Source organism: Paraburkholderia bannensis NBRC 103871 (genome assembly GCF_000685015.1).
Taxonomy (GTDB): Bacteria; Pseudomonadota; Gammaproteobacteria; order Burkholderiales; family Burkholderiaceae; genus Paraburkholderia; species Paraburkholderia bannensis.
Genome location: NZ_BAYA01000033.1, coordinates 1 through 57,671, shown reverse-complemented (window position 1 = coordinate 57,671; position 57,671 = coordinate 1). Strand labels below are relative to the sequence as shown.

Annotated in this window: 47 protein-coding genes (1 of these 47 running past the window's edge); 30 read left to right on the top strand and 17 right to left on the bottom strand. The window is 66.0% G+C overall.

Going from position 1 to position 57,671, the window contains the following annotated elements; translation table 11 throughout:
* Positions 1–843, top strand: partial view of a benzoate 1,2-dioxygenase electron transfer component BenC gene (gene benC, locus BBA01S_RS32910; protein WP_027820150.1) — the 3' portion only. 180 nt of this gene lie to the left of the window's left edge; the window shows 843 of its 1,023 coding nt (coding positions 181–1,023); the start codon falls outside the window, past its left edge; the stop codon is at positions 841–843.
* Positions 840–1,616, top strand: a complete 777-nt coding sequence (gene benD / locus BBA01S_RS32905) for a benzoate diol dehydrogenase BenD (RefSeq protein WP_027820149.1) — start codon at positions 840–842, stop codon at positions 1,614–1,616. Before benC ends, benD begins: the two co-directional genes overlap by 4 nt.
* Before the next feature lie 39 nt (positions 1,617–1,655).
* Here the strand turns inward: benD and BBA01S_RS32900 are convergent, their stop codons facing one another.
* On the bottom strand, positions 1,656–2,594 hold the full coding sequence (locus BBA01S_RS32900; RefSeq protein WP_027820148.1) for a LysR family transcriptional regulator: 939 nt from the start codon (positions 2,592–2,594) through the stop codon (positions 1,656–1,658).
* A 188-nt stretch (positions 2,595–2,782) separates the two neighbouring features.
* Here BBA01S_RS32900 and BBA01S_RS32895 point away from each other — a divergent pair, with 188 nt between their 5' ends.
* From BBA01S_RS32895 to BBA01S_RS43865, 3 genes are all read left to right on the top strand, one after another.
* Positions 2,783–3,226 carry a MarR family winged helix-turn-helix transcriptional regulator gene (locus BBA01S_RS32895; protein WP_245641657.1) on the top strand — a complete coding sequence of 148 codons (444 nt, stop codon included), beginning with the start codon at positions 2,783–2,785 and terminating at the stop codon, positions 3,224–3,226.
* 69 nt (positions 3,227–3,295) lie between these two features.
* Complete coding sequence (locus BBA01S_RS32890; RefSeq protein ID WP_027820146.1) at positions 3,296–4,588, top strand: M20 family metallopeptidase; 1,293 nt, start codon at positions 3,296–3,298, stop codon at positions 4,586–4,588.
* Positions 4,589–4,590: 2 nt separating this feature from the next.
* Positions 4,591–5,310: a trimeric intracellular cation channel family protein gene (locus BBA01S_RS43865; RefSeq protein ID WP_042298309.1), complete on the top strand. Its 720-nt coding sequence runs from the start codon at positions 4,591–4,593 to the stop codon at positions 5,308–5,310.
* Between the two features lie 15 nt (positions 5,311–5,325).
* Here the strand turns inward: BBA01S_RS43865 and BBA01S_RS32880 are convergent, their stop codons facing one another.
* The 5 genes from BBA01S_RS32880 to BBA01S_RS32860 form a co-directional block, all read right to left on the bottom strand.
* Positions 5,326–5,856, bottom strand: coding sequence for a cysteine hydrolase family protein (locus BBA01S_RS32880; RefSeq protein WP_027820145.1), 531 nt, complete (start codon positions 5,854–5,856; stop codon positions 5,326–5,328).
* A gap of 27 nt (positions 5,857–5,883) precedes the next feature.
* On the bottom strand, positions 5,884–7,182 hold the full coding sequence (locus BBA01S_RS32875; protein ID WP_027820144.1) for an MFS transporter: 1,299 nt from the start codon (positions 7,180–7,182) through the stop codon (positions 5,884–5,886).
* 119 nt (positions 7,183–7,301) lie between these two features.
* Positions 7,302–7,709 carry a BON domain-containing protein gene (locus tag BBA01S_RS32870; RefSeq protein ID WP_042298317.1) on the bottom strand — a complete coding sequence of 136 codons (408 nt, stop codon included), beginning with the start codon at positions 7,707–7,709 and terminating at the stop codon, positions 7,302–7,304.
* 43 nt (positions 7,710–7,752) lie between these two features.
* Positions 7,753–8,985, bottom strand: coding sequence for a porin (locus BBA01S_RS32865; protein ID WP_084162696.1), 1,233 nt, complete (start codon positions 8,983–8,985; stop codon positions 7,753–7,755).
* A 134-nt stretch (positions 8,986–9,119) separates the two neighbouring features.
* Positions 9,120–10,325: a M20 aminoacylase family protein gene (locus BBA01S_RS32860; RefSeq protein ID WP_027820141.1), complete on the bottom strand. Its 1,206-nt coding sequence runs from the start codon at positions 10,323–10,325 to the stop codon at positions 9,120–9,122.
* 137 nt (positions 10,326–10,462) lie between these two features.
* Here BBA01S_RS32860 and BBA01S_RS48230 point away from each other — a divergent pair, with 137 nt between their 5' ends.
* From BBA01S_RS48230 to BBA01S_RS32820, 9 genes are all read left to right on the top strand, one after another.
* On the top strand, positions 10,463–10,744 hold the full coding sequence (locus tag BBA01S_RS48230; RefSeq protein WP_245641656.1) for a LysR family transcriptional regulator: 282 nt from the start codon (positions 10,463–10,465) through the stop codon (positions 10,742–10,744).
* Between the two features lie 5 nt (positions 10,745–10,749).
* Positions 10,750–11,394 carry a substrate-binding domain-containing protein gene (locus tag BBA01S_RS43860; protein WP_245641655.1) on the top strand — a complete coding sequence of 215 codons (645 nt, stop codon included), beginning with the start codon at positions 10,750–10,752 and terminating at the stop codon, positions 11,392–11,394.
* An 86-nt stretch (positions 11,395–11,480) separates the two neighbouring features.
* Positions 11,481–12,743, top strand: a complete 1,263-nt coding sequence (locus tag BBA01S_RS43855) for an MFS transporter (protein ID WP_167336068.1) — start codon at positions 11,481–11,483, stop codon at positions 12,741–12,743.
* A gap of 53 nt (positions 12,744–12,796) precedes the next feature.
* Positions 12,797–14,281 carry a M81 family metallopeptidase gene (locus tag BBA01S_RS32845; RefSeq protein ID WP_027820140.1) on the top strand — a complete coding sequence of 495 codons (1,485 nt, stop codon included), beginning with the start codon at positions 12,797–12,799 and terminating at the stop codon, positions 14,279–14,281.
* A gap of 80 nt (positions 14,282–14,361) precedes the next feature.
* Positions 14,362–15,288, top strand: a complete 927-nt coding sequence (locus tag BBA01S_RS43850) for a LysR family transcriptional regulator (RefSeq protein ID WP_052392006.1) — start codon at positions 14,362–14,364, stop codon at positions 15,286–15,288.
* A 446-nt stretch (positions 15,289–15,734) separates the two neighbouring features.
* Positions 15,735–16,838 (top strand): porin, encoded by a 1,104-nt coding sequence (locus BBA01S_RS32835; RefSeq protein ID WP_042298308.1) that lies wholly within the window; start codon positions 15,735–15,737, stop codon positions 16,836–16,838.
* Between the two features lie 160 nt (positions 16,839–16,998).
* Positions 16,999–19,539 (top strand): glucose/quinate/shikimate family membrane-bound PQQ-dependent dehydrogenase, encoded by a 2,541-nt coding sequence (locus BBA01S_RS32830; protein ID WP_027820138.1) that lies wholly within the window; start codon positions 16,999–17,001, stop codon positions 19,537–19,539.
* Positions 19,540–19,688: 149 nt separating this feature from the next.
* Positions 19,689–20,789, top strand: coding sequence for a porin (locus BBA01S_RS32825; RefSeq protein ID WP_084162697.1), 1,101 nt, complete (start codon positions 19,689–19,691; stop codon positions 20,787–20,789).
* Positions 20,790–20,974: 185 nt separating this feature from the next.
* Positions 20,975–22,480 (top strand): MFS transporter, encoded by a 1,506-nt coding sequence (locus BBA01S_RS32820; protein ID WP_042298307.1) that lies wholly within the window; start codon positions 20,975–20,977, stop codon positions 22,478–22,480.
* 24 nt (positions 22,481–22,504) lie between these two features.
* Here the strand turns inward: BBA01S_RS32820 and BBA01S_RS32815 are convergent, their stop codons facing one another.
* Both BBA01S_RS32815 and BBA01S_RS32810 read right to left on the bottom strand, forming a co-directional pair.
* The gene (locus BBA01S_RS32815; protein ID WP_042298306.1) at positions 22,505–23,278 is read right to left on the bottom strand and encodes an alpha/beta fold hydrolase; all 774 of its coding nucleotides are present in this window, start codon (positions 23,276–23,278) and stop codon (positions 22,505–22,507) included.
* 9 nt (positions 23,279–23,287) lie between these two features.
* Positions 23,288–24,310, bottom strand: a complete 1,023-nt coding sequence (locus BBA01S_RS32810) for a LacI family DNA-binding transcriptional regulator (RefSeq protein WP_027820134.1) — start codon at positions 24,308–24,310, stop codon at positions 23,288–23,290.
* A 293-nt stretch (positions 24,311–24,603) separates the two neighbouring features.
* Here BBA01S_RS32810 and BBA01S_RS32805 point away from each other — a divergent pair, with 293 nt between their 5' ends.
* From BBA01S_RS32805 to BBA01S_RS32780, 6 genes are all read left to right on the top strand, one after another.
* Positions 24,604–25,746, top strand: coding sequence for an ABC transporter ATP-binding protein (locus tag BBA01S_RS32805; RefSeq protein WP_027820133.1), 1,143 nt, complete (start codon positions 24,604–24,606; stop codon positions 25,744–25,746).
* Positions 25,747–25,856: 110 nt separating this feature from the next.
* Positions 25,857–27,119, top strand: a complete 1,263-nt coding sequence (locus BBA01S_RS32800) for an ABC transporter substrate-binding protein (RefSeq protein WP_042298305.1) — start codon at positions 25,857–25,859, stop codon at positions 27,117–27,119.
* Positions 27,120–27,236: 117 nt separating this feature from the next.
* Positions 27,237–28,142 (top strand): carbohydrate ABC transporter permease, encoded by a 906-nt coding sequence (locus tag BBA01S_RS32795; protein ID WP_027820131.1) that lies wholly within the window; start codon positions 27,237–27,239, stop codon positions 28,140–28,142.
* A gap of 20 nt (positions 28,143–28,162) precedes the next feature.
* Positions 28,163–29,014: a carbohydrate ABC transporter permease gene (locus tag BBA01S_RS32790; RefSeq protein WP_027820130.1), complete on the top strand. Its 852-nt coding sequence runs from the start codon at positions 28,163–28,165 to the stop codon at positions 29,012–29,014.
* A gap of 73 nt (positions 29,015–29,087) precedes the next feature.
* Positions 29,088–31,055 (top strand): beta-galactosidase, encoded by a 1,968-nt coding sequence (locus BBA01S_RS32785; protein WP_027820129.1) that lies wholly within the window; start codon positions 29,088–29,090, stop codon positions 31,053–31,055.
* A 79-nt stretch (positions 31,056–31,134) separates the two neighbouring features.
* Positions 31,135–32,289 carry a glycoside hydrolase family 53 protein gene (locus tag BBA01S_RS32780; protein ID WP_027820128.1) on the top strand — a complete coding sequence of 385 codons (1,155 nt, stop codon included), beginning with the start codon at positions 31,135–31,137 and terminating at the stop codon, positions 32,287–32,289.
* A 10-nt stretch (positions 32,290–32,299) separates the two neighbouring features.
* Here the strand turns inward: BBA01S_RS32780 and BBA01S_RS32775 are convergent, their stop codons facing one another.
* Positions 32,300–32,962, bottom strand: a complete 663-nt coding sequence (locus BBA01S_RS32775) for a hypothetical protein (protein WP_052392005.1) — start codon at positions 32,960–32,962, stop codon at positions 32,300–32,302.
* A gap of 183 nt (positions 32,963–33,145) precedes the next feature.
* Positions 33,146–33,547, bottom strand: coding sequence for a hypothetical protein (locus BBA01S_RS32770; RefSeq protein ID WP_027820126.1), 402 nt, complete (start codon positions 33,545–33,547; stop codon positions 33,146–33,148).
* 505 nt (positions 33,548–34,052) lie between these two features.
* Between BBA01S_RS32770 and BBA01S_RS32765 the strand changes: the two genes are divergently transcribed.
* From BBA01S_RS32765 to BBA01S_RS32755, 3 genes are all read left to right on the top strand, one after another.
* Complete coding sequence (locus BBA01S_RS32765; protein WP_027820125.1) at positions 34,053–35,192, top strand: porin; 1,140 nt, start codon at positions 34,053–34,055, stop codon at positions 35,190–35,192.
* A gap of 297 nt (positions 35,193–35,489) precedes the next feature.
* On the top strand, positions 35,490–35,720 hold the full coding sequence (locus BBA01S_RS32760; protein ID WP_027820124.1) for a type II toxin-antitoxin system Phd/YefM family antitoxin: 231 nt from the start codon (positions 35,490–35,492) through the stop codon (positions 35,718–35,720).
* Positions 35,721–35,729: 9 nt separating this feature from the next.
* On the top strand, positions 35,730–36,119 hold the full coding sequence (locus tag BBA01S_RS32755) for a type II toxin-antitoxin system VapC family toxin (protein WP_027820123.1): 390 nt from the start codon (positions 35,730–35,732) through the stop codon (positions 36,117–36,119).
* A gap of 32 nt (positions 36,120–36,151) precedes the next feature.
* Here the strand turns inward: BBA01S_RS32755 and BBA01S_RS43845 are convergent, their stop codons facing one another.
* Positions 36,152–37,228, bottom strand: a complete 1,077-nt coding sequence (locus BBA01S_RS43845) for a LacI family DNA-binding transcriptional regulator (protein WP_042298304.1) — start codon at positions 37,226–37,228, stop codon at positions 36,152–36,154.
* A 268-nt stretch (positions 37,229–37,496) separates the two neighbouring features.
* Here BBA01S_RS43845 and BBA01S_RS32745 point away from each other — a divergent pair, with 268 nt between their 5' ends.
* Together BBA01S_RS32745 and BBA01S_RS32740 are read left to right on the top strand one after the other, a co-directional pair.
* A complete protein-coding gene (locus BBA01S_RS32745) occupies positions 37,497–42,356 on the top strand; it encodes an NAD-glutamate dehydrogenase (RefSeq protein ID WP_027820122.1) in 4,860 nt (1,619 codons plus the stop codon).
* Between the two features lie 113 nt (positions 42,357–42,469).
* A complete protein-coding gene (locus BBA01S_RS32740; protein ID WP_027820121.1) occupies positions 42,470–42,781 on the top strand; it encodes a cupin domain-containing protein in 312 nt (103 codons plus the stop codon).
* A gap of 20 nt (positions 42,782–42,801) precedes the next feature.
* Here BBA01S_RS32740 and BBA01S_RS32735 read toward each other — a convergent pair whose 3' ends face one another.
* Entirely contained in the window at positions 42,802–43,674 is an 873-nt protein-coding gene (locus BBA01S_RS32735) for a LysR family transcriptional regulator (protein WP_027820120.1), read from the bottom strand.
* Positions 43,675–43,838: 164 nt separating this feature from the next.
* Here BBA01S_RS32735 and BBA01S_RS32730 point away from each other — a divergent pair, with 164 nt between their 5' ends.
* Positions 43,839–44,879: an NAD(P)H-quinone oxidoreductase gene (locus BBA01S_RS32730; protein WP_245641654.1), complete on the top strand. Its 1,041-nt coding sequence runs from the start codon at positions 43,839–43,841 to the stop codon at positions 44,877–44,879.
* A gap of 78 nt (positions 44,880–44,957) precedes the next feature.
* Here the strand turns inward: BBA01S_RS32730 and hchA are convergent, their stop codons facing one another.
* Both hchA and BBA01S_RS32720 read right to left on the bottom strand, forming a co-directional pair.
* The gene (gene hchA / locus BBA01S_RS32725; protein ID WP_027820118.1) at positions 44,958–45,839 is read right to left on the bottom strand and encodes a glyoxalase III HchA; all 882 of its coding nucleotides are present in this window, start codon (positions 45,837–45,839) and stop codon (positions 44,958–44,960) included.
* 201 nt (positions 45,840–46,040) lie between these two features.
* Positions 46,041–47,072 (bottom strand): NADP-dependent oxidoreductase, encoded by a 1,032-nt coding sequence (locus tag BBA01S_RS32720; RefSeq protein WP_027820117.1) that lies wholly within the window; start codon positions 47,070–47,072, stop codon positions 46,041–46,043.
* 263 nt (positions 47,073–47,335) lie between these two features.
* Between BBA01S_RS32720 and BBA01S_RS43840 the strand changes: the two genes are divergently transcribed.
* The 4 genes from BBA01S_RS43840 to BBA01S_RS32700 all read left to right on the top strand — a co-directional run bounded on the left by BBA01S_RS43840 (position 47,336) and on the right by BBA01S_RS32700 (position 53,941).
* A complete protein-coding gene (locus BBA01S_RS43840; RefSeq protein WP_084162695.1) occupies positions 47,336–49,069 on the top strand; it encodes a fatty acid--CoA ligase in 1,734 nt (577 codons plus the stop codon).
* Between the two features lie 48 nt (positions 49,070–49,117).
* Positions 49,118–50,101 carry a LysR family transcriptional regulator gene (locus BBA01S_RS32710; protein WP_027820116.1) on the top strand — a complete coding sequence of 328 codons (984 nt, stop codon included), beginning with the start codon at positions 49,118–49,120 and terminating at the stop codon, positions 50,099–50,101.
* Entirely contained in the window at positions 50,098–52,908 is a 2,811-nt protein-coding gene (locus BBA01S_RS43835; protein WP_042298303.1) for a LuxR C-terminal-related transcriptional regulator, read from the top strand. The genes BBA01S_RS32710 and BBA01S_RS43835 overlap by 4 nt, the downstream gene beginning before the upstream one ends.
* Positions 52,909–52,969: 61 nt before the next feature.
* A complete protein-coding gene (locus BBA01S_RS32700) occupies positions 52,970–53,941 on the top strand; it encodes a TIGR03571 family LLM class oxidoreductase (RefSeq protein WP_042298302.1) in 972 nt (323 codons plus the stop codon).
* Between the two features lie 15 nt (positions 53,942–53,956).
* Here BBA01S_RS32700 and BBA01S_RS32695 read toward each other — a convergent pair whose 3' ends face one another.
* From BBA01S_RS32695 to BBA01S_RS32685, 3 genes are all read right to left on the bottom strand, one after another.
* On the bottom strand, positions 53,957–55,351 hold the full coding sequence (locus BBA01S_RS32695; protein WP_027820114.1) for an amidase: 1,395 nt from the start codon (positions 55,349–55,351) through the stop codon (positions 53,957–53,959).
* A 31-nt stretch (positions 55,352–55,382) separates the two neighbouring features.
* A complete protein-coding gene (locus tag BBA01S_RS32690; RefSeq protein ID WP_027820113.1) occupies positions 55,383–56,099 on the bottom strand; it encodes a DUF2848 domain-containing protein in 717 nt (238 codons plus the stop codon).
* 101 nt (positions 56,100–56,200) lie between these two features.
* Positions 56,201–57,541: an MFS transporter gene (locus BBA01S_RS32685; protein ID WP_027820112.1), complete on the bottom strand. Its 1,341-nt coding sequence runs from the start codon at positions 57,539–57,541 to the stop codon at positions 56,201–56,203.
* Between the last annotated feature and the right edge of the window lie 130 nt (positions 57,542–57,671).

Below are 57,671 nucleotides of genomic sequence, written 5' to 3'. Positions count from 1 at the left end.
GGCGACGAATATATCGAAGACGCACTGAGCGACGATGAAAAGAGCGGCGGCCTTGTGCTCACCTGCCAGATGGTGCCGCAAAGCGATTGCGTGATCGCGGTGCCGGCTTCGTCGGCGGTGTGCAAGACGGGGCAGAGCCAATGCGCCGCGACGGTCGCGAAGATCGAGTTGCACAACGACGCAGCGGTCGTGCTGGAACTGGACGTCGAAGCGAATGCGCCCGTGTTCCTGCCGGGCCAGTACGTCAATATCAATGTGCCCGGCAGCGGCCAGCATCGCTCGTATTCGTTTTCTTCCGCGCCTGGCGAGTCGAAGCTCAGCTTCCTCATCAAGAAGATCCCGGGCGGCGTGATGAGCTCGTGGCTCGAAGCCGCAAAGACCGGCGACAAGCTCGAACTGGTCGGGCCGCTCGGCAGTTTCTATCTGCGCGACGTGCAGCGCCCGCTGCTGTTTCTCGCGGGCGGCACGGGGCTCGCGCCGTTCCTGTCGATGCTCGAAGTGCTCGCGCGCGCGAACTCGCAGCAGAAGGTGCACCTGATCTACGGCGTCACGCGCGACCTCGACCTCGTGCAGGTCGAGGCGATCGAAGCCTATACGTCGAAGCTCGCCAACTTCAGCTTCAGCACCGTGGTGGCGGACGATGCGTCGAACCATCCCCGCAAGGGCTGGGTCACGCAGCATATTCCCGCCGATGCGCTCAACGATGGCGACGTCGACGTCTACCTGTGCGGGCCGCCGCCGATGGTCGATGCGGTGCGCAAGCACTTCGACGATAACGGCGTGAAGCCCCACAGTTTCCACTACGAGAAGTTCACTCCCAACGTCGTTCTGAAGGCGGCATGAGCATGCAACGATTCTCAGGCAAGGTCGTGGTCGTGACGGGCGCGGCCCAGGGCATCGGGCGCGGCGTGGCGCTGCGCGCGGCAGCGGAGGGCGGCAAGGTGCTGTTCGTCGATCGCGCTGACTTCGTCGCCGAAGTCGCGGCTGAGGCGGGGGGCGACCACACGGCGGGTTTCGTCGCCGACCTGGAAACCTACGAGGGCGCGCGCGCGGCCATGGCCTGCGCGGTGGAAAAGTTCGGCGGCATCGACATCCTGATCAACGGCGTGGGCGGCGCGATCCGTATGCGTCCGTTCGCGGAGTTCGAGCCGGAGCAGATCGACGCGGAAATCCGCCGCTCGCTCATGCCCACGCTCTACACCTGCCACGCGGTGCTGCCGCATCTGCTGGCGCGCGGCGGCGGCACGATCGTCAATATCTCGTCGAATGCCACGCGCGGGATTCGCCGCGTGCCGTATTCGGCGGCAAAGGGCGGCGTGAACGCCATCACGCAGGCGCTGGCGATGGAGTACGCCGAGCACAATATCCGCGTCGTGGCGACGGCGCCGGGTGGCACGACCGCGCCGCCGCGCCGCGTGCCGCGCAATGCGGCAGGCGACAACGAGCAGGAAAAGGCGTGGATGAGCGAAGCCGTTCATCAGGTCACCGAATCGACCTTCTTCAAGCGCTACGGCAGCATCGACGAACAGGTCGCGCCGATCCTGTTCCTCGCCTCGGACGAGGCCAGCTACATCACGGGATCGGTGTTGGCGGTTGCAGGCGGCGACCTGGGCTGAAAGACGCTTTAAACCGGCTCTTTAAAGCAGCGTTTTAAATCAACCCTTTTTGGCATGGGCCTCGCGGTCGGTGGGCGCGAGGTATTCCATGCCTTGCTCGTCGTACAGGTCGTAAATCAGTTGCAGCATGCGCTGAAGGTCTTCGGACTCGTCGAGCATGCGCATGCTCATGATGATCGGCGACACCAGATTGGCGTCGTCCAGGTCTTTATAGAACACGTCGTCGCGCTTGAGCCCATAGACGCTCTTCGGCACGATCGAAATGCCTTCTCCCGCCGCCACCAGTCCCAGCGCCACCTGCAATTCGCGTGTCTCCAGCACGCGGGCCGGCTTGAGCGCGCGGTCGTGAAACGCCGCAAGCACCTGATCCGCGTAACTCGGTCGCGGCGATTTCGGGAAAATGATCAGCGTTTCGTTGAGCAGGTCGTGCAGCGACAACACCGTCTTCGTGTCGCCCAGCGGATGGCCGATGGGCAGCGCCACGATCATGCGTTCCTCGCGCAACACCACGCGGCGGATGCTGGGGTCGTCCAGGCGGATCCGCCCGAAACCCACGTCGATGCGGCCTTCCTTGAGCGCCTTGATCTGATCCATCGTGGACATTTCGTTGAGGCTCAATTCGACTTCCGCATGTTTCTGGCGATAGCGGCGAATGATCTTCGGCAGCATCCCATACAGCGTCGAACCGACGAACCCCACCGACAGGTTGCGTTCGATCTTGCCGACGCGGCGCGTCATCGACTCCAGCTCGGCGGTCTGCGCGAGCAGTTGCGAGGCGTGCTGATAGAAGAAGCGGCCGGTATCGGTCAGCTTGAGCGGGCGCGAATTGCGCTCGAAAAGCTGCACGCCCAGGATCTCCTCCAGTTGCTGGATCTGGCGGCTCAAGGGCGGCTGCGCGATATGCAGCCGTTGCGCCGCGCGCGTGAAGCTGCGTTCTTCGGCGACAGCCACAAAGTAGCGAAGGTGACGCAGCTCCATGTTCCAACCTGTGAGATATCGATTCGTTACGAAATGACGCGAAAGCGCATCTCATTATACCTTTGGCGCATGAAATCTCGCCTTCATCTGCGCCGTCGCTCATCCCAATAATAGTTGAAATTTTCAACTATTTGTCTATACTCCGATGCGTCGCCGTGCCGAACGGCCTACACGATGGGAGCGTGCGCTTGTCTTCCGGTCTGCATCCTGGCTTTCTCACCTTCAGGCTCGATCTCGCGAGCGCGCTGCTCAGCGAGCGCGCCAACGCGATCTATCGCGAGCGCTGGGGCCTCGACGTGCGCGCGTTGCGCGTGCTGCGGCTCGTCTGCGCGCAGGCGGGCATTACGCCCAAGACCGTTTCGCAGCGCGCCCTGATCGAAAAGACGCTGCTGTCGAAAACGCTCGCGGAACTCGAAGCGCGCGGCCTGATCGTGCGCGACACGCACGCGCAAGACCGTCGCAGCGTCGCGCTCAGCGGCACGCCCGAGGGCGTGGACGTGGCGCAGGCGTCGGCGCAAGTCGGCGCGGCGCTGGAAGGCGAACTGGCCGCCGCCTTGACGGCCAGCGAGCGCAAGACGCTCGACCGTCTGCTTGAAAAGCTTTCGGACAGCTTGCTCGACGGCGCTGCGTGACATAAGCACTTCGGTGAGCACTTCGGCGATCGCTTCCGCAAGCTCGCCCCCTATTCCCAGGAGTCATTGATGACGAAACTGATCGATACGCTCGCCCCCTCCATCGGCGCGCTGTTGCCTGAACTGGAAACGATCTACAAGGATCTGCACGAACATCCCGAACTGTCGATGCAGGAGTTCCGCACCGCAAAAATCGTCGCCGATTACGTCGAAAAGCTCGGCTACGAAGTCACGCGCGAAGTGGGCGTGACGGGCGTGGTGGCGATCCTGCGTAACGGCGCGGGCCCGGTCGTGATGCTGCGCGCCGACATGGACGCGCTGCCGATGGCCGAAGCCACCGGCCTGCCGTACGCGAGCAAGGTGGTCGCGAAGGACGAGGACGGTACGCAGGTGAGCGTCGCGCATAGCTGCGGCCACGACATGCACGTGACCTGGCTGCTGGGCGTCGCGCGCCTGATGGCGGAGCATCGCGGCGCATGGCGCGGCACGCTGATGGCCGTGTTCCAGCCCGGCGAGGAAGTGGGGCGCGGCGCGCGCAGCATGGTCGACGACGGCATGATGACGCGCTTCCCGAAACCCGACGTGATTCTCGGCCAGCACGTGATGGTGGGCGCGGCGGGCACGGTGGGCTACCGCAGCGGCACGATCCTGTCGGCGGGCGACAGCCTCAAGGTCAAGCTGTTCGGGCGCGGCTCGCACGGCTCGCAGCCGCAGACCTCGATCGATCCGGTCATCATGGCGGCGTCCACGACACTGCGCCTGCAGACCATCGTGTCGCGTGAAATTTCGCCGCGCGACAGCGCCGTGCTGACCATCGGCAGCCTCCAGGCGGGCACGAAGGAAAACATCATCCCCGACGACGCCACCATCAAGCTCAACATGCGCACCTACGACGAGGACGTGCGCGAGTACATGCTGGGCGCGATCCGCCGCATCTGCTGCGCCGAATGCGCGGCCTCCAACGCGCCGCGCGAGCCGGAGTTCACGACGCTCTCCAGCTACCCGCTGACCGTCAACGACGACGCGACCACGGCGCGCCTGCGCACGGCCTTCGAAGCGCAGTTCGGCGAGCGCGCCTACGAAACCGAACCGGCCGCGGCCAGCGAGGACTTCAGCGTGTTTGGCCGCGAGTGGGGCGTGCCGTACGCGTTCTGGTTCATTGGCGGCACCGACCGCGAGGTGTACGAAAAGGCCCGCGCCGCGAAAAAGATCAACGAAATCCCGAGCAATCACTCGCCGCGTTTCGCGCCCGTCATCGACCCGACGCTGCGCACCGGACTGGAAGCGATGCTCTGCGCGGCAGGCGCGTGGCTGGGCCACGACGCTGCCGCCACGGACGAACCGATGAGCGAGGCGGCGTGAGCATGGCTTTGGGCGCGCACGTGAGTGCGCATGTCAACGCCCACACGGCGTACACGGCGCTCGACCTCATCGGCACGTTTGCCTTTGCGATCTCGGGCGCGGTCGCCGCGCGGCAGCGGCGTCTGGATCTGTTCGGCATTCTCGTCGTCACCTTCATGGTGGCGTGCGGCGGCGGCATCGTGCGCGATGTCTGTATCGGCGCGATTCCCCCGGCGGGACTGTCGAACTGGGCATATATGGCGGTGACGGTGCTGGCCGCGCTGCTCACCATCGTCGCGTATCCGCAGGTGCGGCGGCTGCGCCATCCGGTGCTGTTCTTCGATGCGATCGGGCTGGGCCTGTTCGCGGTGGCGGGCGCACAGAAGACGTGGATCTGGACGGACAGCGCGGAAACCGCCATCGTGCTCGGCATGGTGAGCGCCGTGGGCGGCGGCGTGCTGCGCGACATCCTGCTTTCGCGCGTGCCCGCGATCCTGGAGCGCGAGATCTACGCGTCGGCGGCGCTGCTGGGCGCGGCGTTGCAGGTCGGGCTCACGTATATGGACTGGTCGACGTTCTGGACGCCGTGGGTCGCCACGCTTGGCTGCGTGGCGCTGCGGCTGGCGTCCTTGTATTTCAGCTGGCGCTTGCCGGTGTTCAGTACGCGCGAAATCAGGAAGAAGGCGCGCGCACTGGAAGATGCGGTGGATGCGGGAGACGACGCGCGGCACGGCGGGCGCTAGGCCCGTCAGCGCGTCTTATTGGAAAGCGATATCCGCCGTGAGCACGGCGTGAATGCGCGGGCCGAAGCTGCGCATGCTCGACAGCGTCCGGTTGTGATGCTCGCGGATCGAGGCCGCCGTGGCGTGCGGCTTGTCGTGCGTCGTGTGCGCGTCGGCGGCGAGCGTCACTGTCAAGCCGTTGGCGGCGGCGCGGCGCGTGGTCGTATCGACGCAGAATTCGGTGGCGTAGCCGCAGATCACCACGTGCTGGATCGCGTGTTCGGCCAGGATCGCGCCCAGCGCCGTGTTCAGGAAGGAGTCGGGCGTGCGCTTGCTCACGAAATAGTCGCTGGCCTGCGCATGCGCGGCATCGGCGACTTTCCACGGATTGCTGCCCGGCACGAGTTCTGCGTCCTCATGCTGGACGAATACTACCGGCACCTTTGCGGCACGGGCGCGCTGCGTCAACTGGCTGACGTTGGCGGAGATGGCCGCTGCGTCGCCCGGCAGCGGATCGGTGGCGACAAGCCCTTTCTGGAAATCAATGACGAGTAATGCAGTAGTCATAAAACGAGTCCTCGGGAAAAAGCGATTCTAGCCGCTCGCCTTTTCCTGAAACAGCGCCAATCCCACCAGACTTACGATTGAGCAACCCAGCACATACCAGGCGGGCGCATAGAAGCTGCCGGTCGCGCGCCAGAGCGCACCCACGGCAAGCTGCGCAAAGCCGCCAAACAGCGTCACGCCCACGGCGTAGATAATGCCCAGCGACGTCGCGCGCACTTCGGGACGCAGGGCTTCCAGGATCATCAGGAAGCCAGCCGGGCTCGTAAGCGTCATCAGGCCGATCAGCACGACGGCGACGACCAGCACGGTGCCGACCGTGGGGCGCGCGGCAATCGCCGCGAACGCGGGAAACAGCAGGGCGAGCGACACGACCGACGTGACGGCGAGCAGCGGCTTGCGGCGCGGCAAGCGATCCGCCAGCTTGCCCGCGAGCGGCGAACCGATCAGCAGCACCAGACCTGCCGCGCAGCCGCTTGCCGAGGCGGCGGCGCTCGGCATATGCAGCGTGAGCGCGAGGAACGCAGGCAGGAAGAACACGATGGTGTACATCGTGCCCGTGCCGCCGATCACCAGCATCGTGCCCGCCACGATCACGCGCAGCGGCAGTTTGCGGCGCACGGGCCTGGCCTGGGTTGTGGCATGAGCATGCGCCGCAGCGGGCAAGGTATCGTCCAGGCGCGCGCGCAGGAAAAATCCAAACGGGCCGATCGCCAGGCCGATCAGGAACGGCACACGCCAGCCCCACGAAACCAGTTGCTCATGCGAGAGCGACTTCGACAGCAGCAGCGCGATCAGCGCACCCGCGAGCGCTGCGCCGCCCTGGCTTGCCATCTGCCAGCTGACCAGCACGCCGCGACGGCCCTCGCGGCCCGCTTCCATCAACAGCGTGGTCGCCGCGCCCACTTCGCCGCCCGCCGAAAAACCTTGCAGCAGGCGGCCCAGCACGATCAGCGCGGGCGCGAACAGGCCGATCTGCGCGTAAGTCGGCGCGAGGCCGATGAGCCCGGTGCCCAGCGCCATCAACAGCACCGTGAGGATCAACGCGGGCTTGCGTCCCGCGCGATCGGCATAGGCGCCGATCGTCACGCCGCCGAGCGGGCGCACGACAAAGCCCACGCCGAACGTCGCCAGCGACATCATCAGCGAAGACAGCGCGTCATGTGCCGGAAAAAATAGCTGGCCGATCAGCGCCGAAAAGAAGCTGTAGACGGTGAAGTCGAAAAACTCCAGACCGTTGCCGAGCGCCGCGGCCAGCACCATGGTGCGGCTCGTGCGCGTGGACGTGGCGCTCGGCGATGCTGCTGCGTGTTCGTGTACGACGTTCATACGGGTGCCTCGATTGCTGATGCGGGCTGATGCCTGCTGATGCCTGCCAATGCGTCATTGACGAAGCGGTGCGTCGTGACGCGCCGCTTCGCACGACTGCTCGATGACTGCCTGACGACTTACTGGCTGCCCTTGATGCCTTCGTCGTCGCGGATCACGAGCTTGCTCGCGACTGAACGCACGCCGTTCACGCCTTGCGCCACGGACGTGGCCAGTTCGATCTGGCTTTCGTTGGCGACCACGCCCGACAGCGTGACCGCGCCGTCGCGCGCCCGCACGCGGATAAAGCTCGATTTCAGGCCTTGCTTGCGTGCGGCCTTGAGCGCGTGGCGCACGTTGGCGGCGAGTGCGCGATCCGCGCCCGACGACGCGGCGACGGCGGGCGTCGCGTGCTGCGAAGCCGATGCTGACGCCGTGCCGCTGACTGCGCTGGCCTCGCTGCCGCCCTGAGCGTGAGCGGCGAAACTCGCCGCGAGGCACAGCACGGCGGCGGCCATGCGCACAGACCCGTGCGATTTCGATTTCATGCGAATGCTCATCCCCTGTCTCCTGTGTCGATGCGAACGGTGTTCAGAACTTGTGATACATGCCGACGAGCACGACGTGCGGCGACTGATACATCTCGGTGCCGGTGCTGCCCGTATAGCTGTTGTTGATGTTGTCGACGGTCGGCTGCTGGCTCGGGTAGCGGCCGTAGGTCGGCGTCGTGCCGGTGTTGTGGATCACCGAGCCGCGCACATAGAGGGCGGCGCGTTTCGAGAGGTCGTAGTCGTAGCCAAGCGTCAGGCCATACGAATGGCTGCTTGCGCCCGACACGTTGCGATACGCCAGTTCGACGCGGAAATCGTTGCGCTGCTGGTAGCGATAAAGTCCGCCGAGCGTATAGAGCGACGCCACACGGTCGCCGTCCAGGCGCGGCGCGAGGAAGCTGTAGCCCGCCGAAAGCACGTAATGCCCGGCGTCATAAAGCAGGCCCGCGGCGAAGTTGTCGGTGCGCACGTATTGCGAGGTGGTGAGCGCATTCAGCCCGTAGTTGCCCAGGTAGCTGAGCGTGCCGAACAGATGACCGTCGAAGTAATTCAGCGCGACCGAGCGCGTGACGATGGTCGGCGCGCTGGAGCTGTTGTCGTGCAGCGCGAGCGCGACCTGTGCATTGAGCGGCCCGAACCACGGCGACGAATAGCTGATCGCATTCGACAGACGGCTTGCCTCGAAGCTCGCGCCGGGGCCCAGGTCGTAAGTCCACGCGGTCAGGTAAGCGACGGTGGAGACCGTGCCCACCTGGCCGAACACGTCGATGAAGAGCGGCACGCCCACATCGTCCTGCAAGCCCAATTTCAGTTCGCCGGTCTTTTGCGAACCGATGCTCACCCACGCCTCACGATTAAAGAGCGTATTGGCCGTGCCCAACTGGCCGTTGGCCGCGTTGAAGCCGTTCTCCAGGTCGAAGCGCACGCGATAGCCGCCGCCCAGATCCTCGACGCCATACAGACCGATCTTCGAAGTCCATTGCCCGCCGCTTTGCTGCACGAACGCCGTCTGCGCGCCCTTGGTGAAACCGATCGACTGGTCTACCGCGCCATAGAGGCGCACGCCCGGCGAATACGCGCCGGTGGTGGCATACGGCACGCCCTGAAAGTAGTCTTCGAGAAACAGATTCGAAGTCTGGGCATGGGCGCCGAGCGACGCGCCGCCCATGACGGTTGCGCACGCAACAAGACGTGCGGCGCGCGCGATGCGTGTCTTCCGTGGGGCGTTGGCGCCGTAGCGTGTGATCTGAGGCGTGATGCTGCTTGCTGACATTTATAGACTCTTTAGGTTGGTCAGAAACTGCGGGGAGGCGGCGCGCGCGGGCGAGAAGTGAGTGCGAAGCAGGGAAGAAGCGGGCGCGCCTGGCCTGTATCGGTGCCTGTGCCGGTCTGTTTTTTGGGGGGGCGTCAGCCCTGGCGCAAATAGCGCTCGACGAGCGCGACGAACCACGCCGCGCCATAGGGCAGCGCTTCGTCGTTGAAGTCGTAGCCGGGGTTATGCACCGTGCAGCCGCCGACGCTGCCCACGCCGTTGCCAAGCAGCACATAGCAGCCGGGCAGCTTTTCGGTCATCCACGAAAAGTCCTCGCTGCCCATCACGGCCTCGGGCATCATCGTCAGCCCGGTCTTGCCGACCAGCGACTGCATGACGTCGATGGCGAGATCGGTGGCTTTTTGCTCGTTGACGAGCGGGCGCGAGATCGCCTTGTATTCGACCGAAGCGGTGGCGCCGTACGACTGGGCCTGCAGTTCGGCGATGCTGCGGATGCGCGTCTCCAGCAGGTTGCGCGTCTCGCTGTCGAGCGCGCGCACGGAAAGCTGCAGCGTGGCGCTTTCCGGGATCACGTTGCCAGCCTTGCCCGCGTGGATCGCGCCGACGGTCACCACGGCGGCGCGCGTCGGTTCGACGTTGCGCGCCACGATGCTTTGCAGCGCCATCACGATGCTTGCGGACGCAACGATCGGGTCGCAGCCCAGTTGCGGCATCGCGCCGTGCGCGCCGCGTCCGGTCACGGTGATCGTGACGGTATCGGACGACGCCAGCATGCAGCCGTGGCGCACCGCGAAATGGCCAACCGGCAGGCCCGGCGCGTTGTGCAGCGCGAACACCTGGTCGCACGGAAAGCGCTCGAACAGCCCATCGGCGATCATGCGCGACGCGCCGCCCAGGCCTTCCTCGGCGGGCTGGAAGATCACGTTGAGCGTGCCGTCGAAAGCGGCGTCGGTGGCCAGGTAATGCGCGGCCGCCAGCAGCGTGGCCGTGTGGCCGTCGTGGCCGCAGGCGTGCATGGTCTGCGCGACCGTGCTGGCGTAAGGCAGGCCGGTGTTTTCCTGGATCGGCAGCGCGTCCATGTCGGCGCGCAGGCCGATGGCGCGCTCGCTCGCGCCGCGACGGATGCGGCCAACGACACCGGTGCCGCCGATGCCCGTCGTCACCTCGTAGCCCCATTCGGCGAGCTTTTCGGCGACCAGGGACGAGGTGCGCGTTTCGGCGAAACCCAGTTCGGGATGCGCGTGGATGTCGTGGCGGATCTGCACGAACGGTGCGCGACGTTCGCGCAGGGTTTCTACGAGCGCGGCGCGCTCGGGAGCAGGGGCGTGGGATTGCGTCATGTCTGGGTTCTCTCGACTGGCCGTACCGGCGACGGCTTCTGGAGAAACAGACTAAGGACGATCGGTCAAAATAAAAAAGCAAAAATCCGTATGTCGATAACCGCTGGTAATATCCTCCGCATCATGAAAACCTGCCTATGAAGATCCACCAACTGCGCGCGCTGGTCGAAATCGCCGCGACCGGCAGTATCAATGGGGCGGCGCGGCGTCTGCACGTGACCCAGCCCGCCGTCACCAAGGCCGTGCGCGACCTGGAAGACGAGTGCGGCGTGCGCCTGCTTGAGCGTAATCCCTGGGGTGTGGTGCCCACGGCCGAAGGCGCCGCGCTGCTGCAGCGCGCGCGCACCGTGGTGCGCGAACTGGAGCGCGCCGGGAAGACCTCGCGTACCTCAAGGGCCATCGCACCGGCAAGCTCGTGATCGGCGTGACGCCGATTGCCGGCACCGCCGGGCTGGCCGAGGCCTTCACCGATTTCCGCCGCCACTGGCCGCAGGTGACGGTCGAATTCCGCGAGCTGGGTTTCGCGCAGTTGCGCGAGAACCTGAGCAATCGCACGCTCGACCTCGCATTCGCGGCGTTCCCGACCAGTCCCGGCGACGATGTGGGCACGGTGCGGCCGCTGTTTGCCTTCGACTCGGTGTTCGTGACGCGCGCCAACGGCGCGTTCGCGCAGGCCACCACGCTGGCACAGCTACAGGACGCCGAGTGGATCCACACCGACGTCACCGACGCTTATCCCGCCAATATCCGCGCGATGTTCGAGCGCGCCGGTCTCGCGCCGCCGCAGCGCATCACGCGTTGCACGTCCTATGGCCTGCTGTACGGCCTCGCGCTCAACAACGACGCGGTGTTCGCATGGACGCGCCATACGCTGCAAACGGCGGAGCTGGGCCGCGCATTCGTCGAGCTGGCGCTGCCGGTCAGGCCGCCCGCCTTGCAGCTTTTTCTGTTCGCGCCGCCCGAGGCGCAGATCACCCGGCCCGCCGAATATTTCGTCGATTGCATCCTCGCGGTGGCCGCCGAACGCGCCCGCAACGGACTGGGCGGCACGGTCTTAACCGGCGGTTGATCCCCCACAACTGAAGTCGCTGGTTGCGGGCGTTTCGCACGGCTATCGTTGCTGGCACAACGATCAACGTGCCGAAGGAGACGCCTGTGACGACCGCCGCGACTGCCGCTTCCCAACCGACTCCGCAAGCGGTTTCGCCCGCCACGCCCGTGGCCGCGAGCCGCGTGCGTCAGGCGGTCGTGCTCGCTGCGCTGTTCGCGGCGTGGGCCGTCGCCTACACCGACCGTATCGTGATCGGCACAGCCATCATCCCGATCTCGCGCGAGCTGGCTTTGAGCGACGCCGCGAAGGGCTATGTGCTGGGGGCGTTCTACGTCACCTACGCGCTCATGCAACTGGGCGGCGGCGCGCTGGCCGACCGCTTCGGCGCGCGCCGTGTGCTGGTTGGCTGCCTCGCGCTCTGGTCGCTGTTCACGGCGCTGACGGGCGCGGCCTGGTCGCTCGGCTCGCTGCTGGCGTTTCGCTTGCTGTTTGGCGTGGGCGAGGGCAGTTTCGCGCCCGCCAGCTCGACGGCCATCGTGCAGACCTTTCCGCAGCAGGTGCGCGCGCGTGTGCAGGCGCTCCTGTGCAGCACGGTGTTTCTCGGCGGCGCGGCGGGGGCGGCGACCGTCGGCTGGACGATTGCGCGAATCGGCTGGCGCCAGACGTTTCTGATGCTCGGCGCACTGGGGGCGGTGGTGGCGTTCGCGCTGCTCGTCGTGCCGGGACGCAACCACGCTTCGCAGGCCGCTGAAACCGCTGATGCCGCCGAAGCCGTTAAAGCCCGTCCGCGCTGGCGCGACATCGCCCGCGATCCGCTGGTCTGGCGCGTCGCGCTCACCTGGTTCGGCTGCTGCGTGCTCGCGCTGGGCCTGCAAGCGTGGTTGCCGATCTGGCTCATGCGCACGCGCGGCATCGACCTGCTGCATATCGGTTTTATTTCGGCGATTCCGTTGCTGGCGAGCTTTGTCGGCACCAATCTCGCGGGCTTCGCCATCGACCGTTTGCCTGCCGCGCGCCTCAAGCATCTGCTCGCCGGCGGCGCGCTCGCCAGTGCCGCGTTCGCGGCGGCCATGCCTTTCGCCGGTTCGCTGGCAGCGCTGATCGCCTGCTGGACGCTGTGCATGCTCGCTTTCGACGTCGTCTATGCGGGCGTTTTTGCGATTCCGCTCAAGCATTTTCCGGCCAGCGTGGCCGGGCGCACCACAGGGCTCATCAACTTCGCCGGGCAACTGGCGGGCGCAATCTCGCCGGTCGTGGTGGGCGCGCTGGTTGGCCGCGCGGGCTGGGCGGCGGCCTTCGCGTTCCTCACCTGCGGCGCGCTGGTTGCAAGCGCGGCCGCGCTGGGCTGCCGATTCCAGGCGCGCTGAACCCCTGATTCCATTCGCTATTTTCAGAATATTTTCAGAAACCGAGTCCTGCCATGAAATGCTTCGTTGCCGGTCTGCTCACCGAGACCAATGCCTTCGTCAACCTGCCCACGAGCCTGGAAATGTTCATGCGCGGGCATATTCCGCCGGGCGCCTGTCCGGACGGAGAAACGCCCACCGCAGGCGCGGAACTGCTCTGGGCCGCGAAACGCCGCGCCGCGAAGGGCGAGTTCACGCTGATCGAAGGCAGTTGCTTTCGCGCCACGCCCGCAGGCATCACGAGCCGCGAAGCCTACGAGACGATGCGCGACCGGATCCTCGACGAACTGCGCGCCGCGCTGCCCGTCGATGCGGTGATGCTAGGCCTGCACGGCGGCATGATCGCGCACGGCTACCCCGATCCCGAAGGCGACCTGATCGCCCGCGTGCGTGCGCTGGCGGGCAAGGATTGCGTGATCGGCGTGGAGTTCGACCCGCACTGCATCGTCAACGACACGCGCCTGGACAACAGCGACGTGATCGTGCTCTACAAGGAGTATCCGCACACCGATACGGTCGAGCAGGCCAATCGCGTGATCGACCTCGTCACGGCGATGGTGAACGGCATGCGCCGCCCGCAGGCGTCGCTGTTCGATTGCCGCCAGATCGACTCGTATCCGACCACGGGCGCGGCCATGCGCGCGCTGGTCGACCGTGCGAAAGCCATCGAGGCGGATCCGGCCGCGGGCATCGTGTCCATCTCGATCGTGCACGGCTTCATCTACGGCGATACGGCCGACCTGAGCACGCGCGTGCTGGTCTATGCGCACGATAAAGCGCGTGGCGAGGCCGTGGCGCGCGAACTCGGCGCGGCGCTGGTGGCGTTGCGCGGGCAGACGGCGTCGCCGCTGCTGTCGATCGACGCCGCCATCGACGCGGGTCTTGCGCCACGGGACGCAGCAAAAACCGGCCCGGTCGTGATCGCCGATCCCACCGACAACTCGGGCGGCGGCGCGCCTTCCGATAACACCGGCGTGCTCGCGCGCCTCATCGCGCGGGGCGTGCAGAACGTCGCGACCGGGCCGTTCTGGGATCCGGGCGCGGTGCAGTTGTGCTTCGATGCGGGACTGGGCGCGGTGCTGCCGCTGCGCATCGGCGGCAAGGTCGCGCCGACTTCGGGCCAGCCCGTCGATGGCGTCGCCGAGGTCATCGGCCTGCGGCGCGGCGCGTGGCAGCGTTTCGGCCCGAGCCGCGTGGAATGCGGCGATGCGGCCGCCGTGCGCATCGGCGGCGTGGACATCGTGCTGACGACGCAGCGCGTGCAGGCCTTCAGCCTTGAAGCGTTCGAGCAGGTGGGCATCGACCCGCGCGAACGGCGCATGCTGTTCGTGAAGTCGGTCAACCACTTCCACGCGCACTTCGCGCCAATCGCAAGCCGCGTGCTTTACGTCGATGGCGGCGGCCCGCTGCAACGCGACTACGCGAAAGTGGCGTGGCGCAACGTGCGCCGCCCGCTCTGGCCGCTGGACGCCGATGCTGCGCCCGCGCTGATCCGCTGAACAATCGATGAAGGTCGGCCAGGACGACCGGGCGCGGGCGCGTTAAGATCCGCCGGTTCATCGCTACGCTCATCGCGCCCATGAAGCAGCACCAACTCCACGCGTTCCTCGCGCTCGCCGCGGGCGGCAGCCTCACCCGCGCTGCCGCGAGCCTGAACCGCACCACGGCCGCGATTTCCAAGTCGATCCGCGAACTCGAAGCCGAATTCGAGGTGCAACTGTTCGAGCGCACGCCGCACGGCATGTCGCTTTCTGCAGCGGGGCGCGCATTTCTGCCACGCGCCCAGGCCGTGATCGCGGAGATGACGCGCGCGCACGAGGAGCTGGCCGCGCTGCGCGGCCAGCATGGCGGGCATCTGCGCATCGGCCTGACGCCTGCGGTGTCGGTGCTGATCGCGCCGGATCTGGTCGCGGGCTACATGGCGCGTCATCCCTCGGTGCAGGTCGAGCTTTATGAGTATCAGCGCGAACAGATGCTGCACCGGCTCGACGACGGCACGCTCGACGTCGCGCTGCACGCTGTCCCGTCGTTCTCCGAAACGCTGCCGCAGTCGCCCGACGAGCGGTTGCAGGACAGCCGCTCGCGCCTCGTGTTCGAAACTACTTTCGCGCTTGTCACCGCCCGCAACGGGCGCCACGCGCAGGCCGCCTCGCTCGAAGCACTGCGCGACGCGCGCTGGATCTACACCGACCCAAGCGGCGCGCAGCAGCGCTACGTCGAGCGCGTTTTCGAGCGCGCGGGACTCGTTGCGCCCGCAAGCACGTTGATGTGCGCGGCCTCGGTGCCCGGCGTGGCGCTCGCGTTGAAGATGGATGCGGTGATGCTGGTCGCGCGTCCCATCATCGAAACGCGGCGCGAACTGGTGGAACTGCCGTGCTTTGCCGATCTGCCCGCGCTGCGCGTCTGGTGCACCGTGCGCCACGCGGCGACCATGCCTGCCCAGGTGAGCGCCTTTCTTGACGAGGCGCAGCGCTGGCAACCCGCACAAACTCCCTCGCCGAGTTGAAATTAAAAAGTAAGGTACGGATCAGATTGGGTGAGTAGGGCCGCTAACACGACTAGCGCTCCCAGAAGATATTCGGCATAACCCCGTGCGGGTTTTGCCCGATTGCGTAAAGTTGGATGCAGAATTCGCTCCGGACTGCTATAGTCCGCCCCCGCTGCGACCAGCCAGAAAGCACCATTCCAGATGACGCGCTATATTTTTCAGGCGTCATGTGCTTGCTGCGGTACGCATCAAAAAAGCGTTGCCGCCGGGCATAGCGCGGAGCATCCCCAGCGGAGCGGGTTGAATCGCCCCGTTTCACTGCTTTCGGCACGGCCTGTTTTTGGGACAACCGAACCTGGCTTTCACGGACTGCAAGGCGCTCAGCGCGCGATGAGAACACGCACGTGGACTCAAGCGGCCCGGTCGGCACGGACAACGAAAGAAGAATCCATCTGGGAGCTGACGTGAAATATCAACTGGGCGCTATCGTCCTGCTCGCAGCCAGCACGGCTGCGTCGGCGCAATCGAGCGTGACACTCTACGGCCGCGTCGACGGCGGCATCGAATATCTCAATCACATCGCCAATGGCAGCGGCGGCCAGTCGAGCCGCTGGAGCGCGGAAGGCGGGGACTGGGGCACCAGCATGCTCGGCATGAAGGGCACCGAGGACCTGGGCGGCGGCACCACTGCGCTGTTCGACCTCGAAACCGCGCTGCAGATCATGAACGGCACCTCGGGCGGCGGCAAGCTGTTCTCGCGTCGCGCGTATGTCGGTCTGAAGAATGACACGTGGGGGCAAATTCAGGCCGGCCGCAATCTCTTCATCGACAGCGACGGCGTCTGGGAATTCGACCCGTTCGTGCAGCAGGCCGTGTCGTCGGCGTCGCTCGTGCGCGGTCGCAACTGGCAGCAGACCAGCAATAACGTCGAATATCACAGCCCCGTGTGGCACGGCCTCGACGTGCAAGGCCAGTACGCCTTCGGCAACCAGACGAGCGGTTTCAACAATGGCGCCGACGGCGACTTTGGCCGCTCCGACGGCATCATGCTGACGTACCACTCGCCGCTGTTCGACGTGCGCGGGATCTATGACGAGCTGCGCGATTCGAGCGGCCGTTTCTCCAACATCTTCACGGCGTCGCGCGAATTCTTCGTGGGCGGCAACCTGCGGATGGACAAGTGGAAGATCCAGGCGGCCTACACGCACTACGCGGCGCCGGATTCGCCGGTGGGCGTGGCCGACAGCGCCGATCACTACTGGCTGGGCGCGACCTACCAGGCGACGCCGAAGTGGGCCGTCACGGCAGCGGGCTTCTACATTCACGTGGGCGAGGGCAGCGGCGACGCATCGCACGATCCGGGCAGCCACGCGATGCTCTACGCGCTGGGCACCACCTATAACCTCAGCAAGCGCACCTTCCTGTACGGCACGGTCGCTTATGTGGACAACAGCAAGAACGGCAACTTCTCGGTGTTTGCGACGCCGCGCGACTCCAGCTCGCCGACCAGCCCGAACGTGGGCGAATCGCAGACCGGCGCGTACGTCGGGATGATGCACGTCTTCTAAGGCAATAGATTTTTTCGCGGAGCGTTTTCCGCACAACCGGCCGCTGCGGGCGTAGCGCAGCGGCTGGACGACTCGCCGGCGTTCGCGTCGGCGCGCCTCGCCGCTGGCTTCGAGTGACAGTCGATGCGGGCGGCGTCCTCAAAAGAAGGTTGAGATCATCATGTCCAGATCCAGAGAATCATCATCGCCGGGGTTCATCGGCGTCATCACACTACTATTCATCGCGCTCACATCGCTATTTCTGCTGATAGGCGGCGCGTACCTGCTCGCGCTCGGCGGCTCGGCGTATTACGTCGTGACCGGCGTCGTGCTGCTGGCCGTCACGTGGCTGCTGTATCGCCGCAGTCCCACCGCGCTCGTGCTCTACGCGCTCGTGCTCGTGGGCACCGCCATCTGGTCGCTGTGGGAGTCGGGCCCCGACTTCTGGGCGCTTGCACCGCGTTCGGGCGTGCTCGTCGTGTTCGGCGTGTGGCTGCTGCTGCTCGTGAGCTGGCGTCTCGAAGCGCCGCGCAAGCTCGGCGTTCAGTCGCTGGTCGGCGCGCTCGTGATCTGGGCGGGCGTGCTCGTGTACGCCTGCTTCAACGATCCGCAGACGGTCAACGGCACGATGGCTTCGTCGACGGGTTCGCTCGCCGCGAACGCCAACGGCGTCGACAACTCGGACTGGCCCGCTTACGGCCGCACCCAGGAAGGCACGCGCTACGCGCCGCTGCAGCAGATCACGCCGGATAACGTGAAGAACCTGCAAGTGGCCTGGACGTTCCGCACGGGCGACATGAAAGGCCCGAACGATCCGGTCGAGATCACCAACGAGGTCACGCCGATCAAGATCGGCAACCTGCTGTACCTGTGCTCGCCGCACCAGAAGCTGTTCGCGCTCGACGCGCAAAGCGGCACGCTCAAGTGGACGTTCGATCCGAAGCTCAAGACCGATCCGTCGTTCCAGCACGTGACCTGCCGCGGTGTGTCGTACGTCGACCTGACGGCGAATGCCGCAGCACCGGCTGACGCTGCTGCCGCTGCGGCTAGCGATGCTGCTGCTCCGGCGGCGACGGCTGCCGCTTCGGACGCTGCTGCATCGGCGCCGCAAGCTGCTGCAAGCGACGCCGCTGCTTCGGCTGCCACGGCTGCCGCTCCGGCCAGCGACGCTGCCACCATGGCCGCCGCTCCGGTGACGGGCGCCTGCTCGCGCCGTATCTACCTGCCGGTCAACGACGGTCACCTGTACGCGCTCGACGCGCTGACGGGCGAGCGTTGCGCGGGCTTCGCCAACAACGGCGACCTCGACCTGCAACACGCCATGCCGGTCACGACGCCGGGCATGTACGAGCCGACTTCGCCGCCGATCATCACCAGCAAGGTGATCATCGTCGCGGGCGCGGTGGAAGATAACTTCTCGAACCGCGAACCGTCGGGCGTGATCCGCGGCTTCGACGTGCGTACGGGCGAACTCCTGTGGGCGTTCGATCCGGGTGCGAAGGATCCGAACCACATCCCGGGCCCGGGCGAGCACTACACGTGGAACTCGCCGAACTCGTGGGCGCCTGCCGCCTACGACGCGAAGCTCGACATCGTCTATCTGCCGATGGGCGTGCGCACCCCGGACATCTGGGGCGGCGACCGTACGCCGGAGATGGAGCGTTTCGCAAGCGGCCTGCTCGCGCTGCACGCATCGACGGGCAAGCTGGCCTGGTTCTACCAGACCGCTCACCATGACCTGTGGGACATGGACATGCCGTCGCAGCCGACGCTCGCCGACATCACGACCAAGGACGGCAAGACCGTGCCGGTCGTGTACGGCCCGGCCAAGACCGGCAACCTGTTCGTGCTCGACCGCCGCACCGGCGAAACCGTCGTGCCCGCTCCGGAAATGCCGGTGCCGCAAGGCGCCGCGCCGGGCGACCGCACGTCGCCGACGCAGCCGTTCTCCGAACTCACGTTCCGTCCGAAGAACCTCCTCACGGACAAGGACATGTGGGGCGCGACGATGTACGACCAGCTGGTCTGCCGCGTGATGTTCCACAAGCTGCGTTATGAAGGCACTTTCACGCCGCCGTCGCTGCAAGGCACGCTGGTGTTCCCGGGCAACCTGGGCATGTTCGAGTGGGGCGGCATTGCACTCGACACCGATCGCCAGATCGCCATTGCCAACCCGATCGCGCTGCCGTTCGTCTCGCGCCTGATCCCGCGCGGCCCGGGCAATCCGATGGAACCGCAACCGGGCGCCAAGGGCAGCGGCACGGAATCGGGCATCCAGCCGCAGTACGGCGTGCCGTACGGCGTCACGCTGAACCCGTTCCTCTCGCCGTTCGGCCTGCCGTGCAAGCAGCCGGCATGGGGCTACATCGCGGGTATCGACCTGAAGACCAACGATATCGTCTGGAAGAAGCGTATCGGCACCGTGCGTGACAGCTCGCCGATCCCGCTGCCGTTCAAGATGGGCATGCCGATGCTGGGCGGCCCGATGGTCACGGCTGGCGGTGTGGCGTTCATCGGCGCAACGGCGGACAACTTTATCCGCGCGTTCGACGTGAACAACGGCAAGCAGCTTTGGGAAGCCCGCCTGCCGGCAGGCGGCCAGGCTACGCCGATGAGCTACTCGATCAACGGCAAGCAGTACGTCGTGATCGCAGCAGGCGGCCACGGCTCCTTCGGCACCAAGCTGGGCGATTACGTGATCGCTTACGCGCTGCCGAACTAAAGCACGCCTGACGTGCATGGCGTGCGTCGCGAGGGCGGTTCGAGCCTCGCGGCGCACGTAACGCGCACGCAATAGAACACCGGAAGCGGCATGCCTGGCATGCCGCTTCTTTTTTGTCTGCTTATTTTGTCCGCTATCCTGTTTTCGACATGAGCCAACTCTCCCACGCCCGCCGTGTCTCGCGTCATCTGGGCGCAAGCTGGCGCCAGGCGCGCGACGCTTCGCGCGGCTCCGGCCGCGCCGCCTCGCGCGTGGCGCTGACCGCGCTGGCGGCCCATGCCATCGGCGCCCATGCGCAAAGCTCGGTCACGCTCTACGGCGCGCTCGATACGAGTATCGAAATCACCAACCCCGGCGCGGGCTACGTCGCGCGCATGGACTCGGGCGCGTATCGCGGCTCGCGCATCGGCCTGCGCGGCGCAGAAGATATCGGCAACGGTCTGAAGATCCTGTTCGACCTGGAAAATGGCTTCAGCTCGGGCAACGGCACGCTCGCGGTCAGCAACACGATCTTCAACCGCCAGGCGTGGGTCGGCCTGGGCACGCCTTACGGCACGCTGCGCATGGGCCGCCAGTACTCGCCCATCTACATTCCGTTCAAGGGCGGGCTGGATGCGTTCGGCGCGGGCACCATCGCTTCGGGCCTCGACAATCTGTCGAAAATCACGCCTTACGAGAGCAATGCGATCACCTATCTCTCGCCCGAATTCCACGGTTTTTCGACGACGCTGATGGCCTCGCTGCGCGACGCCACCGATGGCGACGGCAACGGCATCGCCGGCAATATCGAGACCTTCGCGTATCGCAACGGCCCGCTGCGCGTCTCGTACGCGCATCAGCAGACGCACGGCGACGGCGCGCTGCGGGCGAACCTGGGCGGCGTCTCCTACGAATACGGCCCGGTCACGGGCTTTGTGTCGTTTTTCAACGGCGACGGCGGCACGCCGCGCTATCACAACGACGGACTGTCGGTCTCCGCGCGCTATGCCGTCAACGCGCGCTTTCGTGCGTCGCTGGGCTATACGTACCTGCGCGACCGCTCGGGCGGCGACGATAACGCCGACCAATTCAGCGCCGCCTGCGAATACGACCTCAGCAAGCGCGTGCTGCTCTATGCGAGCGCGGGCTGGCTGCGCAATCGCGGGCAGGGCGAATTCACACTCAAGGGCGTGAATGTCACGGGCCTCACGCCGTCGTATCCGGGCGCGTCCGTGCGCGGCGTGCAGTTTGGGATGATCGACCGGTTTTAACGGGCGGTCGTTGCCTTTTCGTCGCGCGAGCCGTGCAGAACTCGGGCAAAGCGTCACACACGCTTTGCTAAACTGATTTGCACGCCGCCATCACGGCGAAGGGGAAAACGTGTGACGCCCAGCAACGCCACCCGACCTGCGCCGCAGCCTGAATCCGCCGGGCCTCGCGCGCGCGGAGCACGCCGATGAGGCTGCGCGCGCTGCCGCATTTCTCGCCGTTGCGCGTGTTCTTCTTCACGATCGCGCTGGGCGGCGCGACGGGCGTGGACTTCGTCGCTTCGTCGATGATGGGCATTGCGGGCACGCATATTCGCGGCGGCGTGCATGCGTCGCCGGAAGACTTTCTCTGGAGCATGACGTCGTACGCCGCCATGGCGACGGTCGCCAATCTCATGCTCGGCCGCGTCGCGCGGCACACCAGCTATCGCTCTTTCACCATCGGCGGGTTGATTGTCGCGGCTATCGGCTCGCTGCTTTGCGCGCTCTGCGATACGCCGCTCGAACTGACGTTCGCGCGCGCGGTGCAGGGCTTCGGCGCGGGTGGCCTCTTTGCCGCCGCGCGCATCCTGATCCAGCTCGTATCGGCGCGCGACGAACGCGCGCCGCTCTTTATCGGCTTCAATATTGGCTCGTTCGGTCTATCGGCCGTGACGCCGTGGCTGGCCGCCGTGCTGGTGGAAAGCGCCGCGTGGCAGATGGTATTCGTGATCCAGGTGGTGCTCACGCTGGGCGTGCTGGTGCTGGTCGTGCTCACGTATCCGAGCCGCGTGACGCCGCCAGGCGACCTCTGGGAAATGGACATCGACCCGATGGACTGGTGGGTCGTGATTCTGTTCGGGCTGGGTGCGATGGTGCTCATGCACGGCCTGGGCGACCTGCGTTTCTACGAACTCGCCAGTTCGCCCTCGGTCGCGCTCACGCCCATCGTGGGCTTCCTGCTGATCGGCGCCGCTTTCGCACGACGCCATAGCGAGCGCAATCTCTGGCTCGATCCGCAGGCGCTGCTCGGGCGCGGCTATCTCGTCGGGCTGCTGTTCTACGCGATCTACTACTTCCTCAATGGCCTGTGGAACTACCTGATTCCCACGCTGCTGCAAAGCGGCTTCGGCTTCGGGTTCCAGGTGACGGGCGAGGTGCTCACGTGGGCCTCCTTGCTGAGCCTGCTGGCGATGATGTGCTTTTCCGTGGTCGCGCCGAAGGTGTTCGGGCGACGCCGTTATATCGCACTGGGCTACGTGATGTTCGCGGCGGCGCTGCTGATGCTGTCATTGCGCACGCTCACGGGCGTGTCGATGGACGTGATCCTGCCTGCGCTGTTCCTGCAGGGGCTGACGGTGCCGTTTGTGATGGCGCAGGTGGCGGGCATGACCTTCGTGGACTTCACGGAAGACGACTTTCAGCATGCCTACGCATTCAAGAACATCGTGCGCCAGATTGCGACCGCCGCGGGCACCGGCGCGGCGAGCCTCTGGCTGCAATATGGCGAAGCGATTGCACGCTCGCGGCTGGTCGATCGCATCACATTATTCGATCTGGGCGGCATGCCGCCGATGCCGGACATGATGCGCATGGCGTCGATGGTGGAAACGCAGGCGACCCTTGTGGCAAGCGCGAACCTGCTGTCATGGCTGGCGATCTTCTGCGCGGTCGTGGCGGTGTTCGCGCTGGTGATACGCTGGCGCGCGACCTGACCTGACGTAACCTTGCCCATGCCATCAATCGAGCAGTGTGCTGATTGCCGCAGCAAGGCCGTCGGGGTTTTCGTAAGCGATCATGTGCTCGGCATTGGCAACCCGTGCGACGGTACAGCCTGCCTGTTCGAATTGAGCAATTCGTTCGCCTGATGCGGTGTCAGACAGAATGACGGCTTTTGGTACTTTCAGCGCGGCCAGGTCATCTAACCAGAGGTGCGCGTTGTCTTCCAGCGCGGATCGCGCCCAGTGATAAATCGCATAAGGCGAGGCGACCGAAAATGGGCCGAGCCACGCTTCATTGCCGCCGCTGGATTTCAGTTGCGCGCGCAACTGTGTGAAGCCATCTTCGACGAACTGTTGTTCGCTCATCGAGGTGATATCCGCAAGCATCGCAACGCCGTAATCCGTCAATCCGGGCTCGCACAGGATGAGCGTGCCGGTTTGATCGGCCAATTGGCGCGCCAATTGAAGGGCGATAAATGCGCCAGCGCTATGGCCGAACAGGTTCACCTTCGTGAACGATTCACCGGACAGCAGCTTCGACAGAGCCGCTGCTTGAGCGGTGGAATCATATGATCCATCGAGCGGCTTGTCGCTGAAGCCCGATCCCATGAGATCGACGAGCAGCGACCGTCGCTTCGTGTACGAAGCGGAATTGACGACCGACGGGTAATCGCTGCTGGAAGCGCATCCCAGCCCGTGAATGAAAACCAGCGGATCGGCGGAATACGACGCGGAAAAAAGCTCAAGATACCGAAGCATGTTTCCACGGTCGTCAATGGCGAATGGACTCATTGCTTTCCTTCAACGACGCGCACGCGTCCTGCACGGCCCGGTGGAGTCGCGCACGACCAGTTCGGGCGGCGGCCCAATCGCCATCGACGGCTCCTGCACCGGTGCGTCGATCAGTTGAATCAGGCTGCTGATCGAGAGTTCGGCAATCGCGGCGGTCTGGATCGCCACGGTAGTGAGGGCGGGGCGCACCTGATGCGCGAGCGCAATATCGGTAATGCCGATCACGGAAACATCGTCGGGCACCGCGCGCCCCATGCCGATCAGCGCCTGGATCGCGCCAATCGCCAGCAGGTCGTTCGACGCGAAAATCGCCGTCAATTGCGGGTGTTGCTGCATGAGCGCGAGACACGCCTCATGACCCGCATCGATGGAATCGCGCACCTGCATTTCCGCCGTGGCGCGCGCCACGCCGCCCGCCGCGAGCGCCGCGCGAAAGCCGTCGGAGCGCGCATCCTGCAAGCCGCCGCAGCCGTCGCCGACCAGCATGCCGATCTTGCGATGCCCCAGTTCGAGCAGATGCTTCGCCGCCAGCGCCCCGGCCGTGGCGAAATCGACGGCCACGCAGGGCAGTGCAGGCGGCTTTTCGGGGTGTTCCCACATCGCCAGCAGGATCGGGCCGTTATGCATCGCGGAGATGCACAGTTCGTTCATGGCGATGTCGGTGTTAATCACCAGCACGCCGTCCGCGAAAGTGCCCGCGATCTGGTTGAGGTAGGCGCGACCAATCTGCGCATCATCGTCGGTGTTGCAGACCATCAGGAAATGGCCCGACTTGCGCGCGGCGCGCTCGGCGGCCAGCACGAACTCGGGATAGAACGGGTTGGCGATGTTCGACAGCATCAGCGCGAGCGTCGACGAGCGGCCCTGCGCCAGCGCCCGCGCATTGAGGTTGGGCCGGTAGCCCAGTTCGGCGATGGCCTTGAGCACGCGCTCCGCCGTCTCCGGGCGGACTTTCTCGCGGTTGCGCAGCACGTTCGAAACGGTGGCGGCGGTGACACGCGCATGCCGCGCGACTTCTGACAAGGTGACCATGTCGTGCCTTTTTTATGGCGTTTACCCGGGGGTTTAGCGGGTTTTTCGTGACGTTTCCCACATTCAGGGAACGCGATTCAAATGTTGCAAAGCGTGGCGAGGATTTGATAATTTTCACCCACACCAAGCCGGGACGCGATTTGCACGCGGTTGTGCCGCCCAGAAATTTAAGCGGTTAAATGACCGTCGCACAAGCCCCCCGGCTAAATTTATCGCGTAGAATTTAAGCGCTTAAATCTGATGATTGAGACACAAGCGCAGTCGAACGCGGCAACAACGGAGGAGACACATCCATGGCGACGATCCAGTTGTCGAACGTCGGGAAGCAATACGGCGACCACCCGCCGGTGATCCGGCGCGTCGATCTCGACATCGGCCATCACGAATTCTGCGTGTTCCTGGGCCCGTCGGGCTGCGGGAAATCCACGCTCCTGCGCATGATCGCGGGTCTTGAAGAACTGAGCGACGGCGAGTTGCGCATCGGCAACCGCGTGGTCAACGACGTGCCCGCCGCCGAGCGCGGCGTGGCGATGGTGTTCCAGAGCTACGCGCTGTTCCCGCACATGACCGTGTTCGAGAACATGGCGTTCGGCCTGAAGATCGCCAAGGTGCCCAAGGCCGAAGTCGAGCGCCGCGTGCGCGATGCGGCGCGCAGCCTGCAACTGGACGCGCTGCTCGACCGTCATCCCAAGGCGCTCTCGGGCGGCCAGCGTCAGCGCGTGGCGATTGGCCGCGCGATCGTGCGCGAGCCCGGCGTGTTCCTGTTCGACGAGCCGCTGTCCAATCTCGATGCCGCGCTGCGCAGCCACACGCGCATTGAGATCGCGCGCCTGCATCAGCGCTTTGAAAATGCCAGCGTCGTCTACGTCACGCACGATCAGGTCGAAGCGATGACGCTCGCCGATCGCATCGTGCTGCTGCACGCAGGCGCCGACATGGAAAAGCACGGCAGCGTGGCGCAGAGCGGCGCGCCGCTGGAGCTTTATCACCATCCGAAGTCGCGGTTTGTGGCGGGATTTATCGGCTCGCCGCGCATGAATTTTATCGACGGCCAGGTGGACGCGGTCGAGGAGGGCGGCGTGCGCGTGGCGCTCTACGGCGGTGAAACGCTGCTCGCGAGCGTCGACGGACGCGGCCTGCAACGCGGCCAGCGCGTGACGCTGGGCGTGCGGCCCGAGCATCTGCGCCTGGAGGGCGACGATCAGTCGATTGGCTGCGCGACCGTGCTTGCGGAACGTCTGGGCGAGCACAGCTACCTGCACGCCGATCATGCGGCGGGCACGCTGGTGGCGAAAGCGCCCGGCGACACGCCCATCGCCGTGGGCGAGCGCCTGCGTGTGCGCGTGCCCGCCGACGCCTGCCATCTGTTCGACGAGGCCGGGGTCGCGCGGCGTCGCCTGAAGTCGCCCGCGCTCGCCGCCGTGGCGCTGGCCTGACCCGCAGGCACGCTCCAGATCCGTCGCTGTGATTGCGTCGATTTGAATCCGCATTACCCCGCCGCAGAGCGGGTCATTCACCAAGGCAAGGCAAACCAAGGAGACACCTGATGTTCGCTTATCGCTTACCCCGTTTCGGAACATTGGCCCGCGCGACGGCTGCCGTCGCGCTTGTCGCGGCCACGCTCGCGAGCGGCGCGGCCGATGCCGGCACGCTCACCGTCAACGTCTCGGCGCGCGGCAACCAGCGCGCGACGTGGCAGGACGCCTTCGACAAGTTCAAGAAGGCTAATCCGGACGTCGATCTTAAGGTTTCCTACGTGACTGAAGAGGCCTACAAGGTGCAGATGAGCGGCTGGCTCGCGACCGATCCGCCCGATGTGGTCTCCTGGCACGACGGCGAGCGCATGGCCTACTATGCGCAGCGCGGCCTGCTGGAAGACCTCTCGCCGGACTGGGCGAAGAACGGCTGGAACGAGCAATATGCCTCGGTGAAAGAAGCCTCCACGTACAAGGGCAAGCAGTACGCCGCGCCGCTGGGCTACGACGCGTACGGCTTTTTCTATCGCAAGGATCTGTTCCAGAAGGCAGGCGTAAAGGCCGAACCGAAGAGCTGGGACGAGTTCCTCGACGCCTGCAAGAAGCTCAAGGCCAGCGGCGTGCAGCCGATTGCCGTGGCGGCGCGCGACAGCTGGACGCTGGCCGCGTGGTTCGACTATCTCGACCTGCGCATCAACGGCAACGCCTTCCACCAGCAGTTGATGGCGGGCGAGATTCCCTATACCGATCCGCGCGTGAAGAAGGTCTTCACGGCCTGGAAGACGCTGATCGACAACCACTACTTCATGGACAACGCACTGTCCTATGACGTCGATTCGATCGCGCCGGTGCTCGTCAACGGCAAGGCCGCGATGATGCTGATGGGCACGTTCTTCTCGGCCAGCTTCCCGGCGAACATGAGGCAGGACGTGGGCTTCTTCCGCTTCCCGGTGATCGACGCGAACGTGCCGACCGCCGAGGACGGCCCCGTCAACGTGCTCCTGATCCCGGCGAAGGCGAAGAACAAGACCGACGCGCGCCGCCTGCTGGCCTTCATGGAAACGCCGCAGATCAACGCCGACCTGGCGCGCGGCTGGGGCCAGTTGCCGTCGAACAACAAGGCCGCTGAACCCGAGGACGCCATCTCGAAGGTGGGCTTCCAGACGCTCGCGAACACGCGTGGCGGCATTGCGCAGTTCTACGACCGCGACATGCAGAAGGAAATGGCCGACGAGGGCATGAAGGCGATGCAGCAGTTCTACAGCGATCCGTCGCAGGTCGACGCGCTGCTCGCGCGCCTCGAAACGACGCGCCAACGTATCTACCACAAGTAAGCCTGCTGGTTTCTGGCGCCGGCGGTGCGTACCGCCGGTGCCCCGAGAAACACTACGCAAGCATTCCATGTATTTCGTAATCCGAACAATCAACGAATGATTCGGCGAGGCCTCATCATGTCCGATACTGTCGCGCGTCCACTCGGCGCGGCGCGCCCGCAGCGCAAATCGACCGTGCGCAGCAAGCAGAACCGCGCCGCGCTCTGGTTCCTGCTGCCTGGCTGCGCACTGTTCACGCTCTGCGTGCTTTACCCCATCGTCAACAGCATCGCGCTGAGCTTCTATAACTGGGACGGCATGACGCCGAAGACCTTCGTCGGTCTCGCGAACTATGTCGAACTGTTCCAGACCGATACCTTCTACACGGCGCTCAAGAACAACCTGCTGTGGCTCGTGCTGTTCCTGCTCGCACCGCCTGTCGGCCTGATGTTCGCGCTCTACCTGAACCAGCGCGTGGGCGGCATCCGTATCGTCAAGTCGCTGTTTTTCGCGCCCTTCGTGCTCTCGGGCGTGGTGGTGGGGCTGGTGTTCTCGTGGTTCTACGACCCCACCTTCGGCCTGCTGCGCCTGATCCTGGGTCATGGCGTGCCGGTGCTGGGCGACCCCAGGCTCGTCACGCTCGGCATCATCTTCGCCGCGCTGTGGCCGCAGACGCCGTTCTGCATGGTGCTCTACCTCACGGGCCTCACATCGATCAATTCGGAAATCGTCGAGGCCGCGCGCATGGAAGGCGCGAAGGGCATCAAGCTCTTCTGGCACGTGATCCTGCCGCAACTGCGTCCCGTCACCTTCATGGCGATCGTGCTGACCGTGATCGGCGCGCTGCGCAGTTTCGACCTGATCGCCGTGATGAGCGGCGGCGGCCCGTTCGATAGCTCGACCGTGCTCGCGTACTACATGTACGACCAGGCGATCAAGTATTACCGCGAAGGCTATTCGGCATCGATTGCCGTGGTGCTGTTCGCCATCATGCTCGTCTATATCGTGTTCCACCTGCGCCGCATGCTGCGCGAAGAACGCTGAAAACAAGGGAGTTTCCGCACATGTATCCGCTTCCCGTCGAACGCTGGAAACCCGCGAATCGCACGCTCTACAAGATCTCGCTGCCGATCGCGCTCATTATCTGGCTGCTGCCGATGCTGGCCGTGCTCATCACCTCGATCCGCTCCACCGAGGAGCTTCAGCAGGGCGATTACTGGGGCTGGCCGAAGCACTTCGCGCTGCTCGACAACTACGGCGCGGCGCTCACGCAGACGCCCATGCTGCATTACTTCGCCAATAGCGTGCTCATTACGGTGCCTTCGGTGATTGGCGCGATTGCGCTGGCGTCGATGGCGGGTTTCGCGCTGTCGACGTATCGCTTTCGCGGCAATACCGCCGTGCTGTTTGCCTTCGTCGCGGGCAACTTCGTGCCGATCCAGATTCTCATGATCCCGGTGCGCGATATGGCGCTGAGCGTGGGGCTCTACAACACGGTCTGGGCGCTCATCATCTTTCACGTGTCGTTTCAGACTGGCTTTTGCACGCTGTTCCTGCGCAACTTCATCAAGCAACTGCCGTTCGAACTGATCGAAGCGGCGCGCGTGGAAGGCGCAAGCGAGTGGACGATCTACTGGCGCATCGTCATGCCGCTCGTGCGGCCCGCGCTCGCGGCGCTCGGCATCCTGGTGTTCACCTTTGTGTGGAACGACTATTTCTGGGCCCTGTGCCTCACGCAGGGCGACGACGCCGCGCCCATCACCGTGGGCGTGGCCGCCCTCAAGGGGCAGTGGACGACGGCATGGAACCTCGTGGCGGCGGGCTCGGTGCTCGCGGCGCTGCCTTCCGTGCTGATGTTCTTCGCCATGCAGAAACACTTTGTCGCGGGACTGACCTTCGGCGCCAGCAAGGGCTGACCTCCTGTCCGGCATTGCTATGCCGAAGGTCTTTTTTTCTCTTCTACCGCTTATCCGAACCGGATTTTCACTCATGCAAATCGGTGTCTGCTACTACCCCGAACAATGGCCGCGCACAATGTGGGCCGACGACGCGCGCCGCATGGCCGAACTGGGCATCTCGCACGTGCGTATCGCCGAATTCGCCTGGAGCCGTATGGAGCCGCGCGCGGGCGAATACGACTGGACGTGGCTCGACGAGGCCATCGAAACGCTCGCCGCACAAGGCCTGAAGGTCGTGCTGGGCACCCCCACCGCATCGCCGCCGAAGTGGCTGGTCGAGCGCGATCCGGAGATGCTGCCGGTACGCGCGGACGGCACGCGCTGGAACTACGGCTCGCGCCGCCACTACGATATCGCCAGCGCAACCTATCGTCAGGAATGCGTACGGATTACCGACGCGATGGCGCAGCGCTATGGTCGCCATCCCGCCGTGGTCGCGTGGCAGACCGATAACGAACTCGGTTGCCACGACACCGTGCCGAGCTATTCGCCTGCCGCGCAAAGGCGCTTCCAGGCGTGGCTGCAACAGCGCTACGGCAGCGTCGGCGCGCTCAATACGGCCTGGGGCAACGTGTTCTGGAGCATGGAGTACCCGTCCTTCGAATCGGTCGGCCTGCCGATGCTTACGCCCACCGACGCCAATCCCTCGCATCTGCTCGATTTCCGCCGCTATATGTCGGACGAAGTCGCGAGCTTTCATCGCGAGCAGGCCGACGTGCTGCGCCGTCACGCGCCGGGAGTGGACGTGCTGCACAACTTCATGGGTTTCTTCACGACCTTCGATCACTACGCGTTCGCGGCGGACAAGGCGATCGATGTGGCGACGTGGGACAGCTACCCGATCGCACGCACCGAAGTCATCGGCCTGCCCGAAGCCGACAAGGCGCGCTATGCGCGCACGGCGCATCCCGATGTCTCGGCGTTCGACCACGACCGTTATCGCGCCATCGGATCGGGCCGCTTCTGGGTGATGGAGCAGCAGGCGGGGCCGGTGAACTGGGCGCCGTGGAATCCGGTGCCCGCGCCCGGCATGGTGCGTCTGTGGGCGTATGAAGCGTTCGCGCACGGCGCGGAACTGGTCTCGTACTTTCGCTGGCGTCAGTGCCCGTACGCGCAGGAGCAGATGCATTCGGGCCTGAACCTGCCGAACAACGAGCTGTCGCCGGGCGGCAAGGAAGTGGCGCGCGCGGCGCAGGAGATTGCGCAAAGCGACGTGCTGCGCACGCTCGCCGCGCCCGCGCGCGCGCAGGTGGCGCTGGTGTTCGACTACGAGACGCAATGGATGTTCGAGATCCAGCGCCACGGTGCGGGCTTCGATTATCAGGCGCTGGCGTTCGACTATTACCGTGCGCTGCGCGAGCACGGCCTGGACGTCGATATCGTGTCGCGTCACGCGGATCTTGCGCCGTATCGCCTGGTGGTCGTGCCGTCGCTTGCCGTGATCGACGACGCCTTCGTCGCGCAGATCGAGCGCAGCGACGCGCATTGGGTGTTCGGCCCGCGCAGCGGCTCCAAGACCCGCGACTTCGCCATTCCCGGCGCACTGCCGCCCGGGCCGCTGCAGCGCGTCTTGCCGCTCCAGGTGCTGGAAGTCGAATCGCTGCGGCCCACGCTTGCCCCCGCGCTCAGCGTGGGCGACGTGCAGGGCACGGCGCTGCATTGGCGCGACCACGTGCGTGCGAACGAGGGCACGCGCGTGCAGGCCGAATTCGCCGATGGTTGGCCCGCGCTGCTCTCGCATGGCCGCGTGCAATACCTGGCGGCGTGGCTCACGCACGACCTGCATCGCACGGTGCTGGCCGATGCGGCGCGCGCAGCGGGGCTTGCGCTGCAGGCCTTGCCCGAAGGCCTGCGCCTTGCGCGGCGCGGCGGCCTCACGTTCGCCTTCAACTTCGGCGACGCGCGAGCCACGGCGCCTGCGCCCGCCAATGCGCAATTCGTGCTGGGCGAGGCGTCGCTGGGCACCGGCGATGTGTGCGCCTGGCGCGATCCTGCCTGACCTGACCTGGCCGAAGAAAACGATAAAAGCGTTGCGGGCCGCGCCCATGCGGCCCGCCGACTACGATGGAGGAGCACAGATGAAAAGAAGAGAGATGCTGTCCTGGCTCGCCTGCACCGCGCTCGCATCGGGCGCGGCTCCGACGTTCGCGGCATCGGCGTTGACGGGCGATGCGCGCAGCAGCGGCGAACGCCTGACGTTGGGCGCGGATCTATCGACGCTATTGGAGCTCGAAGCCAACGGCGCAAAGTTCTACGATCACGGCAAGGCCGATGACTGCCTGCGCATCTTCAAGCGGCATGGCCTGGATGCCATCCGTATCAAGGTCTGGAACGACCCTGGCAATCCTGATTATTTTCCGGCCAACCAAAGCACGGCGGCCGGTTTCAATAACGCAAAGCATGTGCGCGTGCTCGCGCGGCGCGCAGCCGAACTCGGCCTGCGCGTGCTGATCGACTTCCACTACAGCGACTGGTGGGCCGACCCGGGCAAGCAGTATCCGCCGCATGCATGGGCAGGCAAGGATCTCACGCAGACCTGCGAACTGCTGTCCGACTACACCTCACGCGTGCTGCGCATGCTGCGCGAAGAGGGCGTGCGGCCCGAATGGGTGCAGACGGGCAACGAGATCACCGGCGGCATGCTCTGGCCGCTGGGCAAATACGATCAGTGGGACAACCTCGCGACGCTGCTCAAGACGGCGCACGACGCGGTGAAGTCCGTCGATCCGCACATCCAGCACATGCTGCATATCGACAGCGGCGGCGACAACGCCAAGAGCCGCTGGTGGTTCGATAGCGCCGTGCAGCGTGGCGTGAACTTCGACCTGATCGGGCTTTCGTATTACCCGCAGTGGCAGGGCTCGCTCGACGACCTGCAGAACAACGCCAACGACCTGGCCACGCGCTACGGCAAGGACATCATCGTCGTGGAAACCGCCTACCCGTGGACAACGAGCGACGGCGACTCCGAACCCAACTCGATGACCAACACCGGCACGCTCAACTTCCCGCCCACGCCGGAAGGCCAGGCGCAGTTCTTCGCCGCGCTCAAGAACGTGGTGAGGGGCATCCCGAACGGGCGCGGCAAGGGCGTGTTCTGGTGGGAACCCGAATGGATTCCCACGCCCAACGTCGGCTGGAAGGTGGGCGCGGGCGACCAGTGGGACAACAACACCGTGTTCGACTTCCAGGGCCGCGCGCTGTCGTCGATCGACGTGTTCGGCAAGCGTTGAACGTCGCGGCCTAGAAGCGATAGGTGAGGGCGACCTGCGCCACCGGATACCAGTGGTAGCGGGTCACCTTGTCGCTGAACTTCTGTTCTTCGTCGATGACGTTCTGGTCGGTCACGAACGGGTCGTACACCGACGGCACGTCGTACGCCACGCGCGGACGCCCATACGCCACGCCCAGGTCGAACGACACGCCCAGTCCCAGCGCGGGCTTCTTGTGGCCATAACCAATGCCGATATACGGCATCACATGCGGCAGCGTCACTTTTGCGGACGGTGCAGGCCCGAGCGCCGGCACGGTCTGGCCGCCGATGTTGTAGTTGCCCTGCGCGTTGGGCTGAAGCTTTGCGCTCAACGAATCGCCATTGAACAGCGCGCCGGCCGTGAGCCGGAACTGGTTCGATGCGAACGGGAACAGGTCTAGATACGTGCCGCCTTGCGCAAGCGTGAGGCGACCGTCATAACGGTTGTCGTCGACGGTGACGGTGTGGCTCAGGCCGAAGCCTTCTGCATCGGCATGAATGCCAAAATGCGGGCTCAGATTGAGCGCGCCGCCCAGGCCCGCGCCCAGCGTGCCGCCCGTGACATAGATTTCCTGCGCCTCGGCATGGCCGATGGCTGCGCTCGCCAGCAATGCGCCGATTGCCAGATAGATCGGATGACTAATTGAATTCACTGCTCTCTCCCTGAAACCAGGGCGCGCTCGCTATGGGCTCCCTGACACCTGTGACTTTACGGGTGGGACGCGCAAGTCAATTGGGCGAGATGCAGTCACTTCGCATGGCAAATCGAAATCTTCGTGTAAACATGGTTCGACCCCTTACGCGCAAGGGGCCGAAACGCAGCATCTTTTGAAAAGTCAGTGGAAAGTCGCGCAAAGCCGGTCGATCGGCACGACGATCAGCAGGCAGGAGGAAAAGGCCAGGCCCACGGTAAAAGCGACCGCCGCCGTCGCGCCGCACCACGCGATAAAGCGGGCAGGATCGCGCTTGCCTTGTACCTGGGTGGCGATGATGCGCCACGCGCGCGCCGCCGCCACGGCCATCACGGCGCAGGCCACCATGGCGACCAGCGATGCGCCATCGACGATCCGCTCGACCTGGGGCCAGGTCAGCGCGCCGTTACGCTCGAAGTCATTGCAGGCGTTGGAGACAAGCGTCACGCACAACGCCAGGTGCAGCAGCCAGATGAGCGGCACACCGGCCAGGCCCAGCCAGATGGCGGTGCGGCCGCGGCGCGGCAAATCCAGGTCTTTTTCCATCCCGGAGTTTCCTTTTCGCCCGAGGTTTTCGATTGGCGTGTTGAAAGTCATAGCATGCCTCCCGCAGATTACGTGCCTAAGGAGCGAGTCCTCCCAGACGGGGTTTCCCGACTTTTGCCAGCTTCCGCGCGCGTCGCGTACACGCTACACCGCCTGGTTCCGCCTTGCGGCGCGATTGATCGACCGCCTGGCCGGTCAGCCCGCAGGACAGGGACGGAACGCGATCACTGGCGCCTGGGTTGCCCCACACCTTACACAAGCACCTGGCTCACACGCAGTTTTGACCATTTCAGATAGTCATAACGTTAGCGCTAGCGTAAATGGCGAGTGGAAACAACGTTAGAGACGGGGCGCATTTTCCCTGGCGCGCGAACCCGCCAAAGCGCGCAGGCACGTTCCTATAATCGGCTCCCGAAGTGCCCCAGGCATTTCAGGTTGCTGCGCCGGCAAGCCCCACGCAGCCGGGACGTGGTTTGGAGACAGACGAAAAAACATAGGAACCCTGATGAAAAGGACGCTTATTGGCCTTGCGGTGCTGGCCTCGGCATCGACCGCCGCTCACGCGCAAAGCCAGGTCACGCTGTATGGCCGTATCGACAACGGCATTCAGTATGAAACCGGCCTGCCGGGCAACAAGCACCAGGTCAGCGCGGAAAGCGGCGACTGGGGCTGCTCGTGGTTCGGGCTGGAAGGCGCGGAAGACCTGGGTGGCGGCACCAAGGCCATCTTCAAGCTGGAAGGGCAGTTGAATACGCAGAACGGCCAGTCGGCGGGCGCGCTGTTCGGCCGTCACGCCATCGTGGGCTTCGACAACGACCGCTACGGCACCTTCAAGATGGGCAACCTGGGGGCGGGCGAAATCTCGCAGGACAGCTGGGGCGCGGATCCGCAACTGATGCAGCGCTATGCCATCGCGACGCTCGTGCGCGGGCGCAACTGGGCGAGCGCCGCAAACGGCTTCGAATACCAGACGCCGGCCTGGAACGGCTTCCAGATGCGCGGCCAGTATGCGCTGACCAACAACACCAAATGGAATGCAGCGGCCACGCCCACCGGCCAGGGCCGCACGGACGGCATCGAAGCTGTCTACTCCTATGGGCTGGGCGATTTTCGCGTGATCTACGACGAAGTGCGCGGCGCGGATGGCACCTTCAACGACGTCTACCAGCACTCGCGCTCGATCCTTGCGGGCGGCACGCTCGTGTTCGGGCCGGTCAAGTTCTACGCGGGCTACCAGCACCTGAGCGCGCCGAACGCCACCAACGCAAGCGTGGGCGTGACCGACGCCTCGCAGCCCAACGGCGTCTCCGCACCGACCGCCGTGGATCACGAATGGGTCGGCGCAGCCTGGCAGGTCAACGCCGCCGCCGCGATCACGGCGGCGGTCTTCCACGCCAACGCCAACCACGGCAACGGCAACGCCACGCTCTACACGCTGGGCGGCACGTACAACCTCTCCAAGCGCACCTTCCTCTACACGGAAGCGGGCTACGTGCACAACAGTTCGACGTCGAACATCAACCTGGGCAACGGCTCATACGGCAACAACGACTACGACCCGGCGACGGGATCGTCGGCGAACGGCAACCCCAACTATGGACAAGGCCAGTTCGGCGTATTTGCGGGCGTGATGCATCTGTTCTGATTCGGGCAGCACGGATGCAAGCTGAAAGTCCCCATGGACAGGCGCGGCCAGACTTGGCCCGCGCCGCGCCGGCGTGGTCGTTCTCCTCCAGCCCTGACGCGCCGGCGTCCCTTTTTTCTTCGTCTTTCCTGCTTTTCCCGCACGCTGCGCGCATCGGGAATACCCCTGTCCGGGCGTGCTTGAAGCGTGCCGTACTGGCGTGCTATCTTGAGAACGTTAGCGATAACGTTCAAGGCGTGCGGCGGATCGTGCCGAAGCAACCATAATTAAGCGCGCCGGCAAGGTGGAGAGCCTTCAATGGAAAAGCGTGTGTCCAAAGCGATGTTCAAGGCCAAGGCCTGCGAACTGTTCCGCCAGGTCGAACTGCTCGGCGAAAGCGTGGTGGTGACCGACCGCGGGCAACCGACCATCGAAATCCGGCCGTATCGCGCCAAACGCAAGAGTCCGCTCGATTCGCTGCGCGCTTCCATCGTGCATTGCGATATCGAAGGCGCGGACGGGCGTTTCATCCCGGCAAGCCACGAATAGCGTCCGCTCATGGTCGCCCTGGACACCTGCGCGCTGGTCTACTGGCTGCGCGGCGATCAAGCGTTGAGCGAGCCCGCACGCAACGCGATAGACAACGCACTGGAAGAATCCGAAGTCCTGATTTCCACCATCAGCGTGCTGGAAGTCGCGCAGTTCGTGGAAAACGGGCGGCTCGCACTGTCGATGGACACGCGGCGCTGGCTCGCCACGCTTGCGTCGCTGGAGGGCGTGCGGATGGTGCCCGTGGATACGGCAATCGCGGTGCGCGCCACGACCCTGTCGCCGCAATTGCCGCCGCCGCAGCGGATTGTCGCCGCAACCGCCCGCACGCTGGGCGTGCCGCTCGTCACCCCCGATGCGCGCGTGCGTGCACTCACGCATATCGACACGATCTGGTAAGGGCGCCGCGCAGATTCGCTTCGGAATCCTGCTCAAGCCTTTGCGCGCGAACGCGTCGCCTTGCGCGGCGCAGCCTGGGACGCTTGCGGGGCTTGTTGCGCTTGTTGCACTTGCGCCGCGCTCTGGCGCACGACGAGTTCGGCGGGGAAGGTCGTGCGCTGGGCGAGCGCGTCGCTGCCCTCGATCTGCGCAAGCAGCGCATTCACAGCCGAACTCGACATCTGCTGGAACGGCTGACGCACGGTCGTCAACGCGGGATGAAACTGCGCGGCCATCGGAATATCGTCGAACCCCACCACGGAAATATCGTCGGGTACGCGCAGGCCCGCTTCGCGCACCGCTGCGATTGCGCCGAATGCGCTCTGGTCGTTGGCCGCAAAAATCGCCGTAGGCGGCTCCGGCGACTTCAGCAGGTTCGACGCCAATTCAAAGACCGTCATCTGCGAGAGATCGCTGCTTGCGACCAGTGCCGGGTCGCGCGCGAGGCCGTGGCGCGCGAGCGTGTCGTGATAGCCGCGTTGCCGGTCGCGCACGCCTTCGATGGCCTCGTCGCTGCCCAGAAACGCAATGCGCTGGTGACCGAGCGAAACCAGGTGCTCGACGGCCATGCATGCGCCGCCGTAGTTATCCACGGACACGGAAGGAAAGCGGTTGAGCGTGCCGCGCTGGTCGATCACCACCACGGGCACGCGTGCAGCGGCCAGCGCGTCGAGGTTCATCGTCTCGCGCGGCAGGATCACCAGCAGGCCGTCGGAAAACTGGCGCACGAGCTTGATGAGTTCTTCGTGCGAATGGCTGTCGTCGGAGACGGTGTAGACGAGCACTTCGCAGCCCGCTGCGCGCGCCGCGCGGCTTGCGCCCAGGATCAGTTCGTTGGAGAACTGCGTGTCGAGCGTGGGCGTCATGATGCCGATGATGCCGTTGCGACCGCCCGAGAGCTTCTGCGCCGTGCGATTGACGACATAACCGATGTCGGCGGCGATACGCAGCACCTCGTCGCGGGTTTCGCGCGAGACACCGGTGCGCCCGTTGAGCGCGCGCGAGGCCGTCATCTGCGATACACCGGCGCGCTCGGCAACATCGGCAAGCGTGGGATTTTGCTTGGTCATGCGACGAACCTGGATGAAGGAGTGTGCAGCGAGACCAAGGCGATATCTGGTAACGCTATCGTTACAGTTCGATCGATTCTAGCAGAAGGCCTGGCGGCCTCTCATCGCCGTTGGCCATGCGGCCAGGGGGCGTTGTACGGATGCCGCATGCGGGTTAATACCGTCTGGCGAAAACCCCTGCGCACGCAGTCATCGTTCGATCACCGTGGCGGTGCATAATGAACTCCCTGCCGATAGCAGTCGATGGCCTTCCGCCCAGGAGCCCGCCATGCAAGCGAGGAACGAGGAATTCGTCGCCCATCTGCTCTCCGATCTCGTGGAATTCGCGCGTGCGCGACTGCCCGAATCGACCTTCCAGATCGTCGAGCCTTTCCTGCGTCATTACTACGATTTCGTCGATGCCGAGGACTTGCGCAGCCGCTCGATCGCCGACCTCTACGGCGCCGCGATGGCGCACTGGCAGACCGCGCAGCGCTTCGTGCCCGGCACGGAACGCATGCGGGTCTATAACCCGATTCTCGAACAGCACGGCTGGCATTCCGATCACACCGTCGTCGAGATCGTAAACGATGACATGCCGTTCCTCGTCGACTCGGTGTCGATGGCCGTCAACAAGCTCGGGCTCGCGCTGCATTCGGCCATGCACCCGGTGTTTCGCATCTGGCGCGGCCCGGACGGCGCGATCACGCGCGTCGACGTGGGCGGCGCGGGCGCCGACGACGGCCAGTCGCAACTCGCTTCGTTCATCCACTTCGAAATCGATCGATGTGGCGACGCAGCAAAGCTCGACGAGCTGCGCCACGATATCGCTAAAGTGCTTGGCGACGTGCGCGCCTCGGTCGAGGACTGGCCGAAGATCGTGGAGGTCGCGCGCGAGACCATCAAGACCATGATAGCGCGCGAGAGCAGCGCGGAAGACATCGAATCGCGCGCCTTCCTCGAATGGATGGTGGCCGATCATTTCACTTTCCTCGGCCAGCGCGACTACGCACTGGTCGAACACGACGGCGGCTTTGGCCTGCGCGGCGTGGAGGGCTCGGGACTCGGCATCCTGCGCGAATCGCTGCGTGCGCCCGGCGTGCCCGACGTCACGCCGCTGCCGCCCGCCGCGACCGAGATCATCTCGGGGGCATGGCCGATCTTCCTGACCAAGGCGAATTCCCGCGCCACCGTGCATCGGCCCGGGTATCTGGACTACGTGGGGATCAAGCTGGTCGGGCCGGACGGCAAGGTGTGCGGCGAGCGCCGCTTCGTGGGGCTGTACACCTCGACGGTCTACATGGACTCGATCAGCGAAATCCCGATCGTGCGCCGTAAATGCGCGAACATCGTGCGGCGCGCGGGCTTCCTGCCGAAGGGCCACCTGGGCAAGTCGCTCGTCACCGTGCTGGAAACCTGGCCGCGCGACGAACTGTTCCAGGCCAGCGAAGACGAACTCTACGATATCGCGCTTGGCGTGCTGCGTCTGCAGGAGCACCAGCGCACGCGGCTATTTGTGCGGCGCGACCGGTTTGGCCGCTTCGTGTCGTGCCTCGTCTACGTGGCGCGCGACAAATACAACACCGATTTGCGACGCAAGATCGCCCATTTGCTGCGCGAAGCGTTTAACGGCGAATCGGTCGAGTTCACACCGCTGCTTTCCGAATCGACACTCGCACGTATTCATTTCGTCGTCCATATCAAGTCGGGCGAGATGCCCGAAGTCGATACGCGCGAACTGGAAGCGCGGCTCGTGCAGGTCACGCGCCGCTGGCAGGACGATCTCGCCGATGCGCTGCTCGACGCATTCGGCGAAGAGCAGGGCACGCGCCTGCTGCACCGCTACGCCGATTCGTTCCCCGCCGGATATCGCGACGATTACCCGGCGCGCACGGCGGTGCGCGACATCGAGCTGATCGAGCGCGTGCAGGGCACGCGGCGCATCGCCATGAATCTCTACCGACCTATCGAGGCCGGCCCGCGCGCGTTTCGATTCAAGGTCTATTGCGCGGGCGACGCCATCGCGCTTTCGCGCAGCCTGCCGATGCTGGAGCATCTTGGCGTGCGCGTGGACGAAGAGCGGCCTTACGTGATTCAGGTGCCAGGCTGCGAGCCCGCGTGGGTTCACGATTTCGGCCTCGAACTGGCCGACGACGCCGAATTCGATATCGAGCGCGTCAAAGACCTGTTCGAAGACGCGTTCGAAGCGGTCTGGACGGCCCGCATCGAGAACGACGATTTCAACCGCCTCGTACTGCGCGCGTACCTGGGCGCCCGCGAAGTCACGATCCTGCGCGCCTACGCCAAATATCTGCGCCAGGTGGGCTCCACCTTCAGCGATGCCTATATCGAGCGCGCGCTCACGGGCAACCCCGCCATCGCGCGGCAACTGGTCGAACTGTTCCTGATCCGGTTCGATCCGCGTGCTGGCGACGGCACTGTGGTGACGGCCGCGCGCACGGCGCGCATGGAACTGGCGCTCAAGGCGATTGAAGCCGCGCTCGACCAGGTGCCCAATCTCGACGAGGATCGCATCCTGCGCCAGTTCCTCGGCGTTATCAACGCGACGCAGCGCAGCAACTATTTCCGCCGCGATGCCGACGGCGCGCCGCTGCCCGCGCTCTCGTTCAAGTTCGACCCGTCGCAGGTGCCGGGCCTGCCCGAGCCCAAGCCGATGTTCGAGATCTGGGTCTATTCGCCGCGTGTGGAGGGCGTGCACCTGCGCGGCGGACGCGTGGCGCGCGGCGGCCTGCGCTGGTCGGATCGGCGCGAGGACTTCCGCACTGAAGTGCTGGGCCTCATGAAGGCGCAGATGGTGAAGAACGTCGTGATCGTGCCGGTGGGGTCGAAGGGCGGCTTTGTCGTCAAGAATCCGCCACCGATGACGGATCGCGAGGCGTGGATGCGCGAAGGCATCGCCTGCTACCAGACCTTCCTGCGCGGCTTGCTCGACCTCACCGACAACCTCGAAGGCAACGTGGTGGTGCCGCCGCCCGACGTCGTGCGCCACGATCCCGACGACCCCTATCTGGTGGTTGCGGCAGACAAGGGCACAGCCACGTTCTCCGACTACGCCAACGCCATTTCGCAGGAATACGGTTTCTGGCTCGACGATGCGTTCGCCTCGGGCGGCTCGGTCGGCTATGACCACAAGAAAATGGCGATCACGGCGCGCGGCGCGTGGGAATCGGTCAAGCGCCACTTCCGCGAAATGGGCGTCGACACCCAGGCGAGCGATTTCACCGTGGTGGGCGTGGGCGACATGTCGGGTGACGTGTTCGGCAACGGCATGTTGCTCTCGCCGCATATCAGGCTGCTGGCCGCGTTCGATCATCGCCATATCTTTCTCGACCCGAATCCCGATACGGCCGTGAGCTTCGCGGAGCGCAGCCGCCTGTTCGCGCTCGACCGCTCCAGTTGGGCCGACTACGATCCCGCGGCGATCTCGGCGGGCGGCGGCGTGTTCGCGCGCACCGTCAAGACCATTCCGCTGTCGCCCGCCGTGCAGTCGGTGCTCGGCATCGATGCGGCGGCGCTCACGCCCAGCGAACTGATCCGCGCGATCCTGCAGGCGCCCGTCGACCTGCTTTACAACGGCGGCATTGGCACCTATGTGAAAGCGGCGCATGAAACCAACGCGCAGGTGGGCGACCGCGCCAACGACGCCGTGCGCGTCAACGGTGCGGATCTACGCTGCAAGGTGGTGGGCGAGGGCGGCAACCTGGGCGTCACGCAATACGGCCGCATCGAGTTCGCGCAGAACGGCGGGCGTATCAATACCGATGCCATCGACAACTCGGCGGGCGTGGATTGTTCGGATCACGAAGTTAACATCAAGATCCTGCTGGGCCTCGTGGTGGCCGATGGCGAAATGACCACGAAGCAGCGCAACACGCTGCTCGCGGAAATGACCGATGAAGTCGGCCTGCTGGTGCTGCGCGACAATTACTACCAGACCCAGGCGCTGTCGATTGCGGGCCGCTATAGCGCCGAATTGTTCGATGCCGAAACACGCCTGATGCGCTGGCTCGAACGCGCGGGCCGCCTGAATCGCGTGATCGAGTTCCTGCCGACCGACGACCAGGTGGCCGAGCGTCAGGCCGCGAAACTCGGCTTCACGTCGCCCGAACGCGCCGTGCTGCTCGCCTATAGCAAGATGTGGCTCTACGACGCGCTGCTCGCTTCGGATGTGCCGGAAGATCCGCTCGTCGCAGCGCTGTTGATCGACTACTTTCCCGTGCCGTTGCAGGAGCGCTTCATTGCGCCCATGCAGCGCCACCCGCTGCGCCGCGAGATCCTCGCCACGCACCTGACGAACGCGCTCGTGAACCGCGTGGGTTGTGCGTTCGTGCATCGCCTGATGGAAGAGACCGACGCGCGCCCCGGCGAGATCGTGCGCGCCTGCATCATGGCGCGCGACGTGTTCGGTCTCGACGATGTCTGGCGCGATATCGACGCGCTCGACAACCGGGTGCCCGACGACGTGCAGGCAAGCATGTTCGTCGATGTCGCGCGGCTGCTGGAACGCGCGGCGCTCTGGTTCCTGCGCCACTTGCAGGCGGGCGCAGTGGACGGCGTGGGCGTCAATACGCTGATCGCGCGCTGCCGCGACGCGGCGCAGCGGCTCGCGCCGCAGTTGCCGACGCTGTTACCCGCGGCGGATCTCGAAGCCCTGGCGGCGCGTCAGGCGGCGTTGGTGAACGCGGGCGTGGAAAGCGCGTTGGCGGTGCGGGTGGCGAGCGGCGAGCTGTCGGTCGCGCTGCTCGATATCGCCGATGTGGCGGCGGCGTGCGAGCGGCCGCTCGAATGGGTCGCGGCGGTGTATTTCGCGCTGGGCACGCGCCTGAACTACGGCTGGATCAGCGAACGCGCGGCCGCGCTGCCAACGCCGACGCACTGGGACACGATGGCGCGCGCGGCGGCGCTCGCGGAAATCGGCCGGCTCAAGCGCGCACTGACGATGAGCGTGCTGGCCGACGCGCCCGAGACGGCCGACCCTCAGGCGCTGGTGGACGCGTGGTGCGGCCAGCACGAGGCGGCGCTGGAGCGCTACGCGCACCTGCTCACGGAACTGCGCGCGACGAGCGGCGTGAGTCTCTCGGTGCTGCTGGTGATCGTGCGCGCGATGGCGATGCTGGAAAGGCCTTGACGCAAGCGCGGATATCCCGCCGGGCTGGACGGGCGGTAGAGCGTGGGTCGACAATAGGCGCCTGACACATTCGATAGCGCCCGTTTCGCCGATCCCGCTTTGCTCCATTCGCCATGAAAATCATCCGCAGCAAGACCTTCACCGCCGGGCGCGCCTGGGGCGCGCTCGACATCGCCAATATGGGCGGCATCACCACGCGCCTGCACTGGACAGACCAGCCCTACAAATGGCACGTGAACGACGGCGAGGAAGTCTTCGCCGTGCTCGATGGACGTGTGGAGATGCGTTACCGCGAAGCGGGCGTCGAGCAACAAACCGTGCTGGAAACCGGCGACGTGTTCTATGCCTCGGTCGGCACGGAGCATGTCGCGCACCCGCTGGGCGAGGCCCGCATACTCGTGATCGAAAAAGCGGGCAGCGTCTAAACGACCGTTCCGCAAAGTCCTCAAACGCGCCGCTCGAACGATTGCACGATCTCGTCGATGGTGGCGCGAATGCGCGCCGTACGGCGCAAGTCTTCGTGCGTGACGAGCCACACTTCATAAGGCAACGCACGCCTGCGTGTCGGCCAGATGCGGATAAGGCCATCGCTCACGCCCATGCTTTCGGGTATCTCGCCCAGGCCCATACCGGCCTTGATGGCCGCGCGCGCGCTCAGGTTCGAATCGAAGCGGGCAACGATGCGTCCGGCGTGAAGCGGCTCTCCTGCCAGCGTCGGCACGCGCGCCGCATCGATATAAGGCTGATACACCACCAGATCGTGTCCCGCAAAGGCCTGGCCTGGCTCCGGCTCGCCGTATCGATCCAAGTAGGCCTTCGATGCGAACAGCCCCATTTCCCAGCTGGCCAGTTGCCGCGCAACCAGACCGGGATTGCCGGGGCGCACCGTCCTGACCGCGATATCCGCTTCGCGCTTGGCGAGGTTAAGCAGTTTCGTCGAGGTGCTCAGGTGCACGCATACGTCCGGGTGCTTCGCGTGCAGGCGCTCGATCGCGGGCACTACGAATTCGAGCGCGAGCGCGTCGGTCGTCGTGAGCTTGACGTCGCCCGCGAGCCGCTTGTCGAGCCCTTGCGTCTGCCGCGTCAGGTCGTGGGCCGCGCGCTCCATGCTTTCGGCGTGCTGCACGGCAATCTGGCCCGCAGGCGTGAGCGTATAGCCCTTCGACGTGCGCACGAACAGCGCTGCGGCCAGGCCCTGTTCTAGCGTCGCGAGTCGCCGTCCCACCGTTGCCTGGTCGAGATTGAGCGTGCGCGCAGCGGCGCGCAAGGTGCCTTCGCGATGGATCGCGAGAAAGATGCGGGCGTCGTCCCAGTTCATGATGGCTCCATTCCATGCTGATGCAATTTTGCATCACTGCGTCAGCAATTTGCTGCGTGGCACGCGAGACCTCGAAAACTATACTCGTCTGCAGATCAGAGGCGTGCAGTTCAACGAACCTTCCGGTTCCCACGCCCGTCGATCGAGCTTACGAGGATGAATCGATGTCGAATGCAGCACACAATGCACACAACGTTCCGCCGACCATGTCGGCAGTCGAGATTACGCAGCCGGGCGGCCCGGAAGTGCTGGCGCCCACGGTGCGCGCCGTGCCGACGCCTGGCCCCGGCGAGGTTCTGATCCGCATTCACGCGGCAGGCGTCAACGGCCCGGACGTGTTTCAACGCAAGGGGCTTTACGATCCGCCGCCGGGCGCATCCGACCTGCCGGGCCTGGAAATAGCGGGTGAAGTGGTCGCGCTCGGTGCGGGCGTCACGCGCTTCGTGCTGGGCGACCGCGTCTGCGCGCTGGTGCCCGGCGGCGGCTATGCCGAATACGCGACGGCGCACGAATCGAACACGCTTTTCATTCCGCAGGGATTGAGTCTCGTGGAAGCCGCCGCCATGCCCGAGACCTTCATGACGGTCTGGCTCAACATGTTCCAGCGCGGCAAGCTCGCGAAAGGCGAGACCGTGCTGATTCACGGCGGTGCTTCAGGCATCGGCACGGCGGCGACGATGTTCGCGAAGGCCCTGGGCGCGGGCCGCATCATCACGACGGTCGGTTCCGACGAGCAGCGCGAGGCGAGTCTTGCACTGGGCGCGGATCTCGCGATTGATTACCGCCACAGCGATTTTGTCGCCGAAACGCTGGCCTTCACCGAAGGCAAGGGCGCCGATGTGATCGTCGACATCATCGCGGGCGATTACGTCGCGCGCAATTTCGCAGCGGCGGCCGTGAACGGGCGCATCGTGCAGATTGGCGTCATCAAGGGGCCAGCCACGCAGGTCGACCTGTTCCCGATGCTCACCAAGCGGCTCACGCATATCGGCTCGACACTGCGTTCGCGCACGCATGAAGAGAAGGCCGAGATCATTCACGAACTCGAAACGCACATCTGGCCGCATATTCGCAGCGGCAGCGTGAAGCCGATGATCTATCGCCAGTTCGCGCTGGAGGATGCGCGCGATGCGCACACGCTGATGGATTCGGGCAAGCACATCGGCAAGATCGTGCTGACCACGCGCGCGGCAGCATCGCAGTAAGCGCAACAGGAGCGCAAAACAAGCGCAACGCGAGCGCGCCCGCAAAAAACAGCGGGCGCGCTCGCACGGTGCGTGCTTTTACAGGCCCACTTCCTTCAACAACGCTGCGGCGGCCAGCTTGCCGAGGTTGTGCGACGCCAGCGGACTATCGCCGGTGATGAGCTTGCGGTCGGTATGGCAGCGCCCGTCGATGCCGCGATTCAGCACTTTTACGCCGAGTTTTTCGAGGCTCTCGCCCACGAGCCACGGCAGCAGTCCCGGCATATAGCCGATCTCCTGATTCGCCCCTGTGTCCAGCGAGTCGGGAAACACGCAGATCTCGTAACCCTTGAACGGATAGTCCGCCGGGTCTTCGTCCACGGCGGCGGCGAGAAGACACGCGGGGCCGTGGCAGAGCGTGACGATGTACTTGTCGTGATCCATCGCCCATTTGAGCACCTGCTTGACCTCCGTGCTGTACGGAATGCCCGCGAGCACGCCATGGCCGCCCGGCACGAACACGGCGATATACGGCGAATCCTCGCCAAGGCTCTTTTCCAGCACGTCCGCGAGCTTGAGCGGTTGCTTGAGCTTCGGCAGATACTTGCGATACGTGCCCAGCACGGCCTCATCCTCGTTCGGCATGGCCCAGAGTTCGAGCTTGGCGGGATTGCCCGAAAGCGTGGCGACATCGACTTCGAAACCGGCCTGATCCATGTGGTGGATCGGCAGCAGCATCTCGACAGGGTGATTGCCCGTCGAGAAGAACTTGCCGTTGGTCGTGAGGATGTAGCGCTCGTCGGTCGCAATCATCAGCACCTTCCATTTGCCCTCTTTATAGGGGTTCGGATAGGTCGTGCCGTCGAAATCGGTTTTCGACGCGGTGTACTGCGTGAGCGAATAGGGCGAGGGAAAAAATGCGTTGTGTTCGGCGTGATCGGGCGAGGGGGCGCGATCGGACGCCTGTTGAGCGGCGGTCATGAGATCTCCTTGAACGGGATATCGAGGGCTTTGGGAACGTAAGGGAGGTTCGAAATCGGCGACGTGGTGGCGGGCGCCCAAGCGCAGAGTCCGGGCAATTTTCGAGGCGCGGCGCGATCCACAGAGAGCATGGTAGGAAATCGCAGGCCGCGCACAAAGCCCCCCGAACGGGTGGGCAAAACATCGGATGAAACGGCTCGCTCAGTCCTGCGCGACGCGCACGACGACCTTGCCGAAGTTGCGGCCCGCCAGCAGTCCGAGAAACGCTTCCGGCGCGCGTTCGAGCCCATCGACGATATCTTCCTGGAGCTTGACTTTGCCCTCTGCGATCCACGCGCTCATGTCGCGCAGGAAGGCGTCGAAACCGCTCGCGTAGTGATCGCCGATGATGAAACCCTGCATGCGAATACGTTTGAACAGCAGCATCTGCAGGAAGCCGGGCAGCATGTCGGGCGTCGGCGGCGCGCCATCGGCGTTGTATTGCGAGATCAGGCCGCACAGCGGAATGCGCGCGCCCACGTTGAGCAACGGCTGTACCGCGTCGAACACCTCGCCGCCCACGTTCTCGAAGTAGACGTCGATGCCAGCAGGGCAGGCAAGCGCCAGTTGCGCAGCGAAGTCAGGCGCACGGCGATCGAGACACACGTCGAAACCTAGTTGTTCCGTGACGTAGCGGCATTTTTCCGCGTCGCCCGCAATGCCCACCACGCGCGCGCCCTTGAGCCTCGCGATCTGACCCACGACGGCTCCGACCGCGCCGCTCGCGGAGGCCACCACCACGGTTTCGCCGGGCAGCGGCTCGCCGATTTTCAGCAGGCCCCAATACGCCGTGAAGCCGGTCATGCCGAGCACGCTCAACGCATGCGACGGTTCGGCGATGCCATCGAGCGCCGTGAGCGCGCCACCGTGCGCCAGCGCGTAGTCCTGCCAGCCTGCATTTGCCAGCACGAGGTCGCCGGCCTTGAATTGCGCATGTTTCGAATCGACCACCCGGCTCACGGTCGCGCCGACCATCGGGTCGCCAAGCGCGACGGGCGGTGCGTAGGAGGCCGTATGGTTCATGCGCGTGCGCATATAAGGATCGAGAGACAGCCAGAGCGTGCGCAGCAGCACTTCGCCGTCGCCGGGCGCGGGCACCGCGCTTTCGTGGAGACGGAAATTGTCGTGCGTGGGCGCGCCCAGCGGGCGCGAATGAAGCACCACGCGGCGATTGACGATCGGCGATTGCGACATCGGAACATCCTCAAAAAAAGTTGCGACGCGAGGCGCGGGAACAACGTGCAACCCGCTTGCGTCGAGGCAGGCGGATTGTAGGGCGGCGAGTTGCACCGAATACCTCGTCGCAAGGAAATCATCGTTGCACGCGGCGTGCGAATGCGCGTGCACGCGCGTCCACGCCCGTTACGGCGCAGCCCCCCAATCAGGGGGCTGAATCCGCCGAGGCGCTTCGCTAGCCTGTTGCATCCGATTCGCGAACGTCTATCGAAGAGATTGGCATGACTAAAGAACACGCAGGGAACACGACGAACCACGCCGACACGGCGTATGCCTATCCGCTCCTCATCAAGCAGTTGCTGCACACGACGCTCGCGACCTGCCCGGAGCAGCAGATCGTCTATGGCGACGCGGTGCGCTACACCTACTGGGATTTCAGGCACCGCCTCGGGCAACTGGCCAGTGCACTGGCCGATGCGGGTGCGAGTGCGGGCGACACCGTGGCCGTGATGGACTGGGACAGTCATCGCTACCTCGAATGCTATTTCGCCGTGCCGATGATGGGCGCGGTGCTGATGACCGTGAATGTGCGGCTTTCACCCGATCAGGTGCTCTATACGCTCAATCATTCGGCGGCGAAGGTTCTGCTCGTACACCGGGACTTCCTGCCGATGCTGGAGAGCCTGCGTCCCAGACTCACGACGGTGCGCACGTTCATCCTGATTGGCGACGACGCCGAAGACGCCGCGCATCCCGCCACGCATCCCGCCACGCATCCCGCAGCGTTCCACGGCGAATACGAAGCGCTGATGCGCGCCAGTTGCCCCGACTACGCATTCCCCGACTTCGACGAGCACACCCGCGCGACCACGTTCTACACCACGGGGACGACCGGGCTGCCCAAGGGGGTGTCGTTCAGCCATCGCCAGCTCGTGCTGCATACGCTTGCGGGGATGGCCGCGCTCGGCAGTGCGCGCGAGCAGGGCCGCGTGCATCGCGAAGACGTCTATATGCCGATCACGCCGATGTTCCATGTGCACGCCTGGGGCATGCCTTATATTGCCACCGCGATGGGGCTCAAGCAGGTCTATCCGGGCCGCTACACGCCAGAAAACCTGCTGCGCCTGATCGAGCGCGAGGCCGTCACGTTCTCGCATTGCGTGCCGACGCTGCTGGACATGCTGCTGGCCTGTCCGGCGGGCGCGGCGCTCGACCTGTCGCGCTGGAAGGTGATCGTGGGCGGCTCGCCGCTTTCGGAAGGCCTGACGCGGGCCGCGCGCGAGCGTGGCATCGACGTGTACACCGGTTACGGCATGTCTGAGACGTGTCCGCTACTCACGCTCGCCCAGGCGCGCGGCGAGACCGGGCAGCCTGGCGACGTCGGCGTGCGCACGCGCGCGGGCATGCCGTTGCCGCTCGTCGACCTGCGCATCGTCGACGAGCATATGCGCGACGTGCCGCGCGACGGCAAATCGGCGGGCGAGGTCGTCGTGCGCGCGCCGTGGGCCACGCAAGGCTATCTGGGCGACGCGCAGGCCAGCGCCGCGCTCTGGGCGGGCGGCTATCTGCATACGAACGACATCGGCGTGATCGACGCCGACGGCTATCTGCAGATCACCGACCGCATCAAGGACGTCATCAAGACGGGCGGCGAATGGGTGTCGTCGCTGGAACTGGAGAACCTGCTTTCGACGCATCCCGGCGTGCGCGAGGCGGCGGTGATCGGCGTACAGGACGCGCGCTGGGGCGAGCGGCCGCTTGCGCTGGTCGTGCTCGCCGAGGGCCATGAAAGCGTCACGCCCGCGCAGTTGCAGGCGCATATCAAGCGCGTCGCCGAACGCGGCCTGATCTCGCGCTATGCCGTGCCCGAGCGGCTGCTGATCGTGGAGAGCCTGGAGCGCACCAGCGTCGGCAAGATCAACAAGCGCGCGTTGCGCGAACGCTATCAGGACACGAAAACAACGCGCCAGCCCCCTAAGCGGGGGGCTGATCCGGCAGCCCCGCCGCGCCGATAATGCCTGTTCCGATGGCGGCGCGCCGCCTTGCACAACCCGCGGATCATGATGGACATGCTCGAAAACATGCGTACTTTCGTGCGCGTCGTGGAGGCCGGCAGTTTCACGGCAGCTGCGAAGCGCATGGATACTTCGACGGGCATGGTGTCCCGCGCGATTTCCCAGCTCGAAGACTACCTGGAGACGCGGCTGCTGCAACGCACGACGCGTCACCTTGCGCTCACCGAGAGCGGGCGGCGCTACTTCGAGCGCGTGCGGCCGATCCTCGGCGATGTCGACGAGGCCAACGCCGAGGCGCGCAATGCGCTCGTGCGGCCCTACGGGCGGCTGCGCGTGCATGCGATGCCGGGGCTTGCGCAGCGCCACGTGACGGCGTCGGTCGTGGCCTATCGCGAGCTTTACGCCGATGTCGGCGTCGAACTCACGCTCTCGCAGCGTCTGCCCAATCTGGTCGAGGAGGGCTATGACGTTTCCGTGCTCAGCGCCGCGTCCTTGCCCGATTCGGGCTATATCGCCCAGCAGATCGGCGTGAGCTACAGCGTGCTGGTGGCGTCGCCCGCATGGCTCGCGCGCCACGGCGTGCCGCGCACGCCTGCCGATCTCGCGCGGCACGCCTGCGTCGGCCTCGATACGCCCGCCGCGCCCGCGCACGAGTGGCGCCTGCAAGGGCCGGACGGCGAATCGGTGCATGCGCTCGGCGAACCCGCGTTGCAGATCAACGAACCCGAGGCGCTGGCCGTCGCCTTGCGCGCGGGCAGCGGCATCGGGTCGCTCGCCATATACTCGGTGATCGACGATCTACGGGCGGGCACGCTTGTGCGCGTGCTGCCGGAGTACCGCCTGCAGACGCTCAACGTCTACGCGGTCTATGTGTCGCGCGTCTATGTCGATGCGCGCATCCGCACCTTCGTCGAGCATCTGCGCGCGACGCTCGCGCCCGCGCTGTCTACCGAGGAACAGGAGATCGAGCGGCTCGTGCGCGTCACGCCCAGCGTGGCCGTGTTGCCGCTCAGGAGCCAACCGCGCCGATGAATCCACGCCCCGACAGGCGCCGCCGTGGCGCGAGCACAGACGGCGCGGCCGCCGCGCTGATCCACACCAAGCTTGCGCCCGCGCATGCGCGCGAGCAGGTGACGCGCGCCGCGCCGCTCGAACGTCTGCGCGCGGGCCGCGAGCGCAGGCTCACGGTGGTGTGCGCACCGGCGGGTTACGGCAAGTCCACCTTGCTGGCCGAATGGCGCGCCGCGCTGCTGGCGCAGGGCGCACAGGCCGCCTGGGTGAGCTTCGACGACGAGGACGACGAGCCGTCCACCTTCGCGGCCTACCTGATCGCCGCGGTGGTGGAAGCGAGCGGCGGCGTGGGCGCGCGCGCCCAGCAGCAATTGCGCGAGCGCGCCGTGCTGCCGATCCACGTCGCCTTCGCGGAACTGCTCAACGAACTCGCCGCCGTCGACACGCCGCTCTATCTCTTTCTCGACGATGTCGACCGTCTCGAAGCACCCGCGATCCACGAGGCGCTGTTCAGCCTCCTGCGCCATGCGCCCGATCACCTGCATGTCGTGCTGGGCTGCCGCTCGACGCCCGCGCTGCCGCTTAGCTATTTCGCTTCGCGCGATCAGCTCGTCTGGCTCGACGCCGACATGTTGCGCTTCACGCGCAGCGAAGCCGCCGAATTCGTGCGGCGCGTGGCGGGCAAGGAACTCGCGCTTGCGGATCTCGAAGCGCTGGTCGGTGCGACCGAAGGCTGGGTGTCGGGCCTGCAACTGGCGGCGCTGGCCTTGCGCGACGATGTGGATGCGGCGCAGGTTGTGCGTCGCATCGCCCAGGCGCGCGGCGGTATCGCGGCATACATGAACGAAAACGTCATGCACGTCCTGCCGCAGCCCGTGCGCGAATTCCTGCTGGCGACTGCCGTGCTCGAACGCATGACGCCCGCGCTGTGCAATGCGCTCACGGGCCGCGACGACGCCCACGCCATGCTCGAATGGCTCAGCGCGCGCAATCTCTTCGTGAAGGCGCTCGACGGCGAGGCGCAGTGGTTCCGCTATCACGCGCTGTTCTCGCAGTACCTGCGCGACGAGTTGCAGGTGCGCAGACCCGAGGCCTTGCCCGCATTGCATCGTGCGGCGGCGCGCTGGCTGGGCGCGGCGGGCCTGTGGCCGGAGGCGGTGCGTCATGCGCTCGCGGCGGGCGAAGTGGGACAGGCCGCCGACTGGGTCGAGTCCTGCGCCATGGAACTCATCGCGGCGAGCGACGTGCGCACCGTGCTCAACTGGATCGCGCGCCTGCCGGACGCCGCGTTCGAAGGCCGCGTGCGCTTGCGCCTGGCGCACGCGTGGGCGCTGGCGCTTTCGCTGCAGATCGTCGCCGCGCGCCGCGCGCTGGAGCGTATCGAAGCGGATATCGGCAGTGGCAAGCTCGCCATTGACGACGTGGCCGCGCTGGAAGTGCTCGCGGTGCGCTCGCTGGTCGCGGGACTCGCCGACGAAAGCGCCGAGTCGCTGCGGCTGGGCCGTCAGGTGCTCGATGCCCAGCCGTCCGTGGGGACATGGGTCGAGCAGATCGGCCAGACCACGCTGATTTTCGGCTTGAGCTATGCCGGCGGGCTGGACGAAGTGCTGCGCCTGCGCGCACGCGACGAAGCCGCCAGCGACGCGCTGCTCTATTCGAATGTCTACCGGCGCAGCATGAGCGGACTGGGCGAATTCGTCGCGGGACGACTGCACGACGCGGCGCGGACGTTCGAAGGCGCGCTGCGCATGGCCGAGGAGCGCGCGGGACGGCTGTGCGCGGCGGCGGCGTTGCCGGCCGGTTATCTCGGCGCGATCTGGTACGAGTGGGGCGACCTCGCGCGCGTGCGCGAACTCCAGCGCGAGCGCCTGCCGATTGCGCTGCAGGCCTGCTCGCTCGGGCCGATGCTGCGCTTCGCGCTCACGGCGGCGATGGAACTCGTGCACGGACGCGATTTCGGCGGCGCGCAGGCGTTGCTGCACGACGTCGAGCGCGTCGCGGCCGGGCGGCAATGGCTGCGCCTTCAGGCGGCGTGCATGGGCGCGCAGGTGCGCGTGAGCCTGATCGAAGGCAATCTCACGCAGGCGCATCGCCACGGCGAGGCGCTACGCGCGCTCGCGGAATTCGACGACAACGCGCCGCCCGCCGCAGGCAGCGGCATCGAAACGTGGTCGTTCGCCCAGACGGCCCGCGCGCGACTGCTCCTGCACGACGGCCATGCCGCCGAAGCCGCAGCGCTATTCGGCAGCGTGCATCGCGAATTGAGCGCGCGCGGCATGCCCTGGTTCGCCGCGCAGGCCGCGCTGCCCGCGGCGCTGGCTTCGCACGAAGCCGGCGACGGCGAGGCGGCGCTCGCACTGCTCGCGCAGGCGCTGGCTTACGGGCAGCGCAATGGCCTCGTGCGCAGCGTTGTCGACGAAGGGGAGCGCGTCGTGGCGCTGCTGTCGGCCATCGGCCAGAACCTGGCGCGCTTTCCCGGCGTGAGCGTCTGGTATCTCGACGAACTCAAGGCGGCTTTCACGGCCACGGCGGCGGACGGACGCGACGCCCGGCCGGATGAGTCGCGCCAATCGGCTGCGAGTCTTGCCGCCAGCAACCTGAGCGCGCGCGAAGTGGAAATTCTCGACTATGTGGCGCGCGGACTTTCGAACAAGGAAATCGCCCGCGCGCTGCGCGTCGCACCCGAAACCATCAAATGGCATCTCAAGAATATCTTCGAGAAGCTCAACGTGAATTCGCGCATCCAGGCCGTGCGCACCGGCCTGGCCTTCGACATGCCCGCCGTGCGCCCGCCAGTCCCCACGGCGGGCGCGGCCAAGCGGCGATGAACCCGGCGCAAGGCGAAACGCGCTATCGTCACGTCCTGCCTGTCCCTGCGAGAGCGCCTTCATGGACTTCCCCGATAACCCGGTCGATGCGAACCCGATCGGCCCGAACCCCGTCGCGCGCGTGTTCGCGCAGTCGCAACTGTCGATTGGCCTGTCGCTGCCGGTGCTGCCGCCCGATACCCACGTCGCCGATTTCCGCGAGCAGGTCGCGCTTGCCCATCACGCCGATGCGCTGGGCTTTCGCGCGCTCTGGGTGCGCGACGTGCCGCTCAATAGCGCCGATTATCCCGATCCCGTCGGCCATCTCGATCCGTGGGTCTTGCTTGGCGCGCTGGCCACGCATACACAGCGCGCCGCGCTCATCAGCGGCGCGATCGTGCTGACGCTGCGCCATCCGCTGCATATCGCCAAAGGCGCGGTATCGGTGAGTCATTTGTCGGAAGGGCGCTTCATTCTGGGCCTGGGTTCGGGCGACCGTCCCGCCGAATACGCGGCCTTCGGCCAGGACGGCGAGGCGCGCCGCGAACTGTACCGGCGTCATTGGGGCACGCTGGCTGCCGCGCTCGCGCCGGATTCGCGCGTCGTGCCGGACTTCGCACCAACCGATGCGCCCGGATTCTTCCTGCTGCCGCGTCCGGCGACGACCGTGCCGATGCTCGCCGTCGGCTCGGGCGGGCAGAGCGTGGACTGGATCGCGCGCAATGCGATTGGCTGGATGACCTACCATCGCGAGCCCGAGGCGCAGCGCTCGCGCCATGCGCTATGGCGCGCCGCCGTGGATCGTGTCGCGCCCGGCGCGTTTCGCGCCTTCGGCACCGCGATGCGCCTGCAACTGAGCGACGCTGCGCACGAACCGGCAACGTCCGTCCCGCTGGGCTATCGCACCGGGCGCATCGCGCTCGTCGGGCTGCTGGAGGCGATGCGCGACGCGGGCATGCAGCACGTCACCTTCAACCTGGGCGGCGAGCGCCCCGCGCGCGAAGTTCTCGACGAACTGGCCGCCGAGGTGCTGCCGCATTTTCACGCGGACTAAAGACCGCGCGCGCGGTTATCCGCGCAGCACGCTTTCCATCGTCTGGGCAATGCCCAGCACGCGCGCGTCCGCGAGCGCCAGGCCCGCGACGCTCAAGCCCACCGGCGCCGCGCCTGGCGGCGTGCACGGCAGCGATACCGCGCAGCCATCCAGAAAATTCACCACCGACGGATTGCGCAGCACCAGCGCGTTGGTCGCGGCGAAGTGCGCGGCGTGAGCTTCGAGCGCGGCGATGGCGGGCGGCACGATGGGCACCGTGGGCATGACAAAGGCGTCGAATCCGGCTAGCGCGCTACGGGCCTCGTCGATGGCGGCGGCGCGGGCCGCGAGCAGGTCGAGGTAATCGGCCGCGCGTGCGGCCTCGCCGTGACGGATGCGCGCGAGCACACGCGGATCATAGGCATCGGCTTGCGTGTGCAGGCGCTCGCGGTGCGCCGCATAGGCCTCGATCGGCGAAAAGCCGTAGCGATTGATCGTGGGCAACGCGTCGAGCAACGGCAGGCGCAGCGGCACGAGGCGCGCGCCCGCGCGGGCGAGCTTCGTCAGCGCGGCTTCCCACGCCTGCGCGACTGTTTGATCCATGCCTTCGGTCACGTAGTTCGAGAGCACGGCCAGGCGCACGCCGTCGAGCGTCGTGCGCCTGGCGTCGTGCTGATCTACCTCGAAGCCAGGCGTGGACAGCACACGGTCGAGCAGCGCGCAGCAGGCCACGTCCGGCGCAATCGCGCCTACCGTGTCGAGCGTGGTCGAGAGCGGGAACACGCCTGCGGTGGGCGTGCGGCGTGCCGTCGGCTTGAAGCCGGTCAGGCCGCAGAACGCCGCCGGGATGCGCAGCGAGCCGCCCGTGTCGCTGCCGAGTCCCGCCGCCGCCATCCCTTGCGCGACCGATGCCGCCGCGCCCGAGGACGAGCCGCCCGCCACGCGCGCTGCGCCGTCGGTGCCATCGGTGCTGTCGTTCCAGGGCGAGCGCGGCGTGCCGCGCCACGGGTTCAGCCCAAGGCCCGAGAACGCGAACTCGCTCATGTTGGTGCGGCCGATCAGCACCGCACCTGCGCGGCGCAGGCGGGCGACGGCAGGCGCATCGGCGGTGGCGGGCGCGACCTCGTCGAGCACGCGCGAACCGGCGCGCGTGCGTTCGCCCGCAACGTCGAACAGATCCTTGATGGAAACGGGCAGGCCCGCCAGCGGCGAGAGCTTCACGCCCGCGCGGCGCAGTGCGTCCTGGGCGTCGGCCAGGCGGCGCGCGCCGTCGGCATCGACGTGAATGAAGGCGTGCGCGCCGTCACCGCCCGCAGCGGCGATGCGCTCTAGTGCGGTTTCGACGAGCGCGCGGCTCGTGGTCGTGCCCGCGTCGAGCGCGTCGGCGAGTTGCTGTAGCGGGGCGGCGGGCGGGAAGTGGGTCGTCGGCATGGTGGTGCGATAGGGCTAACGTGAGGGCGGATCAGGCGACCACGGGCAGCGCGTGCACGCTGTAGCGCTGGCGCAGGCTGCGCTTGAGCACGGGGTCGTGCAGTTCCATGTCGAAGCTTTCGCCGCTGGTCATCGCTGCGAGTTCGCCGTGCACGCTCAGCGTGCCGCTGAACATCGCGCAACGTGCGGGCAGCGCAGCCTCGCTGCCTTGCGCCGCGCTGGCGTAGCCTTGCCAGAGCGCGGGCGGCGGCAGCAGGCCGTCCACCGCGCCGTGCTGGTACGGGCGCGCGTTGCCGTTGGCGTCGATCAGCGAGGCGCGCAATTCCAGCTTGTCCCAATGCGCGGCCACATCGGCGTAACGCCACGCCTCGCGTGCGAGCGGCTTCGCGCAGACCTGCTTCGAGACCGCGACGCTATAGGCTTCCGCCTTGCGGTCGGTGTGATCGGAGCCAATCGTCACGAGCGTGCCGAGCGGGCTGTCCATCAGCACGCATTCGATCTCACCGCTCGTGTGCGTGCCGAGCACCTCGACGGTCTGCGCCTGGGTGAGCTGGTCGGCGGCCACGCGGTAGAAGCACGGCGTGCTCGACGGCGGCGCGACGCCCAGCGCGGCGAGTTCGTCGATATGCGCCTGGATGGCCTGCGCGTCGCGCCCGGCCCAGCCGGCGATCACGAGCGTGTCGATCTCGACGGGCACGGTCGCGGCGGCGCCGTCGACGGGGATAACGGTGAAGGAAAGCGTAGTCATGGTGCGGAAGTACAAAAGCGTTGGGGTGAGAGAGGCCACGGCATGCCGCGCGCGGCGCATGCCGGAACCATTTGAAGCCGTTTCGTTTCGGGTGCGCCCGCTTATTCGTCGAGCGGACGGTGCGCCGTTTCCCGCGCGGCCAGCAGCGCAATCGACGTGACGATCAGCGCGCCGCTCACGTAGAGCGACACCGCCGTGGTTGCGTGCCACGTCCGGTACAGCGCGACGATGATGAGCGGCGCAAAGCCGCCGCCCAGGATCCCGGCCAGCGTATAAGCGAGCGAGGAACCGGCGTAGCGCACGCGGGTGGGGAACTGCTCGGTGACGAATGCCGCCTGCGGGCCGTACATGACAGCGTGAATCACGAGGCCGATCATCACCGCCAGCACGATCAATACGGGCTGCGAAGTATTGACGAGCGAGAAGAAACCGAACGCCCACACGATCGCGGCCAGCACGCCGCACAGGTAGACGGGGCGACGCCCGAAGCGGTCGGAGAGCGCGCCGAACAGCGGCACGGTGGCGGCGTTGCAGGCGGTGCCCGCGAGCACGGCGCCCAGCGCCAGCGAGCGCGAGAGATCGAGCACCGTCGTCACGTAAGTCAGCGTGAAGACCACGAGCAGCGCGTAGAGCACGTCCGAGCCGATGCGAGCGCCGCCCGCGATCAGCAGCCTGCGCCAGTGCTGCGAGAAGACTTCCGCGACGGGCACCTGGACGGTGGCGTGCGCTTCGTTCAGCTTCTCGAATTGCGGCGTCTCGCCCACGCTGCGACGCACCCACAGGCCGAAGCCGACGAGCAGCAGGCTCGCGAGGAACGGCACGCGCCAGCCCCACGAAAGGAACGCATCGGGCGCGACGGCCAGCGTGAGCAGCGCGATGAAACCCGTGCCCAGCAGCGTGCCGAACGACGGCCCGACCTGCGCCCACGAGGCGTTGAGGCCGCGTTTCTTCTGGTCGCCGTGTTCGACCGCGAGCAGCACCGCGCCCGCCCATTCGCCGCCCAGCGCGATGCCCTGCACGAAACGCAGGCTCACCAGCAGGATCGGGCTGAGAATGCCGACGCTGGCATAGGTGGGCAGCACGCCCATCAGCGCGGTCGTGATGCCCATGAGCACCAGCGTGAGCATGAGCACGGCGCGCCGGCCCACGCGGTCGCCGAGGTTGCCGAAAATGAAGCCGCCGAGCGGGCGCGACACATAGCCCACCGCGTAGGTGGAGAACGCCAGCAGCGTGCCCGCGAGCGGATCGACCGACGGGAAGAACAGGTGGTTGAAGACCAGCGCGGCAAGCGTGTTGTAGACGGTGAAGTCGTACCACTCCAGCGACGTGCCGACCATGCTGGCCGTGGCGAGACGGCCGCGTCCGGCGCGCGGCTGATCGAGCGCCGCGGTGGACGTCGAAGCGGACGTCGATGACGAATCGGTCTGGGCGAGAGAGTTCATCGGGTACTCCAGGTGTGGAAGCGGCACGCCGTGCGTGCGGCGTGCTCGGGTTGTGGTCGCTGTGGTCGTTGTGTTCGACGTTGCCTGCGCGTGTCGGACGCCGTGAATGCCTCAGGCCGACAGGCGCCAG

What these genes read in the sequence shown, in the direction of transcription:
- BBA01S_RS32825 (WP_084162697.1), top strand. Translation starts at nt 19,689, where the DNA reads ATGAGCCAACTCTCCCACGCCCGCCGTGTCTCGCGTCATCTGGGCGCA.
- BBA01S_RS32795 (WP_027820131.1), top strand. Translation starts at nt 27,237, where the DNA reads ATGTCCGATACTGTCGCGCGTCCACTCGGCGCGGCGCGCCCGCAGCGC.
- BBA01S_RS32810 (WP_027820134.1), bottom strand. Translation starts at nt 24,310, where the DNA reads ATGGTCACCTTGTCAGAAGTCGCGCGGCATGCGCGTGTCACCGCCGCC.
- hchA (WP_027820118.1), bottom strand. Translation starts at nt 45,839, where the DNA reads ATGACCGCCGCTCAACAGGCGTCCGATCGCGCCCCCTCGCCCGATCAC.
- BBA01S_RS32815 (WP_042298306.1), bottom strand. Translation starts at nt 23,278, where the DNA reads ATGAGTCCATTCGCCATTGACGACCGTGGAAACATGCTTCGGTATCTT.
- BBA01S_RS43835 (WP_042298303.1), top strand. Translation starts at nt 50,098, where the DNA reads ATGAATCCACGCCCCGACAGGCGCCGCCGTGGCGCGAGCACAGACGGC.
- BBA01S_RS32710 (WP_027820116.1), top strand. Translation starts at nt 49,118, where the DNA reads ATGGACATGCTCGAAAACATGCGTACTTTCGTGCGCGTCGTGGAGGCC.
- BBA01S_RS48230 (WP_245641656.1), top strand. Translation starts at nt 10,463, where the DNA reads ATGAAGATCCACCAACTGCGCGCGCTGGTCGAAATCGCCGCGACCGGC.
- BBA01S_RS32890 (WP_027820146.1), top strand. Translation starts at nt 3,296, where the DNA reads ATGACGAAACTGATCGATACGCTCGCCCCCTCCATCGGCGCGCTGTTG.
- BBA01S_RS32865 (WP_084162696.1), bottom strand. Translation starts at nt 8,985, where the DNA reads ATGTCAGCAAGCAGCATCACGCCTCAGATCACACGCTACGGCGCCAAC.
- BBA01S_RS32845 (WP_027820140.1), top strand. Translation starts at nt 12,797, where the DNA reads ATGAAATGCTTCGTTGCCGGTCTGCTCACCGAGACCAATGCCTTCGTC.
- BBA01S_RS32870 (WP_042298317.1), bottom strand. Translation starts at nt 7,709, where the DNA reads ATGAAATCGAAATCGCACGGGTCTGTGCGCATGGCCGCCGCCGTGCTG.
- BBA01S_RS43845 (WP_042298304.1), bottom strand. Translation starts at nt 37,228, where the DNA reads ATGACCAAGCAAAATCCCACGCTTGCCGATGTTGCCGAGCGCGCCGGT.
- BBA01S_RS32900 (WP_027820148.1), bottom strand. Translation starts at nt 2,594, where the DNA reads ATGGAGCTGCGTCACCTTCGCTACTTTGTGGCTGTCGCCGAAGAACGC.
- BBA01S_RS32720 (WP_027820117.1), bottom strand. Translation starts at nt 47,072, where the DNA reads ATGTCGCAATCGCCGATCGTCAATCGCCGCGTGGTGCTTCATTCGCGC.
- BBA01S_RS32875 (WP_027820144.1), bottom strand. Translation starts at nt 7,182, where the DNA reads ATGAACGTCGTACACGAACACGCAGCAGCATCGCCGAGCGCCACGTCC.
- BBA01S_RS43850 (WP_052392006.1), top strand. Translation starts at nt 14,362, where the DNA reads ATGAAGCAGCACCAACTCCACGCGTTCCTCGCGCTCGCCGCGGGCGGC.
- BBA01S_RS32785 (WP_027820129.1), top strand. Translation starts at nt 29,088, where the DNA reads ATGCAAATCGGTGTCTGCTACTACCCCGAACAATGGCCGCGCACAATG.
- BBA01S_RS32880 (WP_027820145.1), bottom strand. Translation starts at nt 5,856, where the DNA reads ATGACTACTGCATTACTCGTCATTGATTTCCAGAAAGGGCTTGTCGCC.
- BBA01S_RS32800 (WP_042298305.1), top strand. Translation starts at nt 25,857, where the DNA reads ATGTTCGCTTATCGCTTACCCCGTTTCGGAACATTGGCCCGCGCGACG.
- BBA01S_RS32745 (WP_027820122.1), top strand. Translation starts at nt 37,497, where the DNA reads ATGCAAGCGAGGAACGAGGAATTCGTCGCCCATCTGCTCTCCGATCTC.
- BBA01S_RS32695 (WP_027820114.1), bottom strand. Translation starts at nt 55,351, where the DNA reads ATGCCGACGACCCACTTCCCGCCCGCCGCCCCGCTACAGCAACTCGCC.
- BBA01S_RS32790 (WP_027820130.1), top strand. Translation starts at nt 28,163, where the DNA reads ATGTATCCGCTTCCCGTCGAACGCTGGAAACCCGCGAATCGCACGCTC.
- BBA01S_RS32730 (WP_245641654.1), top strand. Translation starts at nt 43,839, where the DNA reads ATGTCGAATGCAGCACACAATGCACACAACGTTCCGCCGACCATGTCG.
- BBA01S_RS32765 (WP_027820125.1), top strand. Translation starts at nt 34,053, where the DNA reads ATGAAAAGGACGCTTATTGGCCTTGCGGTGCTGGCCTCGGCATCGACC.
- BBA01S_RS43840 (WP_084162695.1), top strand. Translation starts at nt 47,336, where the DNA reads ATGACTAAAGAACACGCAGGGAACACGACGAACCACGCCGACACGGCG.
- BBA01S_RS32860 (WP_027820141.1), bottom strand. Translation starts at nt 10,325, where the DNA reads ATGACGCAATCCCACGCCCCTGCTCCCGAGCGCGCCGCGCTCGTAGAA.
- BBA01S_RS32755 (WP_027820123.1), top strand. Translation starts at nt 35,730, where the DNA reads ATGGTCGCCCTGGACACCTGCGCGCTGGTCTACTGGCTGCGCGGCGAT.
- BBA01S_RS32735 (WP_027820120.1), bottom strand. Translation starts at nt 43,674, where the DNA reads ATGAACTGGGACGACGCCCGCATCTTTCTCGCGATCCATCGCGAAGGC.
- BBA01S_RS32690 (WP_027820113.1), bottom strand. Translation starts at nt 56,099, where the DNA reads ATGACTACGCTTTCCTTCACCGTTATCCCCGTCGACGGCGCCGCCGCG.
- BBA01S_RS32820 (WP_042298307.1), top strand. Translation starts at nt 20,975, where the DNA reads ATGAGGCTGCGCGCGCTGCCGCATTTCTCGCCGTTGCGCGTGTTCTTC.
- BBA01S_RS32770 (WP_027820126.1), bottom strand. Translation starts at nt 33,547, where the DNA reads ATGGAAAAAGACCTGGATTTGCCGCGCCGCGGCCGCACCGCCATCTGG.
- BBA01S_RS43865 (WP_042298309.1), top strand. Translation starts at nt 4,591, where the DNA reads ATGGCTTTGGGCGCGCACGTGAGTGCGCATGTCAACGCCCACACGGCG.
- BBA01S_RS32760 (WP_027820124.1), top strand. Translation starts at nt 35,490, where the DNA reads ATGGAAAAGCGTGTGTCCAAAGCGATGTTCAAGGCCAAGGCCTGCGAA.
- BBA01S_RS32685 (WP_027820112.1), bottom strand. Translation starts at nt 57,541, where the DNA reads ATGAACTCTCTCGCCCAGACCGATTCGTCATCGACGTCCGCTTCGACG.
- benD (WP_027820149.1), top strand. Translation starts at nt 840, where the DNA reads ATGAGCATGCAACGATTCTCAGGCAAGGTCGTGGTCGTGACGGGCGCG.
- BBA01S_RS32740 (WP_027820121.1), top strand. Translation starts at nt 42,470, where the DNA reads ATGAAAATCATCCGCAGCAAGACCTTCACCGCCGGGCGCGCCTGGGGC.
- BBA01S_RS32805 (WP_027820133.1), top strand. Translation starts at nt 24,604, where the DNA reads ATGGCGACGATCCAGTTGTCGAACGTCGGGAAGCAATACGGCGACCAC.
- BBA01S_RS32830 (WP_027820138.1), top strand. Translation starts at nt 16,999, where the DNA reads ATGTCCAGATCCAGAGAATCATCATCGCCGGGGTTCATCGGCGTCATC.
- BBA01S_RS32700 (WP_042298302.1), top strand. Translation starts at nt 52,970, where the DNA reads ATGGACTTCCCCGATAACCCGGTCGATGCGAACCCGATCGGCCCGAAC.
- BBA01S_RS32780 (WP_027820128.1), top strand. Translation starts at nt 31,135, where the DNA reads ATGAAAAGAAGAGAGATGCTGTCCTGGCTCGCCTGCACCGCGCTCGCA.